This window comes from Aquimarina ulvae (assembly GCF_053613295.3).
The window spans coordinates 461,371-507,830 of sequence record NZ_JBSIBP030000004.1 but is presented as its reverse complement, the minus strand read 5'-3'; the positions used below and the strand labels follow the sequence as shown (position 1 = coordinate 507,830).

At 33.0% G+C, this 46,460-nt stretch carries 38 protein-coding genes and 1 tRNA gene (1 of these 39 running past the window's edge); 19 read left to right on the top strand and 20 right to left on the bottom strand.

Annotated elements, in window-relative coordinates:
• From ACWGOQ_RS12005 to ACWGOQ_RS11965, 9 genes are all read left to right on the top strand, one after another.
• On the top strand, positions 1 to 519 hold a 519-nt coding region (locus tag ACWGOQ_RS12005; RefSeq protein WP_458202809.1), incomplete at its 5' end, for a T9SS type B sorting domain-containing protein.
• A 55-nt stretch (positions 520 to 574) separates the two neighbouring features.
• The gene (locus ACWGOQ_RS12000) at positions 575 to 1,534 is read left to right on the top strand and encodes a PorP/SprF family type IX secretion system membrane protein (protein WP_452057959.1); all 960 of its coding nucleotides are present in this window, start codon (positions 575 to 577) and stop codon (positions 1,532 to 1,534) included.
• A 66-nt stretch (positions 1,535 to 1,600) separates the two neighbouring features.
• Positions 1,601 to 3,571 carry an OmpA family protein gene (locus ACWGOQ_RS11995; protein ID WP_452057960.1) on the top strand — a complete coding sequence of 657 codons (1,971 nt, stop codon included), beginning with the start codon at positions 1,601 to 1,603 and terminating at the stop codon, positions 3,569 to 3,571.
• A 170-nt stretch (positions 3,572 to 3,741) separates the two neighbouring features.
• Positions 3,742 to 4,260, top strand: coding sequence for an isopentenyl-diphosphate Delta-isomerase (gene idi / locus ACWGOQ_RS11990; protein ID WP_452057961.1), 519 nt, complete (start codon positions 3,742 to 3,744; stop codon positions 4,258 to 4,260).
• Positions 4,257 to 4,667, top strand: coding sequence for a 6-pyruvoyl trahydropterin synthase family protein (locus tag ACWGOQ_RS11985; RefSeq protein WP_452057962.1), 411 nt, complete (start codon positions 4,257 to 4,259; stop codon positions 4,665 to 4,667). Before idi ends, ACWGOQ_RS11985 begins: the two co-directional genes overlap by 4 nt.
• A 6-nt stretch (positions 4,668 to 4,673) precedes the next feature.
• A complete protein-coding gene (locus tag ACWGOQ_RS11980) occupies positions 4,674 to 5,135 on the top strand; it encodes a peroxiredoxin (RefSeq protein ID WP_452057963.1) in 462 nt (153 codons plus the stop codon).
• Positions 5,128 to 5,253 carry a hypothetical protein gene (locus ACWGOQ_RS11975; protein WP_452057964.1) on the top strand — a complete coding sequence of 42 codons (126 nt, stop codon included), beginning with the start codon at positions 5,128 to 5,130 and terminating at the stop codon, positions 5,251 to 5,253. The genes ACWGOQ_RS11980 and ACWGOQ_RS11975 overlap by 8 nt, the downstream gene beginning before the upstream one ends.
• A gap of 230 nt (positions 5,254 to 5,483) precedes the next feature.
• On the top strand, positions 5,484 to 5,750 hold the full coding sequence (locus ACWGOQ_RS11970) for a hypothetical protein (protein ID WP_452057965.1): 267 nt from the start codon (positions 5,484 to 5,486) through the stop codon (positions 5,748 to 5,750).
• A 57-nt stretch (positions 5,751 to 5,807) separates the two neighbouring features.
• A tRNA-Thr gene (locus ACWGOQ_RS11965) sits at positions 5,808 to 5,881 on the top strand.
• A gap of 94 nt (positions 5,882 to 5,975) precedes the next feature.
• Here ACWGOQ_RS11965 and ACWGOQ_RS11960 read toward each other — a convergent pair.
• Together ACWGOQ_RS11960 and ACWGOQ_RS11955 are read right to left on the bottom strand one after the other, a co-directional pair.
• Positions 5,976 to 6,848 carry a site-2 protease family protein gene (locus ACWGOQ_RS11960; RefSeq protein ID WP_452057966.1) on the bottom strand — a complete coding sequence of 291 codons (873 nt, stop codon included), beginning with the start codon at positions 6,846 to 6,848 and terminating at the stop codon, positions 5,976 to 5,978.
• Positions 6,849 to 6,999: 151 nt separating this feature from the next.
• Positions 7,000 to 9,282 carry a S9 family peptidase gene (locus tag ACWGOQ_RS11955; RefSeq protein WP_452057967.1) on the bottom strand — a complete coding sequence of 761 codons (2,283 nt, stop codon included), beginning with the start codon at positions 9,280 to 9,282 and terminating at the stop codon, positions 7,000 to 7,002.
• 470 nt (positions 9,283 to 9,752) lie between these two features.
• Between ACWGOQ_RS11955 and ACWGOQ_RS11950 the strand changes: the two genes are divergently transcribed.
• Positions 9,753 to 11,516, top strand: a complete 1,764-nt coding sequence (locus ACWGOQ_RS11950; protein WP_452057968.1) for a helix-turn-helix domain-containing protein — start codon at positions 9,753 to 9,755, stop codon at positions 11,514 to 11,516.
• Positions 11,517 to 11,720: 204 nt separating this feature from the next.
• On the opposite strand, the gene ACWGOQ_RS11945 is transcribed toward ACWGOQ_RS11950, so the two are convergent.
• The 6 genes from ACWGOQ_RS11945 to ACWGOQ_RS11920 form a co-directional block, all read right to left on the bottom strand.
• Positions 11,721 to 11,936 carry a hypothetical protein gene (locus ACWGOQ_RS11945; RefSeq protein ID WP_452057969.1) on the bottom strand — a complete coding sequence of 72 codons (216 nt, stop codon included), beginning with the start codon at positions 11,934 to 11,936 and terminating at the stop codon, positions 11,721 to 11,723.
• A gap of 127 nt (positions 11,937 to 12,063) precedes the next feature.
• The gene (locus tag ACWGOQ_RS11940; protein ID WP_452057970.1) at positions 12,064 to 12,798 is read right to left on the bottom strand and encodes a DUF4369 domain-containing protein; all 735 of its coding nucleotides are present in this window, start codon (positions 12,796 to 12,798) and stop codon (positions 12,064 to 12,066) included.
• A gap of 60 nt (positions 12,799 to 12,858) precedes the next feature.
• Positions 12,859 to 14,163 carry a DUF819 family protein gene (locus ACWGOQ_RS11935; RefSeq protein WP_452057971.1) on the bottom strand — a complete coding sequence of 435 codons (1,305 nt, stop codon included), beginning with the start codon at positions 14,161 to 14,163 and terminating at the stop codon, positions 12,859 to 12,861.
• An 81-nt stretch (positions 14,164 to 14,244) separates the two neighbouring features.
• Entirely contained in the window at positions 14,245 to 16,092 is a 1,848-nt protein-coding gene (locus ACWGOQ_RS11930) for a M61 family metallopeptidase (RefSeq protein WP_452057972.1), read from the bottom strand.
• Positions 16,093 to 16,145: 53 nt separating this feature from the next.
• On the bottom strand, positions 16,146 to 16,952 hold the full coding sequence (locus ACWGOQ_RS11925) for a Cof-type HAD-IIB family hydrolase (protein ID WP_452057973.1): 807 nt from the start codon (positions 16,950 to 16,952) through the stop codon (positions 16,146 to 16,148).
• A 26-nt stretch (positions 16,953 to 16,978) separates the two neighbouring features.
• A complete protein-coding gene (locus ACWGOQ_RS11920; protein ID WP_452057974.1) occupies positions 16,979 to 17,914 on the bottom strand; it encodes an alpha/beta hydrolase in 936 nt (311 codons plus the stop codon).
• 155 nt (positions 17,915 to 18,069) lie between these two features.
• On the opposite strand from ACWGOQ_RS11920, the gene ACWGOQ_RS11915 reads away from it, so the two are divergent.
• Entirely contained in the window at positions 18,070 to 18,852 is a 783-nt protein-coding gene (locus ACWGOQ_RS11915) for a S1/P1 nuclease (RefSeq protein ID WP_452057975.1), read from the top strand.
• Between the two features lie 5 nt (positions 18,853 to 18,857).
• Here the strand turns inward: ACWGOQ_RS11915 and ACWGOQ_RS11910 are convergent, their stop codons facing one another.
• The 4 genes from ACWGOQ_RS11910 to ACWGOQ_RS11895 form a co-directional block, all read right to left on the bottom strand.
• A complete protein-coding gene (locus ACWGOQ_RS11910) occupies positions 18,858 to 19,718 on the bottom strand; it encodes a helix-turn-helix domain-containing protein (RefSeq protein WP_452057976.1) in 861 nt (286 codons plus the stop codon).
• A 408-nt stretch (positions 19,719 to 20,126) separates the two neighbouring features.
• Positions 20,127 to 20,729 (bottom strand): alpha-ketoglutarate-dependent dioxygenase AlkB family protein, encoded by a 603-nt coding sequence (locus tag ACWGOQ_RS11905; RefSeq protein ID WP_452057977.1) that lies wholly within the window; start codon positions 20,727 to 20,729, stop codon positions 20,127 to 20,129.
• A 14-nt stretch (positions 20,730 to 20,743) separates the two neighbouring features.
• Positions 20,744 to 21,091 carry a DoxX family protein gene (locus tag ACWGOQ_RS11900; RefSeq protein ID WP_452057978.1) on the bottom strand — a complete coding sequence of 116 codons (348 nt, stop codon included), beginning with the start codon at positions 21,089 to 21,091 and terminating at the stop codon, positions 20,744 to 20,746.
• Positions 21,091 to 21,552 carry a hypothetical protein gene (locus ACWGOQ_RS11895; protein ID WP_452057979.1) on the bottom strand — a complete coding sequence of 154 codons (462 nt, stop codon included), beginning with the start codon at positions 21,550 to 21,552 and terminating at the stop codon, positions 21,091 to 21,093. Before ACWGOQ_RS11895 ends, ACWGOQ_RS11900 begins: the two co-directional genes overlap by 1 nt.
• 256 nt (positions 21,553 to 21,808) lie before the next feature.
• On the opposite strand from ACWGOQ_RS11895, the gene ACWGOQ_RS11890 reads away from it, so the two are divergent.
• A complete protein-coding gene (locus tag ACWGOQ_RS11890; protein ID WP_452057980.1) occupies positions 21,809 to 23,029 on the top strand; it encodes a M12 family metallopeptidase in 1,221 nt (406 codons plus the stop codon).
• Between the two features lie 71 nt (positions 23,030 to 23,100).
• On the opposite strand, the gene ACWGOQ_RS11885 is transcribed toward ACWGOQ_RS11890, so the two are convergent.
• Positions 23,101 to 23,949 (bottom strand): DUF6503 family protein, encoded by an 849-nt coding sequence (locus tag ACWGOQ_RS11885; RefSeq protein WP_452057981.1) that lies wholly within the window; start codon positions 23,947 to 23,949, stop codon positions 23,101 to 23,103.
• Positions 23,950 to 24,283: 334 nt separating this feature from the next.
• On the opposite strand from ACWGOQ_RS11885, the gene ACWGOQ_RS11880 reads away from it, so the two are divergent.
• Entirely contained in the window at positions 24,284 to 26,563 is a 2,280-nt protein-coding gene (locus tag ACWGOQ_RS11880; RefSeq protein WP_452058379.1) for a S9 family peptidase, read from the top strand.
• 298 nt (positions 26,564 to 26,861) lie between these two features.
• The gene (locus ACWGOQ_RS11875; RefSeq protein ID WP_452057982.1) at positions 26,862 to 28,715 is read left to right on the top strand and encodes a T9SS type A sorting domain-containing protein; all 1,854 of its coding nucleotides are present in this window, start codon (positions 26,862 to 26,864) and stop codon (positions 28,713 to 28,715) included.
• A 70-nt stretch (positions 28,716 to 28,785) separates the two neighbouring features.
• Here ACWGOQ_RS11875 and ACWGOQ_RS11870 read toward each other — a convergent pair whose 3' ends face one another.
• The 3 genes from ACWGOQ_RS11870 to htpG form a co-directional block, all read right to left on the bottom strand.
• Entirely contained in the window at positions 28,786 to 32,061 is a 3,276-nt protein-coding gene (locus ACWGOQ_RS11870) for a protein O-mannosyl-transferase family (RefSeq protein WP_452057983.1), read from the bottom strand.
• A 98-nt stretch (positions 32,062 to 32,159) separates the two neighbouring features.
• Positions 32,160 to 33,137: a LuxR C-terminal-related transcriptional regulator gene (locus ACWGOQ_RS11865; RefSeq protein ID WP_452057984.1), complete on the bottom strand. Its 978-nt coding sequence runs from the start codon at positions 33,135 to 33,137 to the stop codon at positions 32,160 to 32,162.
• A gap of 147 nt (positions 33,138 to 33,284) precedes the next feature.
• Positions 33,285 to 35,171 (bottom strand): molecular chaperone HtpG, encoded by a 1,887-nt coding sequence (htpG, locus tag ACWGOQ_RS11860; protein WP_452057985.1) that lies wholly within the window; start codon positions 35,169 to 35,171, stop codon positions 33,285 to 33,287.
• Between the two features lie 255 nt (positions 35,172 to 35,426).
• Between htpG and ACWGOQ_RS11855 the strand changes: the two genes are divergently transcribed.
• The 4 genes from ACWGOQ_RS11855 (at position 35,427) to ACWGOQ_RS11840 (ending at position 40,308) form a co-directional block, all read left to right on the top strand.
• Positions 35,427 to 36,092 carry a TetR family transcriptional regulator C-terminal domain-containing protein gene (locus tag ACWGOQ_RS11855; protein ID WP_452057986.1) on the top strand — a complete coding sequence of 222 codons (666 nt, stop codon included), beginning with the start codon at positions 35,427 to 35,429 and terminating at the stop codon, positions 36,090 to 36,092.
• Between the two features lie 43 nt (positions 36,093 to 36,135).
• On the top strand, positions 36,136 to 37,443 hold the full coding sequence (locus ACWGOQ_RS11850) for an ABC1 kinase family protein (protein ID WP_452057987.1): 1,308 nt from the start codon (positions 36,136 to 36,138) through the stop codon (positions 37,441 to 37,443).
• A 1,367-nt stretch (positions 37,444 to 38,810) separates the two neighbouring features.
• The gene (locus ACWGOQ_RS11845) at positions 38,811 to 38,963 is read left to right on the top strand and encodes a hypothetical protein (protein ID WP_452057988.1); all 153 of its coding nucleotides are present in this window, start codon (positions 38,811 to 38,813) and stop codon (positions 38,961 to 38,963) included.
• 334 nt (positions 38,964 to 39,297) lie between these two features.
• Positions 39,298 to 40,308 (top strand): 3-oxoacyl-ACP synthase III family protein, encoded by a 1,011-nt coding sequence (locus ACWGOQ_RS11840; protein WP_452057989.1) that lies wholly within the window; start codon positions 39,298 to 39,300, stop codon positions 40,306 to 40,308.
• 269 nt (positions 40,309 to 40,577) lie between these two features.
• Here ACWGOQ_RS11840 and ACWGOQ_RS11835 read toward each other — a convergent pair whose 3' ends face one another.
• Entirely contained in the window at positions 40,578 to 43,001 is a 2,424-nt protein-coding gene (locus ACWGOQ_RS11835; RefSeq protein ID WP_452057990.1) for a TonB-dependent receptor, read from the bottom strand.
• A gap of 431 nt (positions 43,002 to 43,432) precedes the next feature.
• Between ACWGOQ_RS11835 and ACWGOQ_RS11830 the strand changes: the two genes are divergently transcribed.
• On the top strand, positions 43,433 to 43,801 hold the full coding sequence (locus ACWGOQ_RS11830) for a CoA-binding protein (RefSeq protein ID WP_452057991.1): 369 nt from the start codon (positions 43,433 to 43,435) through the stop codon (positions 43,799 to 43,801).
• On the opposite strand, the gene ACWGOQ_RS11825 is transcribed toward ACWGOQ_RS11830, so the two are convergent.
• The 3 genes from ACWGOQ_RS11825 to ACWGOQ_RS11815 all read right to left on the bottom strand — a co-directional run.
• Complete coding sequence (locus ACWGOQ_RS11825; RefSeq protein WP_452057992.1) at positions 43,772 to 45,211, bottom strand: sodium:solute symporter; 1,440 nt, start codon at positions 45,209 to 45,211, stop codon at positions 43,772 to 43,774. The two genes, ACWGOQ_RS11830 and ACWGOQ_RS11825, sit on opposite strands and share 30 nt — an antisense overlap.
• A gap of 70 nt (positions 45,212 to 45,281) precedes the next feature.
• On the bottom strand, positions 45,282 to 45,968 hold the full coding sequence (locus tag ACWGOQ_RS11820) for an ABC transporter ATP-binding protein (RefSeq protein WP_452057993.1): 687 nt from the start codon (positions 45,966 to 45,968) through the stop codon (positions 45,282 to 45,284).
• A gap of 327 nt (positions 45,969 to 46,295) precedes the next feature.
• Positions 46,296 to 46,460: the 3' end of a hypothetical protein gene (locus tag ACWGOQ_RS11815; RefSeq protein WP_452057994.1), read on the bottom strand. 411 nt of this gene lie beyond the right edge of the window; 165 of the gene's 576 nt are visible here — the last part of the coding sequence; its start codon lies beyond the right edge, outside the window; the stop codon is at positions 46,296 to 46,298.

The following is a 46,460-nucleotide window of genomic DNA, read 5'->3' as shown; positions in this document are numbered from 1 at the left end:
TTTACCGCTACATATATTTTAACAGCAGAAGATGTTTTATCAGGAGAAGTACGGAATCAAGCTATAGTTACAGGTCAGGATCTAAATGGAAATGATGTGACCGATGTATCAGACGATCCTATTAACACAATAGATATCGATCTTGATAATGATGGTGATGCAGAAGATGAAACGGTAACTATTATTGAAGGAGTATTCACTGATCCTGATGACCCTATTATCGTATACACAGGAATTAGTCCGAATGGAGACGGAATTAATGATGAATTTAGAATTACAGGACTAGGAAATTTCCCTGATAATACACTTAGAATTTATAATAGATGGGGAGTTCAGGTATTCGAAGAAGATGGATATGAGCAACCAGGTGTGGAATTATTTAAAGGTGTAAGTAACGGAAGAGTTACAATTTCCCAAGATAGTGAATTACCAGTAGGAACGTATTATTATGTTTTAGAATACATAAATCCTAGAGGATTAGATGCGTATAAAGCAGGTTACTTATATATTAATAGATAAAATTTTATTTGGAATAGTATATATTTGTTATTCCCTAAATCAAATAATAATACTTATGAATAAACTATTAACGATATTTATGCTAGCTGTCTTTGGCTTAATTTCCAATTATGGTAATGCCCAGCAAGATGCTCAATATACTCAGTATATGTATAACACGATCAGTGTAAACCCTGCATATGCAGGTAGTCGCGGAGTGATGAGTATAATGGGCTTACATCGTAGTCAATGGGTTGGATTGGATGGAGCTCCGCGAACACAAACGTTAACATTAAACACACCGATTGGCGACAATAATAGAGTTGGTTTAGGCTTATCGATAGTTAATGATGAGATTGGTCCAACTGATGAGACATACTTCGATATTGATTTTTCTTATACGATTCCTACTTCAGATAGAGGAAAGTTGAGTTTTGGAGTAAAAGCCGGAGGGCATTTATTGAATGTTGATTTTGATAGATTATCACAATTCGAAACAGGAGACCCTCTCTTTAGTAATGGTAATATCGATAATAAATTTAGTCCTAATGTGGGTATTGGATTTTACTACCATACTGATAAATTTTATGCTGGGCTAAGTGCTCCTAATTTGTTGGAAACAGATCATTTTGATGAAGGAGCAGAAATAGATGATAACGGTAATTCTTCATTTATAGCCGAAGAGCGTATTAATTATTATTTAATTGCAGGTCATGTGTTTGATCTAAGCGATTCTGTAAAGTTTAAGCCAGCTGTACTTGGTAAGTTGGTATTTGGTGCTCCTTTACAAGTTGATGTTTCTGCAAACTTCTTACTGTACGAAAAACTAACATTAGGATTAGGATATAGATGGAGTGCGGCATTTAGTGCTATGGCGGGGTTTCAGGTTTCTGACTCGTTAATGATTGGATTTGCATATGATAAAGAAACAACCGAATTAGGAAGAACACAGTTCAATGATGGGAGTTACGAGGTCATGTTACGTTTTGAGCTGTTTAGAAAGTATAACAGGATGTTGACTCCACGTTTCTTTTAATCCTTAGTATATAAATATAAATTCAGATAAATTAATTTTTAGATTATTAAATATAGCCAAATTAAAATGAAGGTATTATTACACAATTTATTATTTGCTTTTATTGGATTTTTCATCGTAAACCTTTCATTTTCTCAAGAAAGGAAATTGAAAACCGCACAAAGCGAATATGACAAATACGAGTATATAGATGCACAAGAGACCTATCTTAAAGTTGCAAAAAAAGGATATAAAAGTGCAGATCTTTACAAAAACCTTGGAAATAGCTATTATTTTAATAGCGAATTCGAAGAAGCTTCAAAATGGTATGAAGAGTTAGTGAATTCTTATCCAAATGAAATCGAACCTGAGTATTATTTCAGATATGCACAAACACTAAAATCAGTTGGTCGCTACGATGATGCAGACGTGTATATGAAAAAGTTTGTAGCAACAAGTTCCGATGATCAAAGAGCTCAGTTATTTAAAGATGAACCGAATTACCTAAAACGAATAGACTTCCAGTCTGGAAGATTTGAAATAGAGAATTCTTCAATCAATTCATCATTTACTGATTTTGGTTCTACATTTTTTGGAAACTTTGTGGTTTTTAGTTCTTCTAGAGATACCTTATTATTCAAAAAAAGTGTACATCAATGGAATGAAGAATCTTTTCTTGATCTTTACACGGCAGTATATAATCCTATGAATGGAGAACTATCTGAAATAAAAAAGTTTGATAGCAAAATAAATAGTAAGTTTCACGAATCTACCCCCATTTTTACCAAAGACGGTCAGACAGTGTATTTTACTAGAAATAATTATGATGGCAGAACATACGGAAATGACAAAAAAGGAATCAACCGTTTAAAAATATATCGTTCCTATAAGAATCCTCAAGGTAGCTGGACAACACCACAAAACTTACCTTTTAATAGTGATGAATATTCTACAGCCCATCCAGCATTAAGCGTTGATGAAAAAACATTATATTTTTCTTCAGATATGCCAGGAGGACAAGGGCAATCAGATATTTATGAAGCTACTATAAATTCTGATGGAAGCTTTGGAGAACCAAAAAATTTAGGGGATAGGATCAATACGGAAGGGAAGGAAACGTTTCCATTTGTAAGCGCTAATAATGATCTGTATTTTGCCTCCAATGGGCATATGGGATTAGGAGGGTTGGATATTTATGTTACTAGGCTAAACCCACAGACAGATGAAGAAAAACTGGTAGTTAATATCGGTAAACCTGTCAACGGACCTGATGATGACTTTGCATTTATAGTAGATGATGTATCCAAAAGAGGTTATTTTTCTTCCAATAGAGATGGAGGAAGAGGAAAGGATGATATCTACAGTTTTTTACAACTAGAAGATCTGAAAAGCTTTTGTGAATCTTCCATTGTTGGAGTTGTAAAGGATAGTGAAACCGATGAAATAATTCCAAATGCAAAAATTACCATTCTTGATACAGAAAATAATGTGATAGAGACTATTACCGTTGGTGAAGATGGGCGATATGAGACTAAGGAGAAAATAGAGTGCAACTCTAAATACTTTGTAAGAATCGAAAAAGATGAATATACCACCACAGAAATGCTCGTTGAAACTCCATCTGGACCTTTAGACTTATCAGAAGAAAAAAAGTTGAGATTAGTTAGAGAAGTAAAAACGATAAAAGTTGGGGATGATCTTGCTAAGACATTATCATTAAACCCTATCTATTTTGATTTTAATCAATATTATATACGTCCTGATGCATCAGTAGAATTAGCTAAGGTAATAGAGGTGATGAATCAATATCCAGAAATGAGAGTTGACGTAAGATCACATACAGATAGTCATGGTGATGATGCCTACAACCTATGGTTATCAGAGCAGCGAGCAAAGTCTACAATGGATTATATGATATCTAAAGGCATTTCTGCAGAACGATTGACTAGCAAAGGATATGGAGAAACGCAGCCTGTTAACGATTGTGGAAATGATTCTAATTGTAAAAAATCAGAATATCAGCTAAATAGACGAAGCGAATTTATAATCATTAAGTAATATATAATAACCCTATATAGATCAATAATGATTCTTTGTCTGCAAAAAACACCTTACTTGTTAAGGTGTTTTTTGATTGAAAAACATAAACAATTCTTTATTTTATGTCAAAAATAGGATAGATTATGAATTGCTACTACGATTTCGTAGTTTTGAGCCAATACTAGAAAATGGAAGAAGAAAAAGTCATTTTGGTTAATAAAAATGATGAGCAAATTGGTTTGATGCCAAAGCTTGAAGCACATGAAAAAGCATTGTTGCATAGAGCATTTTCAGTTTTTATTTTTAACGAAAAAAAAGAACTAATGCTACAACAACGTGCTCATCATAAATACCATTCGCCAGGGTTGTGGACAAATACTTGTTGCAGTCATCAACGAGAAGGAGAAACCAATATCGAAGCAGGAATCAGAAGACTGCAGGAAGAAATGGGGTTTACTACTTCACTTAAAGAAACTATCTCATTTATCTATAAGGCACCATTTGATAATGGACTTACGGAGCACGAATTCGATTATGTGATGGTAGGACACTATGAAGATGACCCAGTGATCAACCCAGAAGAAGTCGCTGATTGGAAATGGATGTCTATAGAAGATGTAAAAGTAGATATGGGTAAGAACCCGGATCTCTATACTGCCTGGTTTAAGATTATTTTTGAAAAATTTTACTCACACATTCGATTATGAAAATAAAAGCCTGTAGAAAAGCGCATTTTAATGCTGCACACCGATTGTATAGAAAAGATTGGAGTGATGAGAAAAATGCTCAGGTTTTTGGAAAATGTAGCAACCCTTTATATCATGGACACAATTACGAACTGGTTGTAGCGGTCATTGGAAACATAGATCCTGAAACAGGTTTTTTAATTGATCTTAAGATATTAAAAGAGTATATTAAGTCAGAAGTAGAGGACTATATGGATCATAAAAACTTAAATGAAGAGGTGAAAGAATTTAAGGACCTAAACCCTACTGTAGAAAATATTGCCGTAGTTATATGGAATAGGCTTCGTAAAAAGCTGCATAGTACATACGATATTGAAGTTACCTTGTACGAGACACCTCGTAATTATGTTATATATAACGGACAATAGAAAAATATGGGACTCAGCGTAGGAGATAAAATTCCTGAATTTACCGCGATCAGAGATAATGGAAATGATTTTAATAGTAATGAGTTTGTCGGTAAAAAACCACTTGTAATTTATTTTTATCCTAAAAATTTCACACCTGGTTGCACAAAAGAAGCTTGTGACTTCAGAGACAGTTATGAAGATTTTAAAAAAGAAGGGGTAGAGGTCATAGGCATAAGTTCAGATAATGTAAAATCCCACCAAAGATTTAAAAACAAATACAAATTACCTTTTATTTTTTTATCAGATGAAAAAAGTACACTAAAAAAAATTTTTGGAGTAAAAGCAGGACTTTTTGGAGTATTACCCGGTAGAGAAACGTATGTTGTAAATAAAGAAGGAATAATAAGACTTAAGTTTAATAGTGTAAATGCATCAAAGCATCTGAAACAAGCTATAAAAACAGTAAAAGAGATGGCGAATGAGTAGAGATTTACTGTATATACTAAAGTTCAAGCCAGTTCTAAAAGAAAGGATATGGGGAGGCTCTAAGTTAAAAAGTCTTTTAGGTAAACAGTCCAAAAATACTTCTATTGGAGAAAGTTGAGAAATAAGCCACACAAGGAAAGATATTTCCGAGGTAATCGGTATAACTTTAAAAGGAATTTTTAATCAAATATAAAGTAAAGCTAGTGGGAAAAACTATATTAGTTCCTGCTTTAGTATCAGAAATAAAAGTAGTGTCAAAAGGTGTAAAACTTTTGCAGATCTATATTTAAAACTAAAACTATTTGATAAATGGTTTAAAAGACTAATTTTGCATAAAATATTTTAGAAATGGCAAATAAGAGAAATCTAAAGAAGGATATTAACTACGTATTAGGAGATATTATTGAAGCAGTTTACATTTGGGAAGAAAATAACCCGGATAAAGATAAAAAAGAGGCAGAAGTTATCATTGACCAGGCGATTACATCTTTTGATGAGTTTATGGCAAGAGTTAGTGACAGAAACGTAGAAAATGCGTCAAAACATTTTAAGTCCATCAGAGAAGATTTGGAGAAAACATCAAAATCTTTAATTGAAAAAGTAAATTCACTATAATTTTTTAAAAAAAGTATTTGCAAATATGCGAACAGAAATTATATTTGCAATCGCTTTGCCGATATAGCTCAGCTGGCTAGAGCAGCTGATTTGTAATCAGCAGGTCGTGGGTTCGAGTCCCTCTATCGGCTCTTAAGTGAAAATCCTGATTTCGTAAGAAGTTGGGATTTTTTATAAAATAAAAGTCTACTTAGAGCTCTTCGGTGTATATTTATTGAAAGAACATTAGAGTAATTGTCGACTTGTAAATCTTTCAATCTCTTTATCAAAGGCTTTTACAATACTTTTTGGCATGTTTTCAGAATAGTTTGTGTATGATTCGAGCACTCGTTCTTCTACAGAACCTTTATTTTCTAACTGAAAGCATATAAGTGTTGATAGACCAAAAAAATGAATAAAAGGAATATCGTCCGAAACTAGAATGCCAATATCATTTTCAGAGACATTCTTGTAAGAATTGTCCTTTGCATAATTACCTAATATTCTTAAAATTGCCAGTTCTACCTCTTGGTCTTTTCCTGATTGGGTTAATCTCTGATATCTCTTTCTATCAGTAAAAAATGCTCCGGTCTTAGAAGGAATTGTAGTGGCAAAGAATATTCCTACAGAAGCAGCTCCACCAGTGTAAAATATGGATTGTAGAGGATTTCCTGCATAATACCCGATACAAAATAGGACAATAGAAAATAGTATGGAGGCTATTGGGCCAGCCAAAAGCACATTGGCAAATTTCTTTGCATTATCAGGATGATTATCTTTTGGAGTAGTTGCAGCAACACCTCCATAATAGGCCAGGTTTTTATTAAAATATAGTGTTGTCTTATCGTTTTCTTGCCTTATTCCTAAAGGCCCTACCACAAATAACTGAAATTTAAAACCTTGGACAAGACCGATTATTAAATGTCCTAGTTCATGTACACCCAGAACGATAAAGGAAACTAATATGGTACCAATAACCAACATATATTTTTCTGGCGGAGTATCAAGTATTATGTTACTAACTAGATTGTTTTTTTTAACTAACAGGCTAATAATAAGACTTATGAAGAATATTGCACCGTATAGTATGTATCTGGATGATTTTGATTTTTTTTTCATAATATTTCAATTAATTCTAAAAATTAAAGTGTTCAATACTTCGAGGACGGATTCATATTCTATACTAGAGTAGTAGGTATACTCTTTTTTAGAATAAAGCCCAAAATTTTAAAAATCTGGGCTTTAATTATTCTCTAATGTTAGATAGAGGCTATTTAAGATGTTCTGCTAAAAACCCCATAACCGCTTTATATAACTCAATCCTGTTTTCTTCTTTGTAGAAACCGTGACCCTCATCATATTTTACCATATAAGGTACATCCAGACCTTTATCTCTTAATTTTTTTACGATTTGATCAGATTCATCAATATTTACTCTGGGGTCATTAGCACCTTGAATTACAAATAAGGGTTTTATAATTTTATCTGTATGCAAAGCGGGAGAAATTTCATTCATGATAATTTGTTCTTCTGGATTATTGGGATTATACCAAGTAGCGTAAAACCATTCTCTATATTTTTCCCAATACGCAGGAATAGTATTCATAAACGTATTCAGATTGGATACTCCAACATAATCGATACCACAGGCATATAGGTCAGGTGTTTTGGTTAATCCACGTAATACAGCATATCCTCCGTGACTTACTCCAAAAATGGCTACCTTTTTTTTATCTACCCAGCCCTGTTCAACTGCATAAGCTAAGCCATCCTCAATATCATTCATAACATTACGGCCTATTTGTTTAAATCCAGCTTTCATAAACCCTTTTCCATAACCACCAGAAATCCTGAAGTTAATATTTAATGTAGCATATCCTCTACTTGCAAATAGTTGATTGTCAGATATAAATGCCCAACTATCTCTTATACCCATTGGACCTCCATGGGGATATACGATTAAAGGAACTTTTTTTCCTTCTAAGGCTTTTTGGGGTAAAGTGATGTAACCATGAATAATTAATCCATCTCTACTAGTAAAGCTGATAGGCTTCATAGGCGCCATATCTTTTTCTTTCAGATGTGGTAGTAACTTATATAAACGTATTATAGAATCTTTTTTGACATCATAGATGTAATATTCACCTCTAATCTTATCACTCCTCAAATCTATCAAATAGATATTTTCATCTTCGGATTTATACGTAGTATGGAAATGCTTATCTCCAAATTCCTTTTTTAGTCGAGTCATTATTTTTTTATGAGTACTACTAACAGGAACTATGACTACCTTGTCCCCATTGTAAACAAAGTAATCTATTTCATAATTTCTTTTTTTAGAAAGACTAAGATTGGCTGCGTCATAAGTGTCGTTTTTAAAAATAGTTTTGATAACCTTATTCTCTTTTAAATCATATAATTGAATCTCTGTTTTATCTGTATTTATATTAGAAGCAACATACGCATCATGTGGATATGGAGTCTGATAATTAAAAGTAATGATATTAAAGCCTTCACCACTGCTTACAGTTGTATTAGCAATCGTTTTGTTAACTCCTTCAATTATATAGTCTAGTATGTAATTTACTCCGTCTTTAATATGAGTAATACTTCGTAGATTACCATCTTTATCAAATACATATCCTCTTGATGGAATAGGATCCTCACCTTTTTGATGAGAATATAGTTTCTCTAAATCACCGGTTTTAATATTTAATCTGTAGGGCTCTTCCTGTTGTTTATTATCTTTATTCATTTCAACAATAATATGATCTGGATCATCTCTAAGGATTTTTAGAATACCTACCTTTACTCCCTCAAAAGGAGTTAACTCTTTTTTGTTTTTTCCATCAATATCAACTCCAAACAGATGATAGTTTTGATTCCCACCTTGATCCTGAGTGAATAAAATTCGGTAATTTGTTGCCCAGCTGTATCCTAATATCACATCCTCATTTTGTGCGGCAATCAATATTTCTTTTTGCGATTCAGTGTTTTTAACATATAAATCTCGTTTTCCATCATTATTTCTTTTGAAGTAAGAAATGTATGAGCCATTTGGAGATAGCTTAAAGGAAGAGGCTTCAGGCATTTTATAATAGTCCTCTACGGTATATTTGAATTCACCCGTCTCCAAAGCAGCCAATTGTGCTAACGTTTCTTTAGAAGAAGGAAGATTAGTGTTTCCTGGTTTTACTTTTACAGTTTTCACCAAATTTAAAGGAAAGGTTTTACCGGCCTGACTATAAGTTCCTTTTATTTCCTTCCCTTTTAAAGTTCCTGTATAGCTTAGTTGTAATTTCTTCGACTCGATAGTAACCGTATTGTTATTGAGAGTGGCTCCATCCAACGCATAGTCACTAAGGCCTTGCATTGGTATATCTAAAGTGACATCTAATTGGTCTTCATTGCTTTTAATATTATAAATCATTTCTACTGCTGTTCCCTGAACAGTTAAAGTTCCTTTCCATGACCCTTCCAAATCTTGAGATTGGGCTATCATGGTTATCAAACTAAGCGTAATTAATAAAATTGTTTTTATGATTGTGTTCATAGTTATTTGTTTTTAGAATTAATTTTTAAAAAATATGATATAAGTGATATACATAGTGATTCCTGCCACGATACCTATTAGAAACTTGATGATCCGAATTTTTTTCGACAGTTTACTTTGTTTCATGCCTTTCATTTTTAGTATTGATTTCTGAGATCAAAGTAATGGCGTAAAAGAGAGGTTTACAAGAGAAGGACACCTGTTTTTAGAAAATTCAGGAAGAATTTTTCTGTTTAACATTTTGGTTTTTAGGTAGTTATTTTTTGTAATGTGTGTTTTAGAACGTTAATAATATTGTCCCTGTTTTTATAAATTTAGGGGTGATTTAAATGAATCTTTGATATGTCTAATCGCCTATACTATTATTTATTATTTTAAAAAGTATCTTTGAATTTTATAGCACTTTTTTGGGGTGGATACCTTTATAGATATTAAAAACTGCCACTTTATTTAGTAACTTTTTTACGTTTATGATACTTATAGATATGACTCCTACTAAATCATATTTCTTTTTATTCTTGTTTTCTCTAAGCTTTTGGTTTATCCAGGGGCAGGATCATATTTCTGATGATCCATCCAAAACAGAATTTGAAGTACTTACCGGTAAGACAGCTTATCAATTGATGAATTATTTTTTAAAGAAGAGGGATTCTGATTTAAGAGTTGTTAAAAAAGAAATACAGTCTATTTCTGATAGAGTAATGGCTAGTGGTAATATAAATGCACAGGCCGAATGGTTGTACATCAAAGCAAGGATTGCATTTTATTGGTTTGAAAAAACTGAATATGAAAAGGCTACAGAATATTACTATTTTTTTGTGAGTAATAATTATGGAGAAAATGTCTTTTTAGCTAAACAAAAGTTGTTAGAGGGATACACACATTTTTATAGTGGTAGATGGGCAAAATCATTAGCAGCTTACGAAGAAGCTTTGTCATTAGCAAAGCGAGAAAATGATACGTTTGTAATTATAGATAGCCGAAAGCAAATTGCTTATATAAGTACTTTTAGTGGAGATCAGGAAGCTGCATTGAAACAGTTAAAAAATGTCTTTTATGAACTGGATAGTAATTCTGAATCCCTTGAGAGTATTAAAAAGGATATCCCTTTATTAAAAATAAGAACGTTAGATTTCATTTGTAGATTTTATTGGTTTAACAGAATATCAGAATTAGATTCGTTAGCAAAATACAGCGAATTGTACAAAGACAGAATAAAGGACGTAAATGATCCACTGGAATATAGCCGTATGTATACTTTTGTTGGGTATACTGCCGCACTGAAAAAAGAATTTGATCTAGCTGAGAAATATGTTGATAGTGCAAAAATGAAGAATAAAGGCTTTGATAGAAGGAGAAGTTTGATAGGTATTGTGGAAGCTGAAATATTTTACAATCAAAATAAATATAAAGAAGGTATTGCTGTAGTGGAGGTATTTGGCAATGCAGATAGTCTTTCGACTACACGCCACTCTTTTTCAAAATACGATTTTAAGTTTTTAGCTAAATCCTATAAAATGCTGGGTAATTATGAACGATCTAATTATTACTACGAGCATTTCGAGAGAGCTAATGCCGGCTTAGATAAAATAATGGATTCTGTATCCTTAGGTATAAGAAAGAGAGAGGTGGCAGAATTTAAAAGGGAGTTGGATGCTTTACAGACAGAGAAGAGTTCTACGGATTCTTTGCTCAAATACCTGATGTTAGGAGGTTTGTTAATTATTCTTGTTTTACTTAGTATATTATTTCGTTTTTATAATTTAAAAAACAAAAATGAAGAACAGTTTTTAGCGTTAGTAAAAAGTATCGAACAACCTGAATCAGAGGTCTCAGAAAAGGAATTACTACAGAATAAAGACGCTACTGCGCTTAATAAAGAAACGATTTCAAACATTTTACTTGGACTGAAAAAATTAGAAGAGCAGCAGTACTTTTTAAGACAAGAATGCAGCGCGTACACAGTAGCCAAAAAAATCAAAACCAATACTTCTTATTTATCAAAAGTGATGAACTCTCATTATAATAAAACATTTAATACTTATATAAATGATCTAAGGATTAAGTATGTACTGGTTCGTTTAAAAGAGGATACTCGTTTTAGAGCATATAGCATACAGAGTATTGCCGAAGAATTAGGATATAAAAGCGCCGATTCTTTTACTAAATATTTTAAGAAACAAACTGGTCTACTACCTTCATTTTATATAAAAAAACTGAATAGAACGGAATAGCCCTCAAATACTCTTAGAAGATGAGAAGGTAACTTTTTTAGATGGAGAACAAGTAGTTTTTATTTATATATAGTGTCGTGCTTATTTAAATTAAGATTTTTTGGGGTGTGGAATTTGATGGAAAGTTACTGCTATGAATCATAAGGCAAAACAAAAAAGGAGTACGTATCATCTTGATACATGCCCCTTTTTGATTATTAGTTGTTAGATACAACAGCCACTTGCCGGGTGATATTGGCACCCTGAAATATAAGTTCCACCGCAAGAAGCATTGTTTTGAGCTAAATGAGAGGTGGTACAACACCTTAAAGCAGGATCACAACACAATCTTGGTCCAGGTCTACCTCCACCATTAATCGCTCTTTGCTCATTTCGTCCTAATCGTTGACTACCTTCTAATTTCAAAATGTTTTTTAACATGGTTTAAAGAGTTTATTGTTAGTCAATAAGTTAGTGAAAATAGTTTGAATTTGGTTATGGATTCACCATTGAATAATTATTGGTTACCATTAAAGAGTTATCAGTTCCAAAAATTAGATGGTTTGTGTTAATTGTTTTTTTCAACTCTTACGGTCTCCTTAACCTTACGCTCCTCAAGGTATTCAATGAGTTGTTTTCCGTATATAGATTTTTTTACTTTTGGGGATAACGATTTTACTACAGTGTCTAGGTATTTGATATTGGCATCAAAAACCTCATTAAGTGTTATATATGGAGCTATTTCAAGCTTTCTATTGTTCATTGCAAAGTTGATAGTATATAGGTATTTCTGTCTCAATAAGTTTTTATAAGCCTTATCGTTCTCGACCAATTTTTCTTCATCATTTTGCTTTTTAGCTTCATAATCTTCCTTAATGATTCTCAGGTTTCTTTCCTTGAATCTTTTATTCATTTTATTATATTCAATCAACTTAGCTTGGTTTTTACCTCCAGCTATGATTGCATTTTTTTCAAATCCGTTTAACGAAGTATTGATAACAATCTCTCCTGGCTCCGCAAAAAAATCAATGCGATCATTATACTGTGTACCATCGTGCTTATCTAAAAATAAGTAGTGTATCTCAGGTTCCTGAACATCGGTTTGGAATGAGAATTTAGGGTCTCCATTGATAACCAGAGAATCAAGGTTTACTAAAATAGTATCTTGTATCTTCTGAAGGTATAACGTTCCCTTTTTTAGACCTTGCACAGTTCCGCTTATAGAAACATTTCCTTTTTTCTTTGGAGTGTTACAACCTACTATAAGAATTGTTAGAAATAAGATGAAAGAAAATCGTTGCATGAATGGTTTTTTAGTGTTTAAAAATTGGAGTACAAAGATGCTATAAATTCAATTGAAAAACTAACTTCCAGAAGCAATTTGCATCAATATGGTACATAAAATAGCGCCATAGGTTCCTACAACATATCCAAACACTGCTAACAGCACACCAACAGTAGCAAGTGATGGATGAAATGCGGCTGCAACTACAGGTGCAGAAGCTGCACCACCAACATTTGCCTGGCTGCCTACCGCGAGAAAAAAGTACGGTGCTTTAATCAATTTTGCAACGCCTATTAAAAGAAGTGCGTGTATTGTCATCCATACCAATCCGATAACAATAAGCCCGGGATTCTCAAGGATCTTTCCTAAATCCATTTTCATACCAATAGTGGCCACGAGGATATAAATAAAAATACTTCCTATTTTGCTAGCTCCCGCACCTTCATATTTTTTAGCTTTGGTATACGATAACACTATTCCAATAAAAGTAGCAATTGTAATCATCCAGAAAAATTGCGATGTAAAAGATGATAGGGCAGAGCTTTTGTCATTAAAAATTTTAAAATTACCAGCTAAGAAGCTAGACAAACCATTTGCACCCCAATGGGCCAAACCTACCGTGGTAAAGGCAATAGAAAGCATAATCATATAATCCGTTAGTGTAGGATTTCGGTTTACACTTTCTGCGTATAAAGAAAATTTTTCTTTAAGAGATTCAATAGCACTACTATCCGCTTTCAGCCAACGATCAATTCGTGCACTTTTTCCAATACCGATTAATAAGATTGCCATCCATATATTTGCAACCACGATATCTACCAATACCATGCCTCCATATTTATCGGGATTATATTCGTAAATTTCCAGCATAGCCGCTTGATTGGCTCCACCACCGATCCAACTACCAGCTAGTGTAGATAATCCTCGCCATACAGCATCAAAACCAGCACCACCAACTGTGTCAGGAGAAATTAAAGAGATGAGTAAGATAGCAATCGGTCCACCAACAATAATACCAACAGTTCCCGTAATAAACATAATCAGTGCTTTTGGCCCCAGATTAAAGATTCCTTTTAGATCAATACTAAGGGTCATCAGGACTAATGAAGCGGGTAATAAATACCTACTAGCGATGTAATAAACATTAGATGATTTTTCGATGATTTCTCCCTGCGCGTCTAATTCTTTCCATTCTGGAGAAATGATTCCAAAAGAGTTAAAAATAGCAGGCAGAAGATAACAAAGTAGAAGAGCAGGAACAAACTTATAGAAGCCTTGCCAAAATTTTGTTTTGATAGAAGATGTGAAAAAAACCAAACCTAAACATAGTAAAAGTATGCCAAAAACGATAGTGTCATTGGTGAAAAAAGGAGCATTTTCCATAATGTGAGTTCATTTTTTATGAGATGCGATGCAAAATACAATTTTTGGATTAAACAGAAGAGAAGATCTTTTTTTCAGGTCTTAGTCATTGATCCAGCTTTTTAAAATAGCGATTTGCTTTTCTGAAGCGTCCGGGTTTTGTTTTAACATCACTTTTTCAACAGTAGGTTTTATAACTTTAGAGGAAAGCTTTAATATATTTTGGTTCCGCTCAATCGTAAAAAAAATGTCATCCCCAATGTTCCATTGGTTCGAGTCACTAAAAAGATCATAGATGTTTTTAATGTCATATTTTTTGTTGTTTATACTTAATAAAATATCACCACTTTTTATTCCCGCTTTTTTTAGAAAATTATTGCGTTCTGCACCAGCTGTAAAAACAACTTTTTTTGTTGCCTCAGAACCTTTAATAAATGGTTCTTGTTCGTAGATGAAGTATTCCGATGGAATTTCTATAGTATTATATATTAAACCTGCATTTTCCAAATATGATCCATAATCAATTGGAGTAGTATTGACCACGTGAGATTTTAAGAATTCAGCAACTTCTGGATATGAAATCTCTTTAATTACATCTATAAGCTCTTCATCTTTGAAGGGTTTGTCATTTCCAAATCTTGCTGATAAACTTCTGATTAGGTCTAAGATACCATAAGTTCCATTACTTTTTTTTCGCATAATAATATCAATGCACATCGAAATAAGAGCTCCTTTTTCATATACATTACGATAATTTTTTAAGTATGGCTCTTGTAATATATTTTCACTCATTTCTGTAAAAGAAAAGCTGCTTTCGAAATTTTTGGAATTATTTATTTTTTCCAGAATCCGTTCAAAAAAGTCTTCTTTGCTTATGAGTGCTTGATTAATCTGAAACAGTAATGAGAAATATTCTGTAGTGCCTTCATATAACCATAAATGTTTAGACATTCTGGGATTATTGTAATCAAAATCATGAATTTCTTCAGAATGAATGCTTAGTGGTGTGACGATATGAAAAAACTCGTGAGAAACCACATCGGTTAGAGATTTATTCAACTTTTGTAATGGTATCGATTCTGGCAGTACTACCAAGGTAGAAGTGTTATGCTCTAACGCACCAAAACCTTTGGCATCATCATTTTTGGAAGACGACAGATAGAGTAAAACACTGTATTTTTTCGTCGTATTTATATATCCTAAAAAATTTGTTTGCGCTCTAATCATACGCTCCATTTGTGGCATTAGCTGCGCTGCGCGATGAAGCTTGTTCGGAGAGTAGACACTTAATAAAACTTCGATATCATTGACACTGAAAGTGGCTTTATCCGGAATTGAATACATAATAGGCGAATCTACCAAATCAGCATATCGGTTAAAGGTAAAAGCATCAGTATCATATAAAACTCCCGTTTCAGGCGCTTCGGGCAAATATTCATATAAAGAAGTTGAAGCTTCCAGATCTATGGGGTGCTTGATAAAAAGAGTATACTTTCTTTCTTTCATTTTGTCAAAATATCCGATAAAGGCATAAAGATTGAGAACAAAATTTTTATTAGATAGGATGTTTGTGCCTGTTGGTGAAAATACTTGATGGACATCTTCTGTATCAAATGTATCATTTACCATGTATGTTATAGAACTTAACTGCGTTGCATTACTTATTTTCCAACCATTATTCCCGTATTTTTTTACTGATAATTCCTCTCCTTGATCGTCAAAAGCTTTGAATTCTTCAATATATTTTCCGTAGTCGTTATTTTGATAGGTTCCAGGAACAATTTTAGGTAAGTAATAACGAAGGGTATCGGTTTGTATATTTGTAACTTTTAAGGCTACTTTTACTTTGTCACCAACAACATCTACCAAATCTAACGAAGCAATAATCGGTATAACATCTTTTTTTACAGAAGATTCTGTTGATTTGCAACCCACTATAACGTTTAGCATAATAATATAAAGAACTATAGTTCTAATCAGATCAAATTTTCTTAGCACAAGTATCAGATATTGTTTTTAATATATGTAGCTACACCGTCTTCTTTTCCAGATAAGGTAATTACATCAGCAATTTTTAGCGTTTCAGGCTTAGCGTTGGCAACGGCAACTCCGGTACCAACAGCTTTTATCATAGCAATATCGTTATAATTATCGCCAAAAGCTACTACAGCGGATAGAGAAATTTTATAATGTGTGTTGAGTAGTAATTCAATAGCGGTTAATTTTGAAATACTTTTATGAGCAACTTCGATATAAGTAGGTTTAGACCGATACAAATGCAGTGTGTCGCTAAAGTTAGTTTCTAAAAAATTATAAGCTTCATCTATATATTTTTCGTCACCCATACACATGATTTTATGAGCTCCTTTGTTTTTGATCCTCCAGTCTTTAATCACGTTCTCAGTTGACTTTATAAGAGGGGTTACTTTGGTGTTTTGTGCTTCTCTATTCGCCCAAAAGTCCATTTGTGGGACAAACCAATCATCTTCATGATATAAACTTATATGAAATAAATTGTTTTTATTAAATACGTGAAGCTCCTCTATAATATCCGGAGCTATGAATGTGGAATGAATCGGTTTTTTGTCAACTAGTATTAACCCACCGTTATAGCAAATTAAAGGTAAATGCACAATATCAAGTTCTTCCTGCAAGTGTGTCATTGCACTTGGCATACGAGAGGAAATCAATATCACAGGAATGGTGTCTTTAATACGTTTTATTTCCGAAATGGTAAAGTCAGACAGTTCTCTTTCTGCATTAAGAAGCGTACCATCGATATCAGAAAAAACAATTTGATGAGAACTCAATTTAGGTTAGTTATTTTTGGGGTTATCTATTTCTTTACGAAGTTAATAATAGTATTGATAACTTCGGGCATAATTTTACGCCAGTATTCATTATAAGATTTATGATTCTCTAATCGATTACCTTTTATTTCTCTAAGAACATGGTTCATATTTTCAATGATCACATATTCTGCATTAGGAACAGCTTCTTTTAATTTTTCAGCTTCAGATGTTTCTACTTGAAGATCCTTGTCTCCTTGAAGGATCAGAATAGGAATGTCTAAATTTTTGATCTCTTCTGATGGAGTATATTTTATCCAAGATTTCATAAATGGTTGTAACTTATAACTAAAAATCGATTCTAAAGCGGGATCATAATTCATAGCTCTTCCTTTTTCTTTAAGGTCACTAAAAGCCACTGCAGCACTTTTATCTAGTCCAGGTGCCTGCTTCTCTAGTTGCTGAATAACAATTTGATCCACTGATTGTGCATTTCCAGCAATAGATATAAAACCATCCACATTATTTTGAGCAGCAATCATACCTATTAAGGATCCCTGACCATGACCCGCTAAGACTATTTTAGTATAATTTCCATTATTTCGAAAATAATCTACTGCTGATTTGACATCATCGATAAAATGATCCAGAGAAATTTCGTGTTCTTGGATACCAAAGGCATCAATCTTAAAAAGCCTCTTGTCAAATCGATACGAAGCAACACCTTGTTTTGCAAGTTCAATGGCTAATAGTTTAAAAGCATCATTTTTAGACATTCTATCATTTCCTTCTCTGTTGATAGCTCCTGCATCCATAATAAAAATCACCAATGGGACACTACCATCAGCGTAAGGTGTAGCCAGTGTTCCTTCTATGAAGCGATTTACTCTTACAATTGCAGAATAATACTCTTTTTCTTCTTTCTCTTGAGCTAGACAAAATGTGGTAAAGGCAATCAGTAAAATTGAAAACCGTATTTTCATGTAGTGGGGTTTATAAGGTGTGTGTTTCTAAAACGATAAATACCAAATCATATTTCTTAATACTGCTATTTTAGGTAAAAATATTGTTTGTTAAAAATCATATTTAACGATTCACTAACATACCCTTTTTTATCTTTGCTTCAAAATATAAACTAATGAATACTCGATACATTACATTTTTCTTATTGATAACTATTTCTTTTAAAGGATTTTCTATCAATGAAGATTGGGGGAAAACCGGTCATAGGGTGACAGGAGAGATAGCAGATAACTATCTTACAGAAAAAGCTAAAAGAAATATTACCAAACTTTTAAAAGGACAAGGTCTGGCATTTGTTTCAATTTATGCAGATGAAATAAAAAGTGATGATCGATATAGAGCGTATGGCCCTTGGCATTATGTAAATTTTTCTTTTGATAAAAAATACGGAGAAGAAACTCCAAGTGATCGAGGAGATTTAGTTCAAGGTATTCAAAAGTGTATAGAAATTTTAAAAAGTGATACTTCTTCTGAACAGGATAAAGAGTTTTATCTCAAAATGTTAGTACATTTTGTTGGAGATTTACATCAACCGCTGCATGTAGGAAGAGGCGAAGATAAAGGAGGGAATGATATTCAGGTACGTTGGTTTAACGAAGGGTCCAATCTACATAGAGTTTGGGATAGTGAGATGATAGACTATTATAATATGAGCTATACTGAATTGGCTAATAATACTGATGAATTATCTTTATTAGAGATCCAAGATATACGAAAAGGAGATGTTTTGGATTGGATATATGAGTCTCAGGATCTTGCCAAAAAAGTATATGCATCTGCTAATGTAGGAGAGAAACTAGGTTATAAATATATGTATAATCATTTTCCAACGGTAAGAACTCAATTACAAAAAGGAGGAATACGGTTGGCAAAAATACTAAATGATATTTTCGGTTAATATTTTTAATCACTCACAGCCACATCTTTGCGATATTGTTTTGGAGACATAGAGAAATATTTCTTAAAGGTTTTGGTAAGGTGACTTTCATCAGTATACCCTAATTGATAGGCAATTTCTGCAATAGTAAACTCGGTGTTTTGTAGCCTGTATTCCACAAGTTTCATTTTATATTTAGTTACATATTGATGGATAGACTCTCCGGTGGCTTTTTTAAAATAGGTGCTGATAGAACTCTGAGACATATTAAACTTATCGGCCATATAACTTATTTTAGTGAGATCATTATCATATACATTCTGTCTGATATGTCCAAGTATTTGATCTATTTTAGAATCATTAATAGAGACATTTTCGATATGAGAATTGTATTTAGCAGAGATATTCCGAACGATAATACTTAATATAGTACTGATGGCATTTGAGATTATTTCCTGATAATATATCTTTTCATTTTTAAATTCTTCCATAACCACATTATGAATGTCCCATATAATTCCACGGTCTTCTTCATGAGAAATTACATCTCCTGGAATTATGTTTGGGTGATGCAGAAGTTGTTCTATTCGCTGTAGCCAGTATTTTCTATCAGGCAAATTTACTTTGCTAGAGAATAAAAGCTCTGTAAACTTAAAATGGGTAAATGAAGAATGTTTTTCTATTTCAAAATGATGAGTGTCTTCTGGTGCCAAAAGAAAAATGTCATCTTTTTTATAACGAAATCTAATACCATTAATAGTATGATATCCGTTTCCATTCTCAATAAAAATAATTTCAAAATAATTATGATTATGTGGCTCCGCTTCCCAAGTGTCAAACGAATATTGATGAACAACAAAGGTTTCATGTAAGGTATAGCGATTCATAATCAAGTCTTTTTGTTTTAAAGTTACAAAAATAAAATCAAAAAAAGGAGTTCTTTTGTACTTGTAGAAATCTTGGCGACTGTGTTGTATATAATTGGAAATTAGTTAATTATATTATTTATATAAGTCGTATTTATGATTTTATAAATAAATATAGTAGCGTGTATCAAATTTTAGAGTGATAAAATTTTAACAAAAAGATTGGAGGAAATTTATGACTCTTCACACACTGTAGTATGTATATTTATTATAGTTAACAAGGTGTAGTATAAAGTTTTCTATTCAAAATTTTTGCAAAAAAGAAAGAGGAGCCACTTTGGTATGACTGGTATTGTTTAATCAAATAATAACCAATAGCTATTTTATGTAATTTTAATAATTCTCCTAAAGGTTTTAAGCAGGTTTATTTTACTTTATAATTCTAAAAGTTAGATTAATCCGAGGTGTTGTTATTTTTTTAGATTTTGGTATTTGATGCAACCAATTTTCTTGTGTTTTTCCTCTCATGATTAACAGACTACCGTGATCTAGCAGTATTTTTTGTTTTAGATCCTTTGTTCTGTGTTTAAAATGAAACCACCTTTCTGATCCTAGGCTTATAGATGCAATAACTGGTTCAGGTCCTAGTTCTTTTTCATTATCCGAATGCCAGCCATTACTATCCTGACCGTTTCTGTATAAGTTTAATAGACAAGTCGTAAAAGTGTCCGAGCTCACAGATTCTATTTCTTTTTTGGTTCTTAATAATGCATCTGTAAATTGATGCGGTACCATAGTAATATTAGAGTAAGTGTAGGGATTTTTATTAGAAGCGTATAGGGCGGTAAGACGTGGTTGTTTATATACTTTACCAAAGATTTTAATGTCATCCTGCTGCCATTGAATGGTTTCCAATAAGGTTTTAAATAATCGATCGGCCTCCTTTTTACTAAAAAAACAAGGGTAATAACTAACATCGCCATCAGGCATTTTTAAATATAAGGGATCATTTCTAGAAGTAAATAAGTCCAATGTCAACCAAATGTTTAAAGGTATGAATATGCCCAATATATTAAACCAAACTGAAGAAATATTCTGAAAATAAGTATCGATTTAGGTAAATTAAGGCTTGCCTTTTTGTTAACCAACATATGAATATGAACTGGAAAAAAAAGAAGTAACATACCTATAATACCCCATATTGAAAAAAATCTGGTTTGCTGGAAAAGAATTCCTATTCCAGCCAGTATCTCAGCTATACCACTGAGATAAACAAGCTGTTTGTGATATGGAATATATAAAGGCATGATTCTCATAAATGCCTTTGGTTTCACTAAATGAAAAATACCTGCCAAAATAAAGGCTCCTGATAAAATATATAAATGCCAATTCATTAAATTCCTGTGGTTTTTTCTTTGCTGACACCGCTTAATGCAAAATCTTTGCCTCTTTTCATATTTCTTATAAAACCAACTTTCCTAAAACGTAAAGCATTCCAATCCTCATCAATATCAACTTGTCTCACGGGTTCTAAATTGTAATCTCCTAAAACTCCCCATCCGTGATTTCGTGTAATCTCAGAACTATATTTTTTTGAGTTTTTCTTTGGATACGCAAACCAAAGGATAGCATCCCCAATCAACTTAGGATAAATCGTTTCAATCCTATTTTCAACTTGTTTTTTTTCTGTAACAAAAACCAATGCAAAATCAACCTCGGATACTTGTATTAAAGATTCTTTAACCATGACATCTTTAAGGCAATCTAACGCTTTGCAAAATCCTTCTGGTTCATTCAGTATTAATATTTCGTCCAAAGAAGGAGGAAGTTGTAATTTTTTAAAGAGCGCAGTCATGATAAGGAATTTTAATGATGATATATTGTGGTTATTAAAGGTACAAAAAATACCGTTAAGAGTGATCATTTAACGTTAAGCCATTACGTCTTTTTTTAAATATTTCTTAATCTTTATGTATAATTACGCTAAAACGAATACTTTTTTAAGAACGACGTTTTTTAAAAGATTGGTGGCACATAGTACTTTATATGTGGTAAAGCTAAAAGTAATTATTAATATAGGATCAACTATTGAAACTAACATAAACCTAACCATGAAAAATTACTCTAAATTCAAAGTTCCATTTCTTCTGGGGCTCATCCTAAGTGTATTACTTATTTCCTGCGAATCGCAAGATTTTGAATCTAATGCCAAGCAAAACCTTTATGATAGTTTTGTGTTGGAACAAGCATATCCAAACGAAACCGGAGAATTATTGAGAATAACGTTAGACGGCGATGAGGTAGACGTAGAGACTATTAATAAACAGTATATATTAGAAGGAGACATCAAGGTTATGCTTTCTGACAATACTAAAGGTGTTGGAAGAATCGGTGGCAGGTGGCCCAATAATACGGTGTATTATGTCATCCAAAGTGGGTTGCCTAATCAAATCAGAATAACAGATGCAATTGATCATTGGGAGTCTAAAACTGCTTTACGATTTGTCAAACGTACCAATCAAGCTAACTATGTTTATTTCAAGAGCGGATCAGGTTGCTCTTCTTATGTTGGACGTATTGGTGGTAGACAAGATGTTACGTTGGCAAATGGTTGTTCTACCGGTAATACAATTCATGAGATTGGTCACGCAATAGGTTTGTGGCATGAGCAAAGCAGAAAAGATAGAGATCAATATATAAGAGTATTATTTGAAAATATACAAAGCGGTAGAGAATTTAATTTTAGAACTTATGCAGAACAAGGCCAGGATGGTAATGAATATACTTCCAATTTGGATTTGGGAAGTATCATGATGTATGGTTCTTATGCTTTTTCTAAAAATGGGCAACCTACTATAACACGAACTAATGGGAATACTTACAACGCACAACGCAATGGACTATCCAATAGTGATATCCTTGGAATAAATAAAATGTATCCCCCGTCAAGTTCTGATAATACAGTAGAATTAAGAGGAAATAACAATAAGTATGTAAGCAGTGAAAATGGAATCAAGCCCATGAATTGTAACAGAACATCGGCACAAGGATGGGAAAAGTTTCAGTTAATAACCCTTACTGGCGGAAAAGTAGCATTAAAGGGAAATAATGGGAAGTATGTAAGTAGTGAAAATGGGACCAAACCTATTACCTGCAATAGAACCCAGATAGGTTCCTGGGAACAATTTACCTTGGTAAGCAGAGGCGGAAACACCTATGCATTACGAGGGAGTAATGGTAAATATGTCAGTTCAGAAAATGGATTAGAATCAATGACCTGTAATAGAACATCGATAGGAAATTGGGAAGAATTCGCAATTTCAGGATTATAATTTATACTGAATTTTGAAATGAAAAAACACCGCAATCACTGCGGTGTTTTTTTGATTTTAAAAATTTATAATCAGTCGATTATCTTCGCGTTTTCTGGATCATCAAATAATTCTCCTTCACTATCCAAAAAGGTGATATCTGTGATAGTGGCTTCTCCAAGTTTATCTGTCATTCCTTTTTCTGAAGTCCAACCATAGAATTCCCATCTGGTAGCAAAAGGAATACCATCTACCGTTGTAAAATTTTTATATTGTATAGCGTGCGGGTCTTCCTCGGCTTTTGATGTGTTACCATCACTTCCAAAAGTAACAATATAAGCCGCAGCCTGAAGTGATTTGGCAACCGGATCTACATAAATTATATACCAATCATCAGGAGCATCGCCGGTTCCTGCTTCAAAAGTAAGCTTCGCAGTACTGTGAGTGGTGTTGTTGAGCATTCTGTCCTGTTGCATTTCCCACTGAGTTCCGGGATCACTTAATTTATAAGGTAATCCAAAAAAATAGGTCCAGGTAAACATATCAAAACGCGCTCCTTTGTCGTTAGCATCTGCCGGGCATAAGTAAACATTTTCTCCATCATAGATAAGTTTACTGGTATCCTTTCTATCAATCCTGATTTTAGAAGAATTAGTGAGCATAGTAATCTTTCCATTTAGACGCTCGTTTCCATTAAAGGATAATTTAATTCGAAAACTAACTGCTTTGTGATCTAAGAACTTATCCTTCTTATGCGCGTTCTCTATGCTTGTGATGAAATGATCTGTAATGGATAAAGCACCATCTCCAATGCCACCATTTGGTTCTACAGGAATCATTTCGTTCGTTTCTGTAGATTCAGGGACTGCTTTTTGTTGTTTCCTTTTTTGATTACAACCTAATATTCCAATAGATAGCAATATGATTAAAATTTTTTTCATGGTAAGGTGATTAGTGTTAGGACTCTAAAAATACTAAAAGCGCAAAAAGTAGTATAATCTTTATGAAAAATGTAACAGATGGATCCCTCATAAAAAGATAGTCAGAAGCATAGATTCTGTTAAATATGAAAAAAAATGTAACAAAAACAGTTTGTTAATTACTAATTTAATGGATATCTACAATAATCACGTTCAATTCAATAATCAAATGAAATGAGCGAAAGGAACTAAATTGACAATGATCAAATGGTTACAGAGTACATTTTCAACTCACAGTTAAAAACGATAAATATAGCAGATGAAACAACTAGTAAAAACAGTTTGGAGAACATTCATGGTAGCCATACTATGTATGTCGTTTACACAAACGTACGGACAAGAAGCAATAGGAACCTGGAAAGGAAAACTATCTGTGAAGGGTACAGAAGTACCGTTGATATTTCACATTGAAGAAAAAGAAGGAGCTTTATCAACTAAAATGGATAGCCCTGCCCAAGGTGCAACCGGAATTCCGATGGATACTACGGTTTTTGAAAACAATCAATTAACTTTGACTTTTAAACAAGCAGGGATCAAATATGTAGCATCCCTCGAAAACAATAAACTAACAGGAATTTTTTATCAAAGCGGAATGGAACTACCATTAGAAATGGAAAAATCAGAAAAAAAAATACCAGGAAATCCAACATTGGTTTCTTCTGATGCAGAATTAGAAAAAATAGCAAGCCTGGATGCTGGCAATTATAAGTATTCGGTCGAAGATTACTTTGCAAAACCAAAGGCAAGAAGTTTTCAGTTTTCTCCAAACGGGAAGTATCTTTCTTATAGAGAAAAAGATGAAAATAACAAAAATCATGTATACGTAAAAGAGATAAAAACTGATAAGGTCACTCGTGTAATCGAAGAAAAAGAAGAATTGATCAGAGGATATGGTTGGGCTAATAATGAACGATTGGTTTACGTAATGGATAAAGGCGGAAATGAAGATTATCATTTATTTGCAGCGAATATCGATGGTACTGATCAAAAAGAATTAACGCCGTATGAGGGTGTACAGGTAAAGATTTTAGAAGGTTTAAAGGAGGATGAGAATCATATGATTATCTCGATGAATAAAAATAACAAACAGATCTTCGAGCCTTATAAAATTAATATACTTACAGGAGAAATCAAGCAATTGTTTAAGAATGAAGATGCTGCGAATCCTATTGCTGGGTATAACTTTGATAAGGATGGAAACCTTAGAGGATATGGTAAGATAAGAGATGGGGTGAATATTGATTTTTATTATGCAAAAGAAGATGGAAAATACGAAATCATTAAAAAAATGAATTGGAAAGATACCTTTTCAATTCTCAATTATGATTATTCCACAGAAAACCCTCACGATGCTTATGTGGTTTCTAACCTTGATACAGATAAGTCACAGATATATTTATATGACCTAAAAGCTGATAAAGTAATCAAAAAACTATTTTCTAATGATAAGTACGATGTTTCTAATCTATCGTTATCCAGAAAAAGAGGATATGAGTTGGACTATTTCTCATACCAAGGTGAAAAAAGAGTAATTGTCCCTGTTAGCGATTATTATAAAAAATTGCATAAAAGAATTATTAAAGAATTCCCAGATCATCAGTATTCAATTTCTGGAAAGACTGACGAAGAAGATAAATACCTAATCTTCTTACGAAGTGATAAATTATATGGAGTATATTATTCATATGATGTTGTAAAGGATGAGTTTAAGTTGTTATATAACTTGATGCCACAATTAAAGGAGAATGATATGGCAGAGATGCGTCCTATCACTTTCAAGAGTAGAGATGGATTAACGATACATGGATATATTACGTTACCTAAAGAAGCTATACAAGGTAAAAAAGTACCTTTAATCGTAAACCCGCACGGAGGACCACAAGGAATAAGAGACTCTTGGGGATTCAATCCAGAATCGCAATTGTTTGCAAGCAGAGGATATGCAACACTGCAAGTAAACTTTAGAATTTCTGGTGGCTACGGTAGAGAATTTCTGGAAACAGGATTCAAGCAAATCGGTAGAAAAGCGATGGATGATGTAGAAGATGGATTACAATATGTAATTGATCAGGGTTGGGTAGATAAAGATAGAGTGGCCATTTATGGTGGGAGTCACGGTGGATATGCCGTATTACGCGGATTGACTAAAACACCAGATCTATATGCTTGTGGAGTGGATTATGTAGGGGTTTCTAACCTATTTACTTTTATGAAAACAATCCCTCCTTATTGGAAACCATATCTTAAAATTATCAAAGAAATTTGGTATGATGAAGATATCCCAGAAGAGAAAGCGATAATGGAAGAAGTATCTCCGGTATATCAGATTGATAAAATCAAAAAGCCATTATTTGTTGTACAAGGAGCAAATGATCCACGTGTAAATATTGATGAGTCTGATCAGATAGTAAAAGCGTTAAGAGAAAAAGGGTTTGATGTGCCTTATATGGTAAAATATGATGAAGGCCATGGTTTTGGTAAAGAAGAAAACTCTATCGCTATGTATAAGGCGATGATGGGATTTTATGCAAAGCATATTGGTAAAAAGCAAACTACAAAACCTATAAAAGGATAAGTAAGCAACACGCTATTTTGAAAATATGTTCCTATGGGAGAATTCAAAATAAAGTAGAACTTTTTCCAACATATAAAGGATCTGACTAAAACGAGTTCTTAAATTGATACTGCCCATAGGCACGATGTTAGGACACGAGTATTTTGAGTATATGTTAAAGACCTTCTGAAATTTATTTTTAGGAGGTTTTTTTATATAATGATTTTAAAAAAAAGAGGGTAGCAGGGTAGGGTGTGTGATAATATTGGACGTTTTTAAATAAAACCTAAAAAACAGACATTACTTAAAAAACCAAAAAATGAAGAATCACACAATCTTGCTAGTACTAATCTTTATAAGCTTTCTTAAACTACAAGCACAACTAGAAGATGAATGTAAATTATCAATAGGTACCAACCTGGCTGGTCTAGCGGATTATGGAAGAGAAATTCCTTTTGTAAATTTAATGCGTAGCTGTAGAGAGTGGTATTCTAAATCTAATGAAACGAATTCAGGAACAGACTACAGGGATTTGATCAGTTATCGCGAAGATGGATATCCTACATATTCTCCGCAAGCAATTCAGGGAGTGGAGCAGTTACAAAAGGTAGCAACTATTTGGGCAGAAACCGATGCGTGGCCAGCAGGAGAATACACCGTGTTATGGGAAGGAACCGGAGTCCTGGATTTTATTTCAGGTCAAGGTTTTGAAATTACCTCACAAACAGCGCATCGAATTACATTTAATTTTCCAAACCCAGGAGTTTTTATTGAAATGAGTATCAACGAATCAGATATAAATGATCCTATTCATAATATCAGAGTATTAATGCCTGGTACGGAAGATACATACGAAACACAACCATTTTATCAGGTATGGTTAGATAATATAAAGCCATTTCAAGCTTTTCGATTTATGGATTGGGGACGGACTAATAATTGGGGAAAGACAACAGAAGGATGGCAAGATACTAAACTTTTTGAGTGGGAGGAACGTGCAAGAATGGACCATTATACCTGGGCGGATAACAAAGGTATTCCCTATGAAATGATGATAAAATTAATGAATGACCAAGATGTGGATGGATGGGTTTGCGTACCTCATAGGGCAAGTGATGATTTTATCAGGAGCATGGCAAATTATTTTAAAGAAAACTTAGAGCCAGACAGACACTTACACGTAGAATATAGTAATGAAGTATGGAACTGGCTTTTTGATCAGACACAATGGGTAAACTGGATAGGTGATGAAGAGTTAAGCTGGCCACAGAGAATAGGATATTTCGTGAATAATTGTTTGGGCATATGGACAGATGTTTATGATGGTCAATTAGATCGGATCACACGGGTTGTAGGGGTTCAACTTTCATGGTTAGATCTTAGTCAACAAATTTGTGACGCTGTAAATACCAATAGTTATGACGCAGTATCCCCAAGTTACTACTTTACATTTAATGATGAAGCAGATGCAATTCTTGACGAAATGGCTGGCGATGCTACTGCTGCTGATATAGCATCATTTGCCAGAGATAATATGCCCAGAAATTTTGAATGGATAGAAGAGATCAAAGTATTAAGTGATGAATTAGATAAAAAATTAACATTTTATGAAGGTGGGCAACATCTTACTGCTATACCTTTTGGCGTGGAGCCAACATATGCTCAGGCGTTATTAGACATACAGCGGGATGACTTGATGTATGAAATGTATAATGAATGGTTTGACCTTATACGAACATTACAAGAAGGAGATGAACCATTACTATTAATGAATTTCTCATTTATAGGTGCCCGATCCGCAAGATATGGTAGTTGGGGAGTATTAGAATCTATGTATCAGGATACTAACATAATACCAGCTCCAAAATACAGATCTATTAGAGAAAATTTGGGTAGCGATTGTTCTGTTTTATCTAACTCTAATAACCTAGACCCAGAAGAATCATTGGTTACCATTTTTCCAAACCCAACAAGTTCTGTCATTCATATAACAGGTGTTACAGCGGGACAAACTGTCTACATTACCGATATTTCAGGAAAAATATATAAAACACAGAAAAATGCCCAGAATCATTCAGTAAACGTAAGTGATCTTGCTACAGGTTTATATTTTGTAAAAATTATGGATGGTCAAAATTTACAAACGTTGGTCAAGAAAATTATTAAACAATAAAAAACACGTAACTATTTTTAATAAAATAGATCTTGGACTGGAACAAATAAATATTGGATAGTGCATTTTTTTACAGAACTTCCTGCTCTGCACTTAGTTCTTTTATTACATCCTGATTATTTTTTAAAGAACTATCGGGTTGAAGTTTTTCTGGTTTAGCAAAAAATCTGGGGAACATCTGTATGTAATTATTAAAAGTGTCAATTTCACCATTTATAAGTTCTGTGTCCTGATGCTCAACCAACGTGTCAATTAAATCCCGATAATAGGTGACATTGTCCATAATACTCTCAAAATTTTTCTGCTGCCATTCATAAGATATATTTGCAAAGTATACCAACTGCTCTTGATATTTTTTAGTCAGTTGTTTCCATAATGCTCTTGCTTTTTCTTTTTTATTTATTTGATAATAACTGTCTACAAACGAATGTAATGGGGTGTAATATTCATAAAACGCTAAGGGTATTTTTTCTATTCCCAGATCTAAAATTTCTTCTGCTTTCGCTGGTTTGTTTTCTTTGATGAATTGATTAGCGAGTCTGCCAAGACTGGTTCTGTAGGAGATACCATTTCTTCTAGTTTCTATGTCGTGGTAAATTTCTGGACTATCTCCGTTTCCCCAATCCCAGACTTTTACATTTTGATACATTACTTCTGCATTAATTCTTCCTAATCGATAGGGGTTACTAGGATTTACCTTTGTTCTGATAGGTACTAATTTATAGGTCATACCATCTAATTGTAAGTAGTCTTTCATCCATATATAATCATCATCACCATAACTCCCGCCTGTAAAGTAAATAGGACGTTCCCAATTATTATTAGCAATAATATCCAACATCACCAGCCTGTGTTTTGGGATATAAGTACCTTCAAGATGTATATCTATATAGGGCACAATCTGATCAGCATCTTCCTCAGATACGATTCCGTTTTTTAAAACAGCTTCTTTGTCTACTGGTATTCGTATGCTTCTGGTAGGAAAGGTAGAGACAATTTTTCCGTTCAGGAGCTCTCCCTTGGTTCTTTCATCATCTGATGTGATCCAATGTAACCAATTCTGGATATACATCGTATCTTTTGTAACTTCTTTGTAATAAATCGCATCATTGTTACCATAGGCATAAAAGTTGTGTTCTAGTTTTGAAGGTACTGGTTTACTTTCATAAGCAGCTTTTTTCATTTGATCTACATACCAATCAGTAGCTAACAAATTGGTAATCAGAATACGGATGTCTGTGCGGTACTCCTCTATTTCTTGTACGTACCATAGTGGAAAACTATCATTATCACCAATAGAAAACAAAATGGCATCTTTCTGACAAGACGATAAGTATGTTTTTGCCAATGATTGTGCAGTATATCGATTAGATCGATCGTGATCATCCCAGTTTTGAGAAATCAATAACGCTGGTGCACAAAGTAATGAAATAATGATAGTAATATAAGCGGCTTTCTTAGCATTAATTTGATTTTTTAATCTATCATAAATTGCATACACACCAAATGCAATCCAAATGGCAAATACATAAAAAGAGCCCACCAATGCATAATCCCGTTCTCTGGGTTCAAAGGGTCTTTCGTTAAGGTATATTTTTAATGACAATCCCGTAAATAAAAAGAATACTAGTAACACCCAGAAATTCTTTTTGTCATACTTCAATTGAAAAATTAGTCCAATCAATCCTAAAATTAGTGGAAAAAAATAATACGTGTTTCTCGCTTTATTTGTTGCAATGGTCGTTGGTAAATTGTCCTGCGAACCAAGACGGTATTCATCAATAAATGAAATTCCGCTTAGCCAGTTTCCATGTAAAGAAGATAGTTTTCCCGGAATATCATCTTGTCTCCCCACGAAATTCCACATAAAATAACGCCAGTACATATAGTTTATCTGGTATTGAAATAAATACAACACATTATCTGTAAAGGAAGGTGGTTTTATATCCAAAAACCGACCAAATGATGTTAAGAATTTATGATAATCTTTGTTGTCTAACGCACCTGATGCGTATTGTTTTCTAAAACCAATAACGGTTTCTACTAATTCTTTTTTATCTTGATGCTCGGGTTTAATTGAAAATTTCAGGGGGCCACTAAACAGCATATAATTACTAATATGCTCCGTACTCCACATTCTTGGCAACATGGTTTTATGAGTGTTGTCTAAGTTCTGTCTGCCATTTCTCCAATCGTTTACAATTACATATTTTTGGGTATTCAGATCCTTTTCATACTTTGGCTTGTCATCCAGATATGGTTCGTTTTCGTCCAGATTACCATAAATTTCAGAGAATTGTGGGCCATAAAACAGATGCGTTTTTGGATACTGTTCTAGGTTGTAATACGCTAATAATTCTCTGGCATTGTTTGGGTTGTTTTCATTAATAACGGTACCTGCGTTTGCCCTAATTGGTATCATTAACCAACTCGAGAAACCAATTAAAATAAATAGAGTACAAAGCAAGGTGGTATTAAGCAGAGCATACGATTTTTTTCTTGTATACTTTAACCCATAATAAAAACAGATGATCAAACTGACACCTGCAATACTGGTTCCTGAATGAAATGGCAGTCCTACAGTATTTATAAAAAATAGTTCCAGAGTCCCAAAATATGCTAAGGTATATGGTAATAACATTTTGAAGATAAACAGCAACGCGGCAACTACGATACTATTGGCAATAATAAAATTTTTAAAGGTGATAGTTTTATAATTTTTAAAATAGTACAGCAATCCTATTGCCGGAATGGAAAGTAATCCCATAAAATGAACACCAAAAGATAACCCAATAATAAACGATATTAAAATAATCCATTTATTCCCCCGACGTAGATTCATATCCCGATACCATAATAATCCTAAATAGAACATGATCGAGAGAATTAACGTCGCCATAGCATAGACTTCTGCTTCTACAGCATTGAACCAAAAACTATCGGTAAAAGCAAACGCCAAAGATCCTATTGCTCCACTTCCCAATATTGCTATAGTAGCACTTTTTGAAAGATTTGATTTGGCAGTTGCCATATTAGTCAGCAGTATTGTAATAGACCAAAACATGAAGAGTATGGTAAATGCACTTGCAATTCCTGATGTAATATTCAAGGTATAGGCGATCTGTTCTGGATGTGTTGCAAAAATAGAAGTAAATGCACCAATCATTTGAAACAGGGGAGCACCTGGAGGATGTCCGATTTGTAGTTTTGAAGATGCCGAAATATATTCCCCAACGTCCCAAAAACTATTGGTAGGTTCAACCGTATTTACATAAACCAACAAAGTGATGAGAAATACGGTCCAGCCAAGTGCAAGATTCCACTTTTTGAATTGCGATATGTTCATTCGTATTAATTGTCTTTTTTTAGAAAATCAAATGAAGCACATTAATTGAAAAAGGGAGAGGATCTATGGTTGTAATAAAGTACTAGTACGGTATGATTTTACTTTTTCAGCAATAATTCTTTTCTATTGGAGATGTTTAACTTGCTGTAAATGTTGGATATATGTGTTTTCACCGTGTTGATGCTAATAAATAGCTCGTGGGCAATTTCCTTATTACTTTTTCCAGAAATTATCAGCTTTTTGATAGTATTTTCTTGCTTACTTAAAGGAACCGAATTTTCTTTTTGACGATTTCTTTGCCTTCTTAAAGTTAAAAAAACAAGAAGTATGATAACCAATCCGGCGATACCATTTAATACTACACTAAGAGAATATTTTTTATCAGTTTTTTCTAAATAAACTAAGGAAATCTTATTCTCTAGGTATAAAAATAAAGCAGGATCAATTTCGCTTGATTTCAGTTCTTTTAATAAGCTCGAATAATAGGCAGTGTTTTCTTTTATATCTTTTTCTAGTAATTTCTTATCATCAAGTTTTTTAATACTTATTAATTTTACGAGAAGAATTTGCAAGGAGTCTTTTATATATCCTTTTGTTCTAAGTAAATATTCATCTGTATCAAAATGATCGTGTAAAGTCTCAAATTTAGATTCAAACTTCTTTAATTGCTGCCACTCTTTATCAGCAGTATTACTCGTTGTATACGTGTCAAATGGTGAGGTTGCTTTTTCAAAATGAATCGAATCATTTTTTGACAAAATAAACAACTTAGAATGTTTAGTTGTTGAGTTGTTATCGCAATGTTTTATAGGGTTGAGGTAAATTTTATAAAGATGATCTTTTTCACTAAACCATCTTTTCTCAAAAGCAAAGTATCCTTCTTCAGAAATATAGGAAGATGCGATTTGGGTATAGGTATAGTTGTTGTTAGTATCTGTTTGTACTTTACTCAAGTACACTTTTTGCTCCCAGATTTTAGGGTTTTCTATAGTTAAATAACCCGAAACGATTTCTTGTCCATTCGTATGAACCGTAATGGATAATATGAATATGAAAAGATAGCTTGTATTTCTCATTTGTCTTATAATCTGAATAGAAAGAAGTGATCTTGTAAAAATAATAAAATAATTAATACGTTGGGTTAGGAAACAAAAAACCGCTTCAACTGTCTAACAGCGAAGCGGTGATTTTGTTTATTAAACGCGTATAAAGCGCTTCTGATTTTATTTAATCATTTCAAAGCTACGTTTGATAAACTCAGTCATTTCCTCACCTTTAAGTAAATTCTGAGAAAGCCTGGCAAGATCAAGCGATTGTTTGATGAGTCGCTCTTTCTTTTTGTCTGTTTTAGTATCTTTTATCTGATTAATGAGCTCATGATTGGTATTCACAATTAGATTATACATCTCTGGCATATTACCAAACATATTCATTCCGCCACCACCAGTTTGTTGCATCTCTTTCATACGACGCATAAACTCTGGTTGTGTAATCATAAACGGAGAGGCACTGCTATCCATAGCTTCTAACTGTACAGTATATTTCTCTGTTGGAATCACCTTTTCAAGATCAACCTTTAGACCTTCTTTTTCTTCGTCAGATAGTTTAGAAATAGTTTCTTCATCTTTTTTAATCAGGTTATCAATGTGATCACCATCCACACGAGCAAAAGAAATATTTTCTTTACTGGTTTCTAATTTTTGAATCAAATGAGAAACAATAGGAGAGTCTAATAACAATACTTCATACCCCTTATCTTTTGCTGCGGCTATGTACGCGTGCTGCTCATCTTTATCTGAAGCATATAAGATTACCAGTTTATTGTCTTTATCAGTTTGGCTCTCTTTAATCTTTTCTTGTAATTCTTCAAAAGTAAAATATGTATTATCAACTGTAGGATACAGCGCAAATTTATCTGCTTTTTCGAAGAATTTGTCTTCAGAAAGCATTCCGTATTCTATCACTACTTTAATATCATTCCATTTCTTTTCGAAATCTTCTCTGTCATTTTTGAACAAAGAATTCAACTTATCTGCTACTTTACGAGTGATATAACTAGAAATTTTCTTTACAGCACCATCTGCCTGTAAGTAAGATCTAGAAACATTTAATGGTATGTCTGGGGAGTCAATAACTCCGCGTAGCATAGTTAAAAATTCAGGAACAATACCTTGTACGTTATCCGTTACAAACACTTGGTTTTGATACAACTGGATTCGATCTTTTTGCATGCTCATATCCTGACCAAGCTTTGGGAAATATAAAATTCCTGTAAGATTAAATGGATAATCTACATTAAGATGAATATTAAATAAAGGCTCCTCAAACTGCATCGGATACAATTCTCGGTAGAAACCTTTATAATCCTCTTCCTTAAGATCCGCTGGTTGCTTTGTCCAGGCGGGATTGGGATTGTTGATAATATTATCTACTTCTTGTGTTGGTGCCGGATCTTCTTCTTTTGCATCTTCAGGTTTTGGTAATGTTTCAGTTTTTGTTCCGAATTTAATCGGGATGGGCATAAATTTATTATACTTTACCAATAACTCACTAATTCTGTTTTCTTCAAGAAATTCTGCATCATCTTCTCCTATATGAAGGATGATTTCTGTACCTCTTTCAGTTTTATCGTGCTCCTCAATTGTATAGGTAGGAGAACCATCACAAACCCAATGTGCTGCAGGTTCATCTTTATAAGATTTCGTAATGATCTCTACTTTATCTGCTACCATAAATGCAGAATAAAAACCAAGACCAAAATGCCCAATAATCCCAGAATCTTTTGCACTGTCTTTATATTTCTCTAAAAACTCTTCTGCTCCTGAGAAAGCTACTTGGTTAATGTATTTTTCTACCTCTTCTGCGGTCATACCGATTCCCTGATCAATAATATGAAGAAGCTTATTTTCTTTATCTACCTTAACCTCAATTTGAGGATTACCATACGCGACGCTGGCTTCACCAATATTTGTTAAGTGCTTAAGTTTTAAAGTAGCGTCTGTCGCATTGGATATTAACTCCCGTAAAAAGATCTCGTGATCAGAATACAAGAATTTTTTAATCAAAGGAAAAATGTTTTCTACTGATACATTAATACTTCCTGTTGCCATGTTATTATGTTTTAATTTTTATAATCTCTTCTGTTCACTGTACAGTCAAAAAAAATACCAATTCAATAAGGCTGACAAACTGGCATTCAATTAAAAAATTATCCTCAAAATGTAAGAATAACTGTCGGTTTTCGACTAAAATTGAGAGTATTCGTTAAGTTTCATTTTTTATGAAACAACTTTAACAATATTTTTGTTTAGGTTTTTTTATAAAAAGTTAAACAATCGTTATCTTTACACTATAAAATTATAGTTATGGCCGCTTCTAATAAAAAACAAATTATTGATATTCAGTATATTATTACTAAATATATGACATATGTTTTGGAGCACGATCAGTATCCAAAATCAGTGTATAAATTCTGTAAAGAATCTAAAATAAAAGAAGAGGATTTTTATAAATTCTTTGGTAGTCTTGATTCTGTAAATAGAGGTATTTGGAATGCTTTTTTTACGACGACGTTGGATGCTATGAATGCCAGTAAAGAGTATGAAGATTTATCTAGTAAAGATAAAATGCTTACGTTTTTTTATACTTTTTTCGAAATGTTGACATTAAATAGAAGCTATGTACTATTTGCCCTTAAATACCACGAGATGCCGCTGAAAAATATGGGACAATTAAAGGGATTACGAAAAAATGTAAAGAATTTCACAAAAGAATTGATAGAAATCGATAATGATGATAAAATGTTTAGAATAGCAAAAAATCCAGTTTCAGTTTATTCTGAAGGTGCTTGGTTGCAATTTTTGTTTCTTTTAAGATTTTGGATGGATGATGAGTCGGCTGGTTTCGAAAAAACAGATGTGGCGATTGAAAAATCAGTAAATACAATTTTTGATTTGTTCAACAATACGCCACTTAGCAGCGTTTTGGATTTTGGTAAATTTCTATGGCAAGAAAAAACAATGTGGAATTAGATAGTTTTTGGATCAACGTATAAGGAAAGGGAGAATAAAAGATATGAAAACAATTGATAAAATACCAACCACGAAGATAGGACGTACAACAGAGTTGGTAAAGACCGGCGTGAAGGTAGGTGGTAATTATCTTAAATATTATAGTAAGAAAGCAGTAAATCCTAAAGTTACCAGAGATCAACTGAATGAAAATAATGCAGCAGATATTTATGATGGATTAAAAAATTTGAAAGGAAGTGCATTGAAGGTAGCACAAATGCTTTCTATGGAAAAAAATATATTGCCGAATGCTTATGTAGAGAAGTTTTCTTTGGCTCAATTTAGCGTTCCTCCATTGTCAGCGCCGCTGGTTAGAAAAACATTTAAAAAATATCACGGAAAATATCCGGAAGATTTATATGATACGTTTGCAACTCAATCTGTTAATGCTGCCAGTATCGGTCAGGTACATAAGGCATCTAAAGACGGGAAAAAACTTGCTGTGAAAATTCAATATCCTGGAGTTGCAGACAGTATAAGTTCTGATCTGGCGATGGTAAAACCCATCGCCGTCAGAATGTTTAACTTAAAAGGAAAAGATTCTGATAAATATTTTCAGGAATTAGAGGGTAAATTATTGGAGGAAACTGATTACATACTAGAAGTACAACAAAGTAAAGAGATTACAGGAGCTTGCTCCAAAATTCCAAACTTACGATTTCCAAAGTACTACGAAGACTTATCCAGTAAACGGATTATTACAATGGATTGGATGGATGGTATACACCTTAGTGAATTCGCTAAAACGAATACAGATCAGGAGAAGGCGAATAAGATTGGCCAAGCTCTTTGGGATTTCTATATGTATCAAATGCACGTTTTGAAAGCGGTACATGCGGATCCCCATCCTGGTAATTTTCTGGTAGATAAAGATGATAATTTAGTAGCTATTGATTTTGGCTGTGTTAAAAAAGTACCATTAGAGTTTTACACACCTTATTTTGAGTTGGCCGAAAAAGAAAATATAGAGAATCCAGATTTTTTTGCCCAAAAGATGTACGAGTTGGAAATACTCAGGGAAGATGACTCTCCAGAAGAAAAAGAATTTTTCTCTGATTTGTTTTACGAAATGCTTAGTCTATTCACAAGACCATTTAACGAAGAGGTCTTTGATTTTGCAGATGAAGGATTCTGGGGAGCAATTACTGAATTAAGTGAAAAATATTCTAAAGATACAGAGCTAAGAAAGATGAATGGTAACAGAGGGAGTAAGCACTTTTTATATATTAACAGAACATTTTTTGGCTTATACAATTTGCTGCACGACCTAAAAGCAACGGTACGTGTAAAAAATTTTGAAAAGTACCTTTAGTCAGTCAAACCTGACTGGCTTTGGTTTGTTTATTTATTGGTTAGGTTGTTAGAAAGGCATGCTGTGGTTGGCGTGCCTTTCGCTTTTTTAGCTATAATAAGACTAAGAATGATTCAGAGGTTTTTATAAAAAAAAACCGGAAGCTATGAGGTCAGCTCCCGGAAAACACCTTTTAAAATTAAATTTGATGATCGTGTGTTAAGTTTAATTCAAAGATATTTTTTTGGTTGGGGACATATTAAATCCGGAGGCTTATTTTTTGTTAATAGAAAACCTCCGGTAAAACGACAATACTAAATAACCCGCTGTGCACTTTAAAACACTAAAATAAAGTATTGCGTTCATGATTTTTTAAAACCGGGAACTAAACAATAGTTCCCGGAACCAATACAGTGAAATATTGAAAATAGAGGCTGCTATCTTAACTAACAGGTTTTCAGGGTTTTCACGATTGGTGTTTCTCTGTGTAATATATTAATCAATCATTATATATGTTTTTAATCATCTCTAAATTTATACTGCTTAAAAAACTTGAAGAATAATGTAGATAATAAGTAAAACGATTATTAAGGTAATTAAGAATAAAGAGGTTTTGGTTAATATGCGATGGAATTTATCAAATCTATCCATGATATATTCCGTAGCATTGAACCTGCTGATTCTTGATTAAAAGGAGATGAGATTTACTTAAGTAAAGATGGTAAAAATTTAATATTGTTTCCATAGTTTATGATTTAGAGTTGGTTGCTCTTTTTGATTTTTTACTATGATAACAGCCTCAGGTCAAATGTAGGAATTACACTTCGATAATAAATATGGTTTTACATGAATTAAAATATGGTTTTAACATATTTTTATATTTTATAAATATTTTAATTATTTGTAATTAAGATGTTTACTATGTAGAATTAACGATATTTTATATTTAATTTAACAAAGATTATTATGGGTTCAAACGGGTATTTTAACATTTTGTAAACTATTTTGTCGATACATCGTACTATTTGACAGAAAGTAGTTTTATGTTTACGAGAGGTGTAAACTTTATTTTAAATTTTTAATGAGAGATTTTTCGGATGTTAGTATATGATATTCACTGTTTTATGAATTATCTTATTAGAAACAAATAATTACGTAATTCGTTTTGTTGTTTTTTAGAAAGAGATAATTGAAGGGTATTATAGATATACGTTTGTAGGTTTTATTGGTCATTAGTCATTAGTCATTAGTCGAAAAAAGTGAATTTTCTAAAAAGTTCTCCCGCTACTCAGATATTTTAAATCAGTAGTTTTAGTCATAATGATTCTAATATTAGTTCTATCTAATGTATTAAGAGCTGTTATTTTAAAACAAGAAAATAGTTTAACATGAATACACATTCTATACTTCATAATGGCTTAAAGAAAACTTTAGAGTATGCATTTTCTGTATATTTAATTCAATCTTCAAATGTTATTTATATAGATTTAGATGAGGAGAATGCTAATGTTTCTTATGTCTTATATAATAAAGAAGGGTAAATAATAAAAATCAAAAAATAATTTATCTTTAAATCCTTTTCCTTCAGGAGAGTATAGGGTTGAGGTTACTGATAAAGTGAATAAAATATCGAAAGAAATATTAAAGCTTTAACTATTCTTTCTTGTCTTAGGTTATTGGCAATAAACATAGTATTTTCTTGGGGCTACTCTTAATATGTGAATGAAGAACATGGTGATTTTGTTATGCGTGCATACAATAAGATTGCCGTTTCTTTTATCTAAAACGTAAGAATACATATCTTGCTCTGTGTTTTTTTGGCAGCATCAGTAATACGCTATCACGAGGCACAATATACACTCAATATCATAAAATATGTATACTTCAAAAGTAACAGGATTAGGAAGCTATGTTCCCGAAAATGTAGTAACCAATGACGATCTTTCTAAAATTATGGAAACCAATGATGCCTGGATTCAGGAACGTACCGGGATCAAAGAAAGACGTCATATCAAAAAAGGCGATGGTAATAGTACTTCTGTGATGGGAGTAAAGGCAGCTAAAATAGCTTTAGAAAGAGCAAAACTCACTAAAGACGATATAGATCTTATCATTTTTGCGACATTAAGTCCGGATATGTATTTTCCTGGTGGTGGAGTCAGAGTTCAGGATATGATGGATATGGGTACGATTCCTGCACTCGATGTGCGTAACCAGTGTAGTGGTTTTGTATATGCGGTATCAGTGGGCGATCAGTTTATCAAAACAGGGATGTACAAAAATGTGTTGATTATAGGAAGTGAGAATCACAGTGGTGGACTCGATATGACTACACGTGGTAGAGGAGTATCAGTGATATTTGGTGATGGAGCAGGGGCGATGGTGTTGTCCAGAAGTGAAGAAGAAAACGGAAGCGGTGTGCTGTCTACTCATTTACATAGTGAAGGAGCCCACGCTAAAGAGTTGTCGCTAGAAGGTCCTAGTACAGAACATTGGGTTCCTGAGATTATTGCAGAAAATGATCAGGAAAATATACCGTATTATCCGTATATGAACGGACAATTTGTGTTTAAAAATGCCGTTGTTCGTTTTGCCGAAGTTATTAATGAAGGGTTACAGAAAAATAATCTTACCGCTAATGATATAAACATGTTAATACCGCATCAGGCCAATCTAAGAATTTCGCAATTTGTGCAAAAGCAATTTAGGTTATCTGATGATCAGGTATATAATAATATTCAGCGGTATGGCAATACGACGGCAGCTTCCATTCCTATTGCGCTAACCGAAGCCTGGGAACAAGAAAAAATTAAAGAAGGAGATTTAGTTGTATTAGCCGCTTTTGGTAGTGGTTTTACCTGGGGTAGTGCTATTATTCGATGGTAGTATACAACTGAAATATTAATAAAATAAAAATCGCGAAATTTTAATTTCGCGATTTTTTATTGTTACCGGGTTATTTTTTTTCTTTAAAGGCTAATTCAAATAAATTATAACCGTATTGGTACTATAATAGACGTAACAATTTGCATAGTGTTACAAAAACATCTATTTTTTTGCATTTATTTAACTTTACGTGTTTTTGTTTTAATAACACTTAAATTTAACAAATAAATTAAACATAGTTTAATAAATTAACATTTTATTTGATTTGACTAAAGGATTCCTCCACCAGTTTTTTCATTTTTATCTCTTCTTTTTCTGGAAACTTTTCTGTTCTTTCCACTACCAAAACGATACGACAATCCTAGGAAAATAGTCTGCGTTTCTCCTTGGAATTGCCCGTTTTGCTCAAAAGGAAAGTCACCAGAGAATCTAAAGCGCATCGTATTAAAAATATCGTTAAAGTTAATACTCGCCGTAGCTTTCCCTTCTAAGAAGTTATATCTGGCCCCTGTATTTACGAAGTAAAATGGTTTTGTTTTAAATTGAATACCTTCTTGCTCACCTCTGTAAAATCCAAATACTTGAAACGTTAGATTTTTGGTAACTTTAAAATTGTTATTCATTCTAAAATTATACACTAATGCATCCACTTCACTAGAGACCTGTACAATTTCGTCCATACCGTTTATTGTTACCACATCTTCTACAATGCCTTTTTGGGTTTGCGCATATAAATCAAAACTAGCATTAAAATTCCACCATTTTGTTGGGCGGTAATTACTGGAAATCTCAATACCATATGCTGAATTATTATCAAAATTTTCAAAAGTAAGTATCTGCCCTTCTTCTACGGTTGGATCTGCCAGTAATGTTTGATTGATCTCATCATTAATGATGCGATAAAACGTTCCTGCGGTAATAGATCCTCCTTCTAATTTACGAGTATAATTAAACTCAATAGAGTTTGTGAATTGCGGATCTAGCTCAGGATTTCCTCTAGAAGTAATTCGTGGGGTACTCCATTCTCTGATTGGATTTACCTGGTTTAATCCAGGTCTGTCCACTCGGCGACTATAACTTAATTGATAAGTGTTTTTCTCTCCTGGAGTATAAGTTAGATAGGCAGATGGATAAATAGTAAAAATATCATCTTCAAAAACTTTTTCATTATTAAAAATAGCCTCTACCTGATAGCTTTCGAGTCTGGCTCCTAGCTGATAAGACCATTTTTCATAGTTTTTTCCATAAGTTGCATATAATGCATGGATATCACGATCATAATTGTATTTAGAATCATCAAACAATGTCGATTGGTATTGATTATCAGTGCGCCTTATACGTCCTTCATACCCTAGTTCTAGTTTTGCTTTTTCTGATAAAGGATTTACATAATCTAAATTGATGGTGGTATTTGTTCTGTCATTATTCAAAACATCATTATAATCGGGAGTTGTTCCGCCAGCAAAATCGAAATCGTCATCACTATCGCTTTCGAACACGTTGTAATCAACTTCTAATTCTATATTATGGCCTTCTTTTTTAAAATCGTGTTTATAATCAAAATTGTAAGTAGATCCGAGATTTTCCCTACCATTTGTTAAGTTTTGAAATATATTATTCTCGGGATTATCAAAAAAGATAATATCGGTAGTTCCATTAGTGCCTCCATCAAATAAATTCTGATTTGTATATAATGATACTGTATTTCGATCATTTATATAATAATCAAAACCTACCTTAAACAAATGAGACTTGTTATTATCCAGAAAACGAAAATCAGTTTGATAATTCTGGTCTCCTCTAAATACAAAACCTTGATTTAAGTTTTTAGTAATATTAGCACCGTAATTTCCATAAACATTAATCTTACCGCTTCTGTAATTGAGATCAATAGAACTGTTAAACCTCGCATTTTTATCCCAGTTTACACCTAGATTTATGTTTCCATTAAAACCTATATTGGCATTTTTTCGTAACACGATATTAATTATACCACTCATGCCTTCGGGATTATATTTGGCAGAAGGATTCGTGATCAACTCTACAGACTTTATAGAGGTCGAAGGAATTTGTTTTAATAATTGAGATGGAGAGATGTTAGTGGGTTTACCATCAATAAGTATTTGTACATTAGGGTTGCCACGCAGTGCAATATTGCCATCCTGATCTACATTAACGGATGGAATATTTTGCATAATTTCTGCTGCGGTACCACCTGTGGTAGTTAAATCTTTTCCAACGTTAATTACTTTTCGATCTATTTTTTGTTCGATAGTCGTACGTTCTGCGATAATAGTAACATCATCCAAAGCCTGCGCTTCTTCTTCTAACGAAATAGTGCCTACATCAATATCTTTACTTTTTCTTGAAATTTCTATAGGCTGGGTATGGCTGGTATATCCAATGAACTGTATTGTTAACGTATAATTTCCATTGGGTATATCTGCGATTAAAAAAGTACCATCTTCTTTGGTGATTCCACCACTAACTACCTTTTCTGAACCATCATTGATAATAATAGTGGCATACGGAATAGGTTGATTCAGGTTTTTATCGATTACTTTTCCTGTAACAGTTCCTACTATTACATCATTATTAGGTTGGGCTGTGGCTAGCACACAACATAATGATAAGAAAAATAATAGGATTGCTTTTTGGCCTGTCTGTAGACCGGATAGATTGATTGCTTTCATCTGATGTTTATTTGATTGATTTTATGTTAAACACTGTACTTTGTATTACATAATTCAAAGTACTGGTTTTCCCTTTTTTAAGCACGTTGATTAAGCGTACGTGTCGTATATGACGATTTAGTGAGAAATCTGTTACATCAAAAATATTTTTTAACAATTAATTATAAAAACAAAGACCGCCCCTTATTCAGGGGCGGTCTTCTATAATAATCAAATAGTAACACTAACCATCAACTATGAATAAAATTTGATTATTAAGTAACTAACTAACTAAATTTATGAAAAATCTTATTTCTTTATCTATAAGACGTGGGAGAGAAGCCTTATGTTACACGTAGTTTTTGTTTTTAACATTTTAGCGTTTATTTTTAACGTTTAAAGAATAAAATACACTGGTATAAACTTTATTTTGCACAAAATTGAGTTGTGCTATGTCAAAAAAAACACTGGTATTAGGAGCTTCATTGAAGCCTAATCGATATTCTAATCTTGCTATACATAGATTGGTAAGTTACAAATATGATACAGTAGCCATTGGACTTCGTAATGGAGAGGTTTCAGGAATCCAGATACAAACAGGTTTGGTAGATTTTGAAAATATAGATACAGTAACGTTGTACCTTAATCCAACACGGCAGCAACAGTATTATGAATACATAGTTGAACTTGCTCCAAAGAGAGTCATTTTTAATCCAGGTACTGAAAATCCTGAATTCTACGAAATTCTGAAAAGAGCTGATATAGAAATAGAGGTGGCTTGTACGTTGGTTTTACTTTCGACGAATCAATATGAGACCTAAAAATGTTAGTAGTCCATTGAGTATTAAAATAAAGAAACCAAATTCAAATCCAAACCAACTTTCGCTATTATTACTAATAATATAGGATAATACTGGCGATAGGATTGCTATGATTGGAACGAAGTTGTCTTTTACTTTTAACTTGGTGAATAATCCGAAGGCATAAAGACCCAATAATGGACCGTATGTATACCCCGCAAAGACAAATAGTTTAGTGATTACACTAGCATCTTGAATGACATATTTAAAGACAATAATTACTAGTACCAGAAGGATCGAAAATAGGATATGTATTTTCTTTCTAATTTTGATTTGCTCTTTTTTTGCGTATTTTTTTTCTAGATCCAGAATGTCTATGCTAAAAGATGTCGTTAATGATGTTAATGCACTGTCCGCACTACTATATGCTGCTGCAATTAGACCTAATACAAAAAATATTGCTATGCCAATACCCAATCCACTTTGGGTAGCAATAATAGGAAATAGTTGGTCCTTATGGGCATCTATACCATTTAAAGATGCGTATTGAGTTAGCAGCAATCCTAGTCCAAGAAAAATAAAGTTTACCACAGTCAATACGACTGTGAACCAGAACATGTTTTTTTGAGCATCTTTTAAACTACGGCAGGTTAGGTTTTTTTGCATCATATCTTGGTCTAATCCGGTCATAACGATGGCAATAAAAATCCCCGATATAAATTGTTTCCAAAAATAATTAGCACTTTTAAAATCATCAAAGAAAAATATTTTTGATAGATCACTATCCATTATATAATCAAACATTTCAGCTCCAGAAATTCCTAAGCCATCAGAGACAAAATATACAGCTACACCAAGTGCTATTAACATAAATAGTGTTTGTAGCGTATCTGTCCATACAATTGTTTTAATACCAGATTTAAATGTATATAACCAAATTAGAAGAATAGTTACAATGACAGTAACCCAGAACGGGATTCCCATGGATTCAAACAAGATCGTTTGCAAAACATTAGCCACTAAAAATAATCTAAAACTAGCACCAGTAATTCTGGATATTAGAAAAAAAGAAGCACCTGTTTTGTACGAATAATCACCAAAACGTTCATTCAGATACGTGTAAATAGATGTTAAGTTCAATCTATAATATAGCGGAAGTAGTACAGCTCCTATAACGAAATAACCTATCGTATACCCTAAGACTACTTGAAAATAACCAAAACCTATTTTTTCAACAGCTCCGGGAACAGAAATAAAAGTAACTCCACTTAGCGATGCACCAATCATTCCAAAAGCTACAATGTACCAAGGTGATTGTTTGTTAGCTTTGAAAAAAGCTTCGTTTCCTGAGTTTTTACCTGTGAGATATGAAATTAAAAGAAGTACACCAAAGTAAGCGGCGATTAAAAGCAGAATATGTATGGGTTGCATATAGAAATCCGAATTAGTAAAACACCAAAATACGAATTAATACTTTACATACTAATCTCTGAATCACAAACTATCGATTCCTTTCATCGCTCTCAATTACTCCATCTCGTAATCTAATTACCCGATGTGCATGCGCTGCTACTTCTTCTTCGTGAGTTACCAAAATCACAGTATTCCCAGCCGCGTGGATATCGTCAAACAATTGCATGATCTCCAGAGATGTTTTAGAATCTAGGTTTCCAGTTGGTTCATCAGCCAGTATGATAGAAGGCTTATTAACTAAGGCACGACCTACAGCAACCCTTTGTCGCTGACCTCCAGAAAGTTGATTGGGTTTGTGGTCCATTCGATCCGCAAGTCCTACATCAGTTAGTACTTCTTCGGCTCTTGCATGTCTGTCTTTTTTAGAAGTTCCTGCATAGACCATGGGCAAGGCAACATTATCTAAGGCAGTAGTTCTAGGCAATAAATTAAATGTTTGAAATACAAAACCAATTTCCTTATTTCTGATTTCGGCCAATTCATCATCTGTCATTTTACTAACGTCATTTCCATTTAGATCGTAAGTTCCGCCAGTCGGAGTGTCTAAACAACCTAAAAGATTCATTAAAGTGGATTTGCCCGATCCCGAAGGTCCCATAATAGCAATATAATCCCCTCTTTTAATTTTCAGGTCAATACCCTTAAGAACATAAACAGTCTCTTGACCAAGTTGAAAATTTCTAATGATACCCTTAATGTCAATTACGTTTTCCATGCGATGTGTTAAATTATAGCTGTAAGATACAATTTTAGCCTATATGACGCATCATTGATCAAGTTGTTACAAGTAAAAGTAACTTTTTGTTTACATGATATTATTGGATTATCATTAACTTTAAAGCACCATCTAGTTTAAAACAAAATGGCCTCTATTTTATAAAGAAGATGAACTCTTACAGTAGAGGCTGTTATGAAATCTATAAACAATTCCAGAAACCTTACCTTCTAAAACAAAGCATAGGATCAGCTATTTGTGAGAAATAGTTGATAAGGTTTCTACAAGAGTAAAAGAATGCACTTGATCCATATGCAATAAGAATTGTCAAATTCTAATAATGAAATGTTCTTTTTCCTGTTCTTTTCTAAAAAACACAAAGCCAAAGTTATAGGTATCAATGGTTACTTTGCTTCTTGGGTCATTTTGTATTTGTTTCCAGATAGATTCGTTTGACTGTGATGTATGAATTTGGTCAAGTAGGAGTAGAGA

What these genes read in the sequence shown, in the direction of transcription:
- ACWGOQ_RS11960 (WP_452057966.1), bottom strand. Translation starts at nt 6,848, where the DNA reads ATGAAAAAAAAATCAAAATCATCCAGATACATACTATACGGTGCAATA.
- ACWGOQ_RS11890 (WP_452057980.1), top strand. Translation starts at nt 21,809, where the DNA reads ATGAAAAATTACTCTAAATTCAAAGTTCCATTTCTTCTGGGGCTCATC.
- idi (WP_452057961.1), top strand. Translation starts at nt 3,742, where the DNA reads ATGGAAGAAGAAAAAGTCATTTTGGTTAATAAAAATGATGAGCAAATT.
- ACWGOQ_RS11870 (WP_452057983.1), bottom strand. Translation starts at nt 32,061, where the DNA reads ATGAACATATCGCAATTCAAAAAGTGGAATCTTGCACTTGGCTGGACC.
- ACWGOQ_RS11935 (WP_452057971.1), bottom strand. Translation starts at nt 14,163, where the DNA reads ATGGAAAATGCTCCTTTTTTCACCAATGACACTATCGTTTTTGGCATA.
- ACWGOQ_RS11820 (WP_452057993.1), bottom strand. Translation starts at nt 45,968, where the DNA reads ATGGAAAACGTAATTGACATTAAGGGTATCATTAGAAATTTTCAACTT.
- htpG (WP_452057985.1), bottom strand. Translation starts at nt 35,171, where the DNA reads ATGGCAACAGGAAGTATTAATGTATCAGTAGAAAACATTTTTCCTTTG.
- ACWGOQ_RS11850 (WP_452057987.1), top strand. Translation starts at nt 36,136, where the DNA reads ATGAAAACAATTGATAAAATACCAACCACGAAGATAGGACGTACAACA.
- ACWGOQ_RS11910 (WP_452057976.1), bottom strand. Translation starts at nt 19,718, where the DNA reads ATGAATCGCTATACCTTACATGAAACCTTTGTTGTTCATCAATATTCG.
- ACWGOQ_RS11915 (WP_452057975.1), top strand. Translation starts at nt 18,070, where the DNA reads ATGAATACTCGATACATTACATTTTTCTTATTGATAACTATTTCTTTT.
- ACWGOQ_RS11975 (WP_452057964.1), top strand. Translation starts at nt 5,128, where the DNA reads ATGAGTAGAGATTTACTGTATATACTAAAGTTCAAGCCAGTTCTAAAA.
- ACWGOQ_RS11985 (WP_452057962.1), top strand. Translation starts at nt 4,257, where the DNA reads ATGAAAATAAAAGCCTGTAGAAAAGCGCATTTTAATGCTGCACACCGA.
- ACWGOQ_RS11885 (WP_452057981.1), bottom strand. Translation starts at nt 23,949, where the DNA reads ATGAAAAAAATTTTAATCATATTGCTATCTATTGGAATATTAGGTTGT.
- ACWGOQ_RS11950 (WP_452057968.1), top strand. Translation starts at nt 9,753, where the DNA reads ATGATACTTATAGATATGACTCCTACTAAATCATATTTCTTTTTATTC.
- ACWGOQ_RS11840 (WP_452057989.1), top strand. Translation starts at nt 39,298, where the DNA reads ATGTATACTTCAAAAGTAACAGGATTAGGAAGCTATGTTCCCGAAAAT.
- ACWGOQ_RS11895 (WP_452057979.1), bottom strand. Translation starts at nt 21,552, where the DNA reads ATGACTGCGCTCTTTAAAAAATTACAACTTCCTCCTTCTTTGGACGAA.
- ACWGOQ_RS11835 (WP_452057990.1), bottom strand. Translation starts at nt 43,001, where the DNA reads ATGAAAGCAATCAATCTATCCGGTCTACAGACAGGCCAAAAAGCAATC.
- ACWGOQ_RS11970 (WP_452057965.1), top strand. Translation starts at nt 5,484, where the DNA reads ATGGCAAATAAGAGAAATCTAAAGAAGGATATTAACTACGTATTAGGA.
- ACWGOQ_RS11865 (WP_452057984.1), bottom strand. Translation starts at nt 33,137, where the DNA reads ATGAGAAATACAAGCTATCTTTTCATATTCATATTATCCATTACGGTT.
- ACWGOQ_RS11955 (WP_452057967.1), bottom strand. Translation starts at nt 9,282, where the DNA reads ATGAACACAATCATAAAAACAATTTTATTAATTACGCTTAGTTTGATA.
- ACWGOQ_RS12000 (WP_452057959.1), top strand. Translation starts at nt 575, where the DNA reads ATGAATAAACTATTAACGATATTTATGCTAGCTGTCTTTGGCTTAATT.
- ACWGOQ_RS11980 (WP_452057963.1), top strand. Translation starts at nt 4,674, where the DNA reads ATGGGACTCAGCGTAGGAGATAAAATTCCTGAATTTACCGCGATCAGA.
- ACWGOQ_RS11995 (WP_452057960.1), top strand. Translation starts at nt 1,601, where the DNA reads ATGAAGGTATTATTACACAATTTATTATTTGCTTTTATTGGATTTTTC.
- ACWGOQ_RS11830 (WP_452057991.1), top strand. Translation starts at nt 43,433, where the DNA reads ATGTCAAAAAAAACACTGGTATTAGGAGCTTCATTGAAGCCTAATCGA.
- ACWGOQ_RS11845 (WP_452057988.1), top strand. Translation starts at nt 38,811, where the DNA reads ATGAATACACATTCTATACTTCATAATGGCTTAAAGAAAACTTTAGAG.
- ACWGOQ_RS11900 (WP_452057978.1), bottom strand. Translation starts at nt 21,091, where the DNA reads ATGAATTGGCATTTATATATTTTATCAGGAGCCTTTATTTTGGCAGGT.
- ACWGOQ_RS11875 (WP_452057982.1), top strand. Translation starts at nt 26,862, where the DNA reads ATGAAGAATCACACAATCTTGCTAGTACTAATCTTTATAAGCTTTCTT.
- ACWGOQ_RS11940 (WP_452057970.1), bottom strand. Translation starts at nt 12,798, where the DNA reads ATGCAACGATTTTCTTTCATCTTATTTCTAACAATTCTTATAGTAGGT.
- ACWGOQ_RS11825 (WP_452057992.1), bottom strand. Translation starts at nt 45,211, where the DNA reads ATGCAACCCATACATATTCTGCTTTTAATCGCCGCTTACTTTGGTGTA.
- ACWGOQ_RS11920 (WP_452057974.1), bottom strand. Translation starts at nt 17,914, where the DNA reads ATGAAAATACGGTTTTCAATTTTACTGATTGCCTTTACCACATTTTGT.
- ACWGOQ_RS11945 (WP_452057969.1), bottom strand. Translation starts at nt 11,936, where the DNA reads ATGTTAAAAAACATTTTGAAATTAGAAGGTAGTCAACGATTAGGACGA.
- ACWGOQ_RS11880 (WP_452058379.1), top strand. Translation starts at nt 24,284, where the DNA reads ATGGTAGCCATACTATGTATGTCGTTTACACAAACGTACGGACAAGAA.
- ACWGOQ_RS11930 (WP_452057972.1), bottom strand. Translation starts at nt 16,092, where the DNA reads ATGCTAAACGTTATAGTGGGTTGCAAATCAACAGAATCTTCTGTAAAA.
- ACWGOQ_RS11855 (WP_452057986.1), top strand. Translation starts at nt 35,427, where the DNA reads ATGGCCGCTTCTAATAAAAAACAAATTATTGATATTCAGTATATTATT.